48 protein-coding genes, 2 pseudogenes and 1 riboswitch (1 of these 51 cut by a window edge) are annotated in these 57,671 nt (G+C 42.7%); of the genes and pseudogenes, 44 read left to right on the top strand and 6 right to left on the bottom strand.

Translation table 11 applies throughout. The features are described from left to right. The 8 genes from AS888_RS03455 to AS888_RS03420 all read left to right on the top strand — a co-directional run. A protein-coding gene (locus AS888_RS03455; protein ID WP_260320100.1) for an ABC transporter permease crosses the window boundary here: on the top strand, positions 1 to 694 show its 3' portion. It extends 308 nt beyond the left edge of the window; the window shows 694 of its 1,002 coding nt (coding positions 309-1,002); the start codon falls outside the window, past its left edge; the stop codon is at positions 692 to 694. Then, on the top strand, positions 694 to 1,746 hold the full coding sequence (yjfF, locus tag AS888_RS03450; RefSeq protein WP_081092287.1) for a galactofuranose ABC transporter, permease protein YjfF: 1,053 nt from the start codon (positions 694 to 696) through the stop codon (positions 1,744 to 1,746). Before AS888_RS03455 ends, yjfF begins: the two co-directional genes overlap by 1 nt. Positions 1,747 to 2,145: 399 nt before the next feature. Continuing rightward, positions 2,146 to 5,523 carry a beta-xylosidase family glycoside hydrolase gene (locus AS888_RS03445; protein ID WP_061140795.1) on the top strand — a complete coding sequence of 1,126 codons (3,378 nt, stop codon included), beginning with the start codon at positions 2,146 to 2,148 and terminating at the stop codon, positions 5,521 to 5,523. A gap of 495 nt (positions 5,524 to 6,018) precedes the next feature. Beyond that, on the top strand, positions 6,019 to 6,615 hold the full coding sequence (locus AS888_RS03440) for a TlpA family protein disulfide reductase (RefSeq protein ID WP_061140794.1): 597 nt from the start codon (positions 6,019 to 6,021) through the stop codon (positions 6,613 to 6,615). 124 nt (positions 6,616 to 6,739) lie between these two features. Continuing rightward, positions 6,740 to 10,243: a 3-keto-alpha-glucoside-1,2-lyase-like domain-containing protein gene (locus AS888_RS03435; RefSeq protein ID WP_185113017.1), complete on the top strand. Its 3,504-nt coding sequence runs from the start codon at positions 6,740 to 6,742 to the stop codon at positions 10,241 to 10,243. A gap of 191 nt (positions 10,244 to 10,434) precedes the next feature. After that, positions 10,435 to 10,513: riboswitch (ZMP/ZTP riboswitch) on the top strand. Between the two features lie 147 nt (positions 10,514 to 10,660). Beyond that, on the top strand, positions 10,661 to 11,860 hold the full coding sequence (locus AS888_RS03430; protein ID WP_061140792.1) for a phosphoglycerate dehydrogenase: 1,200 nt from the start codon (positions 10,661 to 10,663) through the stop codon (positions 11,858 to 11,860). Between the two features lie 370 nt (positions 11,861 to 12,230). Beyond that, the gene (locus AS888_RS03425; protein WP_061140791.1) at positions 12,231 to 13,292 is read left to right on the top strand and encodes a M4 family metallopeptidase; all 1,062 of its coding nucleotides are present in this window, start codon (positions 12,231 to 12,233) and stop codon (positions 13,290 to 13,292) included. A 33-nt stretch (positions 13,293 to 13,325) separates the two neighbouring features. Beyond that, entirely contained in the window at positions 13,326 to 13,646 is a 321-nt protein-coding gene (locus tag AS888_RS03420) for a protealysin inhibitor emfourin (RefSeq protein ID WP_061140790.1), read from the top strand. Positions 13,647 to 13,699: 53 nt separating this feature from the next. Here AS888_RS03420 and AS888_RS03415 read toward each other — a convergent pair whose 3' ends face one another. Beyond that, positions 13,700 to 14,230: a YjgB family protein gene (locus tag AS888_RS03415; RefSeq protein ID WP_260320117.1), complete on the bottom strand. Its 531-nt coding sequence runs from the start codon at positions 14,228 to 14,230 to the stop codon at positions 13,700 to 13,702. 525 nt (positions 14,231 to 14,755) lie between these two features. Between AS888_RS03415 and AS888_RS03405 the strand changes: the two genes are divergently transcribed. The 3 genes from AS888_RS03405 (at position 14,756) to AS888_RS03395 (ending at position 17,582) form a co-directional block, all read left to right on the top strand. Continuing rightward, complete coding sequence (locus AS888_RS03405) at positions 14,756 to 15,856, top strand: DNA sulfur modification protein DndB (RefSeq protein WP_061140787.1); 1,101 nt, start codon at positions 14,756 to 14,758, stop codon at positions 15,854 to 15,856. Beyond that, complete coding sequence (locus AS888_RS03400; RefSeq protein ID WP_061140786.1) at positions 15,843 to 16,874, top strand: DNA sulfur modification protein DndB; 1,032 nt, start codon at positions 15,843 to 15,845, stop codon at positions 16,872 to 16,874. Before AS888_RS03405 ends, AS888_RS03400 begins: the two co-directional genes overlap by 14 nt. Before the next feature lie 174 nt (positions 16,875 to 17,048). After that, positions 17,049 to 17,582 carry a competence protein ComK gene (locus tag AS888_RS03395; RefSeq protein WP_221408557.1) on the top strand — a complete coding sequence of 178 codons (534 nt, stop codon included), beginning with the start codon at positions 17,049 to 17,051 and terminating at the stop codon, positions 17,580 to 17,582. Between the two features lie 51 nt (positions 17,583 to 17,633). Here the strand turns inward: AS888_RS03395 and AS888_RS03390 are convergent, their stop codons facing one another. Next, positions 17,634 to 18,530, bottom strand: coding sequence for a LysR family transcriptional regulator (locus tag AS888_RS03390; RefSeq protein WP_061140784.1), 897 nt, complete (start codon positions 18,528 to 18,530; stop codon positions 17,634 to 17,636). Positions 18,531 to 18,855: 325 nt separating this feature from the next. Between AS888_RS03390 and AS888_RS03385 the strand changes: the two genes are divergently transcribed. The 8 genes from AS888_RS03385 to AS888_RS03350 all read left to right on the top strand — a co-directional run bounded on the left by AS888_RS03385 (position 18,856) and on the right by AS888_RS03350 (position 29,623). Then, positions 18,856 to 20,169, top strand: a complete 1,314-nt coding sequence (locus AS888_RS03385; RefSeq protein ID WP_061140783.1) for a GntP family permease — start codon at positions 18,856 to 18,858, stop codon at positions 20,167 to 20,169. A 36-nt stretch (positions 20,170 to 20,205) separates the two neighbouring features. After that, complete coding sequence (locus AS888_RS03380; protein ID WP_061140782.1) at positions 20,206 to 20,637, top strand: lipocalin-like domain-containing protein; 432 nt, start codon at positions 20,206 to 20,208, stop codon at positions 20,635 to 20,637. A 37-nt stretch (positions 20,638 to 20,674) separates the two neighbouring features. Then, positions 20,675 to 21,430, top strand: a complete 756-nt coding sequence (locus tag AS888_RS03375; RefSeq protein WP_185113016.1) for a 3-hydroxybutyrate dehydrogenase — start codon at positions 20,675 to 20,677, stop codon at positions 21,428 to 21,430. A 269-nt stretch (positions 21,431 to 21,699) separates the two neighbouring features. Continuing rightward, positions 21,700 to 21,969 (top strand): excalibur calcium-binding domain-containing protein, encoded by a 270-nt coding sequence (locus AS888_RS03370; protein WP_061140780.1) that lies wholly within the window; start codon positions 21,700 to 21,702, stop codon positions 21,967 to 21,969. Between the two features lie 195 nt (positions 21,970 to 22,164). Beyond that, positions 22,165 to 23,142, top strand: a complete 978-nt coding sequence (locus AS888_RS03365) for a 2-hydroxyacid dehydrogenase (protein WP_061141045.1) — start codon at positions 22,165 to 22,167, stop codon at positions 23,140 to 23,142. Between the two features lie 408 nt (positions 23,143 to 23,550). Further along, positions 23,551 to 25,890 carry an RNA polymerase recycling motor HelD gene (helD, locus tag AS888_RS03360; RefSeq protein WP_061140779.1) on the top strand — a complete coding sequence of 780 codons (2,340 nt, stop codon included), beginning with the start codon at positions 23,551 to 23,553 and terminating at the stop codon, positions 25,888 to 25,890. A 180-nt stretch (positions 25,891 to 26,070) separates the two neighbouring features. Further along, on the top strand, positions 26,071 to 26,202 hold the full coding sequence (gene sspL / locus AS888_RS03355) for a small, acid-soluble spore protein L (protein ID WP_061140778.1): 132 nt from the start codon (positions 26,071 to 26,073) through the stop codon (positions 26,200 to 26,202). Positions 26,203 to 26,452: 250 nt separating this feature from the next. Then, positions 26,453 to 29,623: an ATP-binding cassette domain-containing protein gene (locus tag AS888_RS03350; protein WP_061140777.1), complete on the top strand. Its 3,171-nt coding sequence runs from the start codon at positions 26,453 to 26,455 to the stop codon at positions 29,621 to 29,623. A gap of 70 nt (positions 29,624 to 29,693) precedes the next feature. Here AS888_RS03350 and AS888_RS03345 read toward each other — a convergent pair whose 3' ends face one another. Then, positions 29,694 to 30,962: an ATP-binding protein gene (locus tag AS888_RS03345; RefSeq protein ID WP_061140776.1), complete on the bottom strand. Its 1,269-nt coding sequence runs from the start codon at positions 30,960 to 30,962 to the stop codon at positions 29,694 to 29,696. A 346-nt stretch (positions 30,963 to 31,308) separates the two neighbouring features. After that, positions 31,309 to 32,103 carry a DeoR/GlpR family DNA-binding transcription regulator gene (locus tag AS888_RS03340; protein ID WP_061140775.1) on the bottom strand — a complete coding sequence of 265 codons (795 nt, stop codon included), beginning with the start codon at positions 32,101 to 32,103 and terminating at the stop codon, positions 31,309 to 31,311. A 369-nt stretch (positions 32,104 to 32,472) separates the two neighbouring features. Here AS888_RS03340 and AS888_RS03335 point away from each other — a divergent pair, with 369 nt between their 5' ends. The 11 genes and pseudogenes from AS888_RS03335 to AS888_RS03295 all read left to right on the top strand — a co-directional run bounded on the left by AS888_RS03335 (position 32,473) and on the right by AS888_RS03295 (position 41,931). Continuing rightward, positions 32,473 to 33,597: an MDR/zinc-dependent alcohol dehydrogenase-like family protein gene (locus tag AS888_RS03335; protein WP_061140774.1), complete on the top strand. Its 1,125-nt coding sequence runs from the start codon at positions 32,473 to 32,475 to the stop codon at positions 33,595 to 33,597. A gap of 82 nt (positions 33,598 to 33,679) precedes the next feature. After that, the gene (locus AS888_RS03330; RefSeq protein WP_061140773.1) at positions 33,680 to 34,951 is read left to right on the top strand and encodes an MFS transporter; all 1,272 of its coding nucleotides are present in this window, start codon (positions 33,680 to 33,682) and stop codon (positions 34,949 to 34,951) included. Next, on the top strand, positions 34,948 to 35,085 hold the full coding sequence (locus tag AS888_RS26285; RefSeq protein ID WP_155645364.1) for a hypothetical protein: 138 nt from the start codon (positions 34,948 to 34,950) through the stop codon (positions 35,083 to 35,085). Before AS888_RS03330 ends, AS888_RS26285 begins: the two co-directional genes overlap by 4 nt. A 14-nt stretch (positions 35,086 to 35,099) precedes the next feature. Next, positions 35,100 to 35,582 (top strand): ribose 5-phosphate isomerase B, encoded by a 483-nt coding sequence (rpiB, locus tag AS888_RS03325; protein WP_061141044.1) that lies wholly within the window; start codon positions 35,100 to 35,102, stop codon positions 35,580 to 35,582. Next, positions 35,566 to 36,570, top strand: a complete 1,005-nt coding sequence (locus tag AS888_RS03320; protein WP_061140772.1) for a dihydroxyacetone kinase subunit DhaK — start codon at positions 35,566 to 35,568, stop codon at positions 36,568 to 36,570. Before rpiB ends, AS888_RS03320 begins: the two co-directional genes overlap by 17 nt. A 13-nt stretch (positions 36,571 to 36,583) precedes the next feature. Then, on the top strand, positions 36,584 to 37,234 hold the full coding sequence (gene dhaL, locus AS888_RS03315) for a dihydroxyacetone kinase subunit DhaL (protein WP_061140771.1): 651 nt from the start codon (positions 36,584 to 36,586) through the stop codon (positions 37,232 to 37,234). Positions 37,235 to 37,386: 152 nt separating this feature from the next. Continuing rightward, entirely contained in the window at positions 37,387 to 38,352 is a 966-nt protein-coding gene (glpX, locus tag AS888_RS03310) for a class II fructose-bisphosphatase (RefSeq protein ID WP_185113030.1), read from the top strand. A gap of 129 nt (positions 38,353 to 38,481) precedes the next feature. Then, positions 38,482 to 38,610: pseudogene (locus AS888_RS27100) on the top strand (transketolase-like TK C-terminal-containing protein); the annotation flags it as partial. A 124-nt stretch (positions 38,611 to 38,734) separates the two neighbouring features. Continuing rightward, positions 38,735 to 39,193 carry an SRPBCC family protein gene (locus AS888_RS03305; RefSeq protein WP_061140770.1) on the top strand — a complete coding sequence of 153 codons (459 nt, stop codon included), beginning with the start codon at positions 38,735 to 38,737 and terminating at the stop codon, positions 39,191 to 39,193. A gap of 597 nt (positions 39,194 to 39,790) precedes the next feature. Then, a complete protein-coding gene (hemA, locus tag AS888_RS03300; protein WP_061140769.1) occupies positions 39,791 to 41,023 on the top strand; it encodes a 5-aminolevulinate synthase in 1,233 nt (410 codons plus the stop codon). Further along, positions 41,020 to 41,931, top strand: a complete 912-nt coding sequence (locus AS888_RS03295; protein WP_061140768.1) for a DMT family transporter — start codon at positions 41,020 to 41,022, stop codon at positions 41,929 to 41,931. Before hemA ends, AS888_RS03295 begins: the two co-directional genes overlap by 4 nt. A gap of 201 nt (positions 41,932 to 42,132) precedes the next feature. Here the strand turns inward: AS888_RS03295 and AS888_RS03290 are convergent, their stop codons facing one another. Next, positions 42,133 to 42,954, bottom strand: coding sequence for an alpha/beta hydrolase (locus AS888_RS03290; RefSeq protein WP_221408556.1), 822 nt, complete (start codon positions 42,952 to 42,954; stop codon positions 42,133 to 42,135). 299 nt (positions 42,955 to 43,253) lie between these two features. On the opposite strand from AS888_RS03290, the gene AS888_RS03285 reads away from it, so the two are divergent. From AS888_RS03285 to AS888_RS03245, 9 genes are all read left to right on the top strand, one after another. After that, positions 43,254 to 44,003, top strand: coding sequence for a methionine ABC transporter ATP-binding protein (locus tag AS888_RS03285; protein WP_061140766.1), 750 nt, complete (start codon positions 43,254 to 43,256; stop codon positions 44,001 to 44,003). After that, on the top strand, positions 43,996 to 44,658 hold the full coding sequence (locus AS888_RS03280; protein ID WP_061140765.1) for a methionine ABC transporter permease: 663 nt from the start codon (positions 43,996 to 43,998) through the stop codon (positions 44,656 to 44,658). Before AS888_RS03285 ends, AS888_RS03280 begins: the two co-directional genes overlap by 8 nt. An 18-nt stretch (positions 44,659 to 44,676) precedes the next feature. Further along, entirely contained in the window at positions 44,677 to 45,504 is an 828-nt protein-coding gene (locus AS888_RS03275; protein WP_061140764.1) for a MetQ/NlpA family ABC transporter substrate-binding protein, read from the top strand. Between the two features lie 197 nt (positions 45,505 to 45,701). Continuing rightward, entirely contained in the window at positions 45,702 to 46,769 is a 1,068-nt protein-coding gene (locus AS888_RS03270; protein WP_061140763.1) for a FecCD family ABC transporter permease, read from the top strand. Positions 46,770 to 46,772: 3 nt separating this feature from the next. After that, positions 46,773 to 47,534, top strand: coding sequence for an ABC transporter ATP-binding protein (locus tag AS888_RS03265; protein ID WP_061140762.1), 762 nt, complete (start codon positions 46,773 to 46,775; stop codon positions 47,532 to 47,534). A gap of 16 nt (positions 47,535 to 47,550) precedes the next feature. Continuing rightward, positions 47,551 to 48,573 carry an ABC transporter substrate-binding protein gene (locus AS888_RS03260; protein ID WP_061140761.1) on the top strand — a complete coding sequence of 341 codons (1,023 nt, stop codon included), beginning with the start codon at positions 47,551 to 47,553 and terminating at the stop codon, positions 48,571 to 48,573. A 127-nt stretch (positions 48,574 to 48,700) separates the two neighbouring features. Beyond that, positions 48,701 to 50,419, top strand: coding sequence for an ABC transporter ATP-binding protein (locus AS888_RS03255; protein WP_061140760.1), 1,719 nt, complete (start codon positions 48,701 to 48,703; stop codon positions 50,417 to 50,419). 37 nt (positions 50,420 to 50,456) lie between these two features. Beyond that, positions 50,457 to 50,714: a hypothetical protein gene (locus tag AS888_RS03250; protein WP_061140759.1), complete on the top strand. Its 258-nt coding sequence runs from the start codon at positions 50,457 to 50,459 to the stop codon at positions 50,712 to 50,714. A gap of 277 nt (positions 50,715 to 50,991) precedes the next feature. After that, positions 50,992 to 51,318 carry a hypothetical protein gene (locus AS888_RS03245; RefSeq protein WP_061140758.1) on the top strand — a complete coding sequence of 109 codons (327 nt, stop codon included), beginning with the start codon at positions 50,992 to 50,994 and terminating at the stop codon, positions 51,316 to 51,318. 89 nt (positions 51,319 to 51,407) lie between these two features. On the opposite strand, the gene AS888_RS03240 is transcribed toward AS888_RS03245, so the two are convergent. Beyond that, positions 51,408 to 52,601, bottom strand: coding sequence for an MFS transporter (locus tag AS888_RS03240; RefSeq protein ID WP_061140757.1), 1,194 nt, complete (start codon positions 52,599 to 52,601; stop codon positions 51,408 to 51,410). 322 nt (positions 52,602 to 52,923) lie between these two features. Between AS888_RS03240 and AS888_RS03235 the strand changes: the two genes are divergently transcribed. From AS888_RS03235 to AS888_RS26280, 5 genes and pseudogenes are all read left to right on the top strand, one after another. Continuing rightward, positions 52,924 to 54,792, top strand: coding sequence for a T7SS effector LXG polymorphic toxin (locus tag AS888_RS03235; RefSeq protein ID WP_061140756.1), 1,869 nt, complete (start codon positions 52,924 to 52,926; stop codon positions 54,790 to 54,792). A gap of 22 nt (positions 54,793 to 54,814) precedes the next feature. Continuing rightward, positions 54,815 to 55,324: an ankyrin repeat domain-containing protein gene (locus tag AS888_RS03230; RefSeq protein ID WP_061140755.1), complete on the top strand. Its 510-nt coding sequence runs from the start codon at positions 54,815 to 54,817 to the stop codon at positions 55,322 to 55,324. Positions 55,325 to 55,549: 225 nt separating this feature from the next. Then, positions 55,550 to 55,978: an SMI1/KNR4 family protein gene (locus AS888_RS03225; RefSeq protein ID WP_061141042.1), complete on the top strand. Its 429-nt coding sequence runs from the start codon at positions 55,550 to 55,552 to the stop codon at positions 55,976 to 55,978. 271 nt (positions 55,979 to 56,249) lie between these two features. Further along, positions 56,250 to 56,354, top strand: a pseudogene (locus tag AS888_RS26655) (MetQ/NlpA family ABC transporter substrate-binding protein); the annotation flags it as partial. 294 nt (positions 56,355 to 56,648) lie between these two features. Next, the coding region (locus AS888_RS26280) for a T7SS effector LXG polymorphic toxin (RefSeq protein ID WP_260320098.1) at positions 56,649 to 57,671 on the top strand (1,023 nt) is incomplete at its 3' end.

Raw genomic sequence — 57,671 nt, 5'->3', positions numbered from 1 at the left:
TGCAGCCGTCGGCGTCGGGATCGTATGCGGCATGTGGAACGGCGTCCTTGTTTCCATATTTGAGATACAGCCGATGGTCGCCACGCTCATACTTCTGACGGTTGGCAGGGGAATCGCCCAATTGATAACGGGTGGACAGATTTTAACGATCGATGATGAAATTTACAAATATATCGGCTCTGGATTCTTTATGGGGCTGCCATTTTCGATATTCATCGGCGGTGCCATTTTACTGATCATGTTCTATATGAAGAAAAGAACGGCGATGGGTTTATTCCTAGAATCGATCGGCAATAACATCACGGCAAGTAAATTCGCTGGAATTCAACCAAGGAAAATCATTTTTCTCGTCTATACCATTAGCGGAGTGTGTGCAGCGATCGCTGGAATCATTGTCAGTGCAAATGTAAGCAGCGCTGATGCTAATAACGCAGGATTATGGATGGAGCTCGATGCCATCTTGGCCGTAGTGATCGGCGGTACCTCGATGCGCGGGGGTAGATATTTCCTTGGCGGAACGGTGGTGGGCGCTTTATTCATTCAAACACTTTCGACAACGATCTATTCGGTCGGGATAAATCCCCAAATCGTGATGGTCGTCAAAGCCTTTGTGGTGATCATGGTATGTCTAGTTCAGTCAGAGCAATTCAGAAGCATATTTTTGCAGTTTAATAAAAAGAAGGTGTCCGTCTAATGAAGCATGTGAAGTTCGGAATTAAAGAGAATCATATATTCATAATGGCGACAATGGCATTGATCGTCTTGTTATACGGATATGGCTCGATTGCCTTTGCGGGGTTTTTTAGTACACAGGTATTTCTGAATCTATTTATTGATAATGCATACTTAATCATTGTAGCTACCGGTTTGGCCTTCGTCATCATTACTGGCGGGATCGACCTATCCGTCGGGGCCTTGGTTGCCTTCATCAGCATGGTTTCTGCCTCGTTGCTGGAAGCAGGCGTCAATGGGTATCTGGTGATGGCCCTTTCGTTACTGATTGGAATCGCCTTCGGTGCCTTCCAAGGCTATTTCATTTATCGCTTCGATCTCCATCCCTGGATCGTCACACTAGCGGGGATGTTCCTGGCAAGAGGTGCAAGCTTCCTCATCAGCACGGATAGCATCGTCATCACCAATGATACGTACAGTGCCATTTCGCAAGCGAAGGTCTATTTGATCGGCGATCATTACATTTCAATAGGGGCGGTCGTTGCCATCATGGTTGTGGCTTTTGCGGTTTATATCGCCAAATGGACGAGGTTTGGCCGCAATGTATATGCCATTGGCGGCAATGTCAAATCAGCTGCGTTAATGGGCTTGCCTGTTAAACGAACCACTATCCTGGTCTATGTTTTTTCAGGGTTTTGCTCGGCTTTGGGCGGCGTGGTATTTACCTTATATATGTTATCGGGATATGGTCTCCATTTATTGGGGATGGAAATGGATGCGATTGCAGCCTGTGTCATTGGCGGAATCCTGTTAACCGGGGGGTTTGGCTATTTAATTGGTCCGACACTGGGTGTAATGAGCATGGGGATCATTCAGACGATCATTATGTTTCAAGGTACACTCAGCTCGTGGTGGACAAAAATTGCAGTCGGGTTTTTACTGTTTATATTCATTCTCCTCCAACGGCTCATCGTCATGAAAAGAAGGAAAAGGAAAGTCATTCGTCTCAAGAAAGTACCTAGCCATGTAAAAGTCCAGTCTCCATCACAGTCAGTTTCAAGTGAATACAAGTAGGTGTGCGAATCAGCATCGTTCAGGAAGTCCCAATGCTCTATCATTGGGGCTTCTTTGCATGTCTTTCCAATCGATAGAAATGGCCCGCCTTCGCTGGGTTATTAATCGATGCTGCCAATGGACCTAGCACATGTCATCCACATTGGTGACACCGACCTATCTGTTGGAAAGCGATATGGGACCCCCGATGTGTTCAGGCGGATGGGGAAAAACAATTATCTGAAAAGTGTAAAATGTAACTGCTTTTTACAAATAATTTTTCTTGAAGGCTTGGTAAAGTAGTAAGGGAAAGGAGTAGATATCGATGCATTAGTTGAGTGGTGTTTCGGATTATGATTTTGGAAGCGGTAACATAATGTTTGGGCAATGAACGTACTTAGGGGAGGGAATCATTTCATTATGAAGAAGACATGGATGGGTTGTTTATTCGTTAGTTCTATCGTGATCGGCGGCCTTAGTGGGTCACCTGCTTCAGCAGCCGGGGATGCTGCTGATGGGAACCACGGGCTGAAAGGGGAGTATTATACTTCAACCAAAGCCGGAGTATTCGATTTCAACCGATTGAAAACGACAATAATGGATTACAATATCGACTTCTCGGACCTTAATCCAGCACTACAGCAATTCACGGGGCAAAGTGATGCCGCAGCCGTGAGATGGACTGGGAAAATGATCCCTGAGCATTCGGAGGACTACACGTTTTATATGAAAGGCGACAACGGGTTCAGATTATGGATCGACGGGAAACTCGCCATCGATTTTTGGGAAGATAAATGGGACATTGAACAAAAAAGCAAGGAGATTGCGTTGGAAGCAGGCAAGGAATACGACATAAAAGTTGAATATTTCGAACATGAGGGCGGAGCGAATTTAAAACTATTATGGTCGAGCGACAGTGTGGCAAAACAGATCATTCCTAGCAGTGCCTTTTATTTGCCTGAAGACTATGAAATGGACGGGACGGTTCAATCTGCACAAGTCCTTGAAGATGGCAAACAAGTGGAGCTGACATTTGCAAGCCCATTAGATAAATTGCCTCGAAATCTTAAAGATCATGTCGCTGTCAAATTGAACGGAAGAGATTGGGAAGTTGAGGATGTCGCTTTTAAACAGAATAGCAAGTCTACTGTCGTCATTCACACTAAACAGCCCATTTACGAACGGACAGGCAATCAAGTCCTGATCACGTATGATGGAAAAGGTGCCTTGCGCTCGGATGGGAAGAATGTTCCAACCTTTTTGAACAGGGTGGAAAATCATTCACAATTCAACATTGAAACGAAATGGGCAGATAAGGTCAATAAGGAGAACGTGCTGCCAGAATATCCAAGACCTCAATTGGCCAGGCAAGATTGGATGAATTTGAACGGCGAATGGGAATTCCAAGGTGCCTCTGATGGAGATTCGCTGCCGACAGGGAAAAAATTAAAAGAGAAAATCCTCGTGCCTTTTCCAGTCGAATCAGCTTTATCCGATATCGAGAGAATGGAAGAACATATGTGGTATAAACGTGATTTCACCTTACCGGATAAATGGAAGGGCGATCATATTAAATTGAATTTCGGAGCAGTCGATTGGAAATCCACCTTATATGTGAATGGGGAAAAGGTAGGGACCCATACAGGCGGGTATGATGCTTTCAGCTATGATATTACAAAGTATTTGGTGAAGGGAAAAAATGAACTGATCCTGGAAGTGCATGATCCAACTGGCGGCGGACAGGCGAGAGGTAAACAAACTCGTGTGCCAGAGGGGATTTGGTATACACCAGCATCAGGTATTTGGCAAACGGTATGGATCGAGCCCGTACCAAAGGCTAATATAGCTTCGTTGAAAACGACACCTGATATAGATTCCGAGCAACTGAAATTAAAAGTAAACGCAGACGGTGTGAAAAACGAAACCGTGGAGGCCATCGTCTATAAAAAAGGCAAAAAAGTGAGCACAATAACGGGCAAGGTAGGCAAGGATATTGCCGTGCCTGTTCCCAATGCACGCCTATGGACAACAAAGGATCCGTTTTTATATGACTTGGAAGTGCGCTTAAAAAAGAATGGCAAAACAGTTGATACGGTAAAAAGTTATTTCGGGATGCGGGAAATTACCATTGGCAAGGTAGATGGTAAGCTGCGTCCGTTAATCAATGGGGAATTCATATTCCAGATGGGGCCATTGGATCAAGGATATTGGCCAGATGGAAACTATACAGCCCCAACAGATGAGGCATTGAAATTCGACATTCAAAAGACAAAGGACCTTGGCTTCAATATGATCCGAAAACACATTAAAGTGGAGCCAGCCCGCTGGTATTACTGGGCAGACAAAATGGGCATGATCGTTTGGCAGGATATGCCGAGTCTAGAAGGCTCATCAGCTGGAGGCAGGGCTACTGCAGATGAAAGGAAGCAATATGAAAAAGAATTCAAGGAAATGGTCCAAGAGAAGTACAACCATCCTTCCATTGTGCAATGGACCGTCTTCAACGAAGGTTGGGGACAATATGACACGGTGCGTTTAACGAATTGGGTAAAAGGGCTTGATCCTACTCGTGTCGTAACCAATGCAAGCGGCTGGACCGATTATCCTGTCGGGGATGTCATCGATTGGCACACCTATCCGAACCCAAGGTCACCGAATGTCGAGGAAGATAGAATTGCGGTCATTGGTGAGTATGGCGGTTTAGGATTGGATGCACCAGGCCATGAATGGGGTACGAGTGGCTGGAGCTATGCGAAGCAATCCAATAAGGAAGAAATTACGGATACGTACATCGAGTATATCGAATCATTAAAAGGATATATTCATGGCAACGGGTTAAGCGGGGCCGTTTATACGCAAACAACGGATGTTGAAGGTGAGCTTAACGGGTTGCTCACATATGACCGAAAAGTGACGAAAATGGATGCAAAAAGAGTGGCTGCGGCAAATCAGTCGCTAATAAAATCCGCTTCACCAAAATACGTATTAAAGGAAGAAATAGATAAAACGAAAGCGGTATTGAAGAGCGCAAAAATGGGCAGCACGCCTGGAACCTATCCGAATACGGCAATCTTTTTCCTGAAGAAATCGATAAAAAATGCCGAGGCGGTCTATGACAATAAAAAATCTACATCTGAGGAATTCTTTAAGGCGGCAGATCAGTTGAAAAAGGATATCCAAAGCTTTAAGTACGAGGTGAACTCTCCGATTGCCAAAAAAGCGAAAGTGGACCAATTTGATGGTCAAGTGCTGGATAAAAAGTGGTCGGTGTTCAACGAAAGCCTGCCTAATTGGAGCTTGAAGGAAAACCCAAGTCACCTAACGATCACTGCCCAAGCTGGTGATTCATTTCAGGAAGGCAATACACTTAGTAACCTCTTCCTGCAGAAGGCTCCAGCAGGAGACTTTGAGATAACGACGAAAGTTCATGCAGCAAACAGGAATAACCATGAACAAGCAGGTCTTTATGTGTGGCAGGATCAGGATAATTACGTGAGGCTTGGTCATGTCTGGGATAATGGATTGAAACTGGAAACGGCAAAAGAAGAAGCGATGAAATACAGCAAAGCCCAAAACCCGGCATCACACCCTGGTGATGATACATTATTCCTGAAGATTAAAAGAGTTGGCGATGTCTACTCCACCTATTATTGGGTGAATGGGAAATGGGAGAAAGCGGCAGATCCGATTACTGCCAAGCTGAAGAATGTGAAAATCGGCATCTATGCAGCAAGTCCTGTCAGCGGGAAAAATGTGAAGGCGAATTTTGATTACTTCACTGTTCAGGATATTCAATAAGAGTTAGATAGACACCCCATGTGAAACCGCATGGGGTTGAAGTAAATTAGTCAGCATTTCGAATCACTGGTGAAGGGAGACTCTTCAGAAACCTGGCAAGGTACATGTGTTAGGAAGGAAATGTACCAGTGCAGAACAAGACCGAGATGCGAGGAAAAGCAGTAAACCAGGCAAAATAAGAGCTTCATAGCGAACCCTTTTCGTAAACAACTAGATCATCCGTAAAGGTGGAAGAAGTTGAGTGCAAGCCTCGTTCATTCTATTAGATAGGAAATGTCGAACCTTCGCACCCCTTACCGAACAAGTAGTAGCTGCTGAAAGGGATAGTCACGTCAAGCGTTCCTCCTCTTTCGTTTACACAGCCAAACATGGGCTTTTTTTATGCGGAAAATCATAAAAATTCTATGTTTATTGTAAATACTTACAGAAGGTAACCAATTATGATGGATGTAAATGATTGCACTGCCATTATTAGCGGGCGAAGGAAGGTTTTTTATGAAGAAAAACGTATGGCTATATATTGCTCTCTTACTCGTTGCATGCTTTGCCGGCTTCCAGGCTGTAAATAATTTGACAGCCACCAAGGCCGAGGTAGGCGAGTCTCAAGGTCTAGATGCCAAGGGCTTGGAAAAAATCGTGGATCGGGCCAATTCCGGACAAAAAAGAAAATCAACAAATGTCAAAGCACCCTCATTTACACTGAAAGCATGGGATGGCTCCGAGTATGTGTCAATCGGAGGAAAAGGAAAAAAACCGGTCGTCTTGAATTTTTGGGCGAGCTGGTGTGATGCCTGCTCGGTCGAAGCTGTGGAGCTTAAGAAGCTTCACGAGCAGTATAAGGACCAGATCGATTTCTATGGAATTAATGTGACAACGGAGGATCAGCCCGAAAATATTAAAGCTTTCGTTACGGAAAAAGAACTGAAATACCCTATTTTGCTAGATGAGCATAAACACGCGGCCGATCTTTACGAGCTGCATTCGCTCCCCACCATGTTCTTGATTGATAAAGACGGTTATGTTGTTGATACCTTCCACCTTGTCGATCAGCTTGAGCTGGCAGAGAAGATCGAACGTCTTGCAGGGAAGTGAATGGCCTAATTCTAACAAAGGAGGTGAGCGATATGAGGAAAATCTACATAAGCGGAGGGGGCTAAGCTATGCCGATAAAAGTGAAAGAGTTGAATATTATTACATTCATAGTGAGGTGGATTCGTTGAAAGGAAAATTAACGATCGTTCAGCTTCTGATTCTGACTTTATTCATATCGTGTGCGTTCCCCTTTTCGACGCAAGCGGCCATACCGAAAAAACATGAAATACCCGATTATTTCGCGGATCATTTCGATAAAACGATCATTAATGATAAATGGAATGTAATCGAGGGTCCATGGTTTATCGATTCAGGCAAGCTGACTGTCAGTAAGGGTGCGGGATATAAGGCCATCGCCAATCAGACATCCGTTCAAGATGTTACGGTTGAGACCGATATCAGCCTCGCGGATCACAATGGAGATGCCGGGGTATTATTCCGGGTTAACGGTGCCGTGCCCGGCGTTGATCATGTCAAGGGCTACTATGCGGGCGTATCGGCAAACGGATCCGGTTCCGTGTTTCTCGGTCGTATGGACAATAATTTTACCGAATTGAAACGGACGGCGGTTACAATTGAACCAAAAACCTCCTATCAGGTAAAAGTGATAGCCGTTGGCAGCAAAATCCAAGTCTACTTGAATGGTGACCTGGTGCTTGAACAAACCGACAGCACATACAAAGATGGCCGTATCGGCATTAGGAGTTACAACTCCGAGCCTTTCTTCGATAACGTCAAGGCAAGTGTCCCGGACGGCAGCAGCCTATTCCAGGATCAGTTCGACAATGCTCCCAATCAGGCCATCCATTCTTGGAATATCGTGAATGGAAGCTGGCAGCTATCCTCAGGATCCTTAAGGGTAAATAAGGATGAAAACAATAAGATCGTCGCTAAGGATAAGGTGTTCGATGATATGACTTTGGAGGTTAACCTGAAAATACCTGATGATAAAGAAAAGGGAGATGCCGGTCTGTTATTCGGGTTGAAGAAAGTGTACCCTGGAGATGCCAAAGCAAACGGCTTTTATGCAGCAATTGGAGAGGATGGCAACGTTACGCTTAATGAATGGAAACATAACAAGCGATTGGTACTGCAGTCAACGAAGGTGTTTGATCGCATCGAAGCGAATAAGCCTTATCATCTGAAAGTTGTAACAAGCAAAAATACGATTAAGGTTTACGTGAACGATACAGTCACTCCGGTGATCGAATATAGCGATAAAGGCAGGGCGCTTAACGTTAAAGGCGGAGTCGGATTGCAAGCTGACCAAGCCGAAGTGTCTTTTGATAACTTCATTGCCAGCGCATATGTCGTACAGGAAAGAACCTACAAACAACCGGTCTCCAACAAAAAACCGCTCATTGAGACGCCATTTACCCCGCTGCCCCTAGGTTCGGTGCAGGCCAAAGGCTGGCTGCTCGAGCAGCTTGAGCTTCAGCGTGACGGAGCTACGGGCCATGCAGAGGATTTTTACGGTGAATTGGGAACGAATGCAGCCTGGCTTGGCGGCAGTGCCCCGGAATCCGATTGGGAGCGGCCTGTTTATTATTTGAAAGGCTTGGTTCCACTTGCTTATACCTTGAATGACAAGGAACTGATTGCCACCTCCCAAAAATGGATCAACGCCATTTTAGCGAGTCAGCGGAAGGACGGATCGTTCGGTCCGGAATCCAATGATGATTGGTGGCCGCGCATGGTAGCTCTATATGCGATGAAGGATTATTACGAAGCGTCAGGAGATAAGCGCGTCCTTCCATTCATGACGAACTACTTCAAGTATCAAGCCGCCAATTTGCCGGCACAGCCCCTAAAGGATTGGGGCAAAATCCGGGTTGGAGATAATATCGATACCGTCCTTTGGCTTTATAATCGAACGAATGAGGCATTCCTGCTGAAGCTGACGGATACGCTTGCAGGGCAGGCCTACCCGATTGCAGACATATTCAGCAAAAATGAATTTCAAGACTTTGGCAGCGACTTTCAACCGATCCATTCGGTCAATGTGAATGAAGCCATTAAAATGCCTTCCATTTACTATCAACGATCACATTCCAAAAGCGATCGGAAGGCTTTCAATGCCGGAGTCAAAAATTTAGATAATCATAATCAGATTACCGGCATGACCTCAGGTACGGAAATGCTAGCTGGAACTTCTTCCACGCAGGGAGTGGAGCTTTGTGCAATTACAGAGCGGATGCAAAGTAACGAGGAAGCGGCGATGATCCTTGGCGATCCGCAAATTGGTGATGACCTGGAAAAAATAACGTTCAATTCCCTTCCAGGCGCGATGGATAAGGAAATCAAGAACCATCAATATTATTCACTGCCCAATCAAGTGGAGAGCAACCATGCAGATCATGGATTTAAGCAAAACTATTCCAATGGCATGATGCCTTCGCCGACTTCGGGTTATCCTTGCTGCCGCTTCAATATGCACATGGGATGGCCATACTTCGTGAAGAATATGTGGGCAGCATCTGCAGATGGGGGCATTGGAGTCATTGCGTATGGACCGAGCCAGGTATCTGTAAAACTGAAAAAAGCGGACATTACCATCAAGGAGAGTACCAATTATCCTTTTGAAGATAAAATCAAATTTAACATCAACACCTCAAGAACGGTGAAGTTCCCGCTCAAGCTGCGCATTCCCGCGTGGTCGGTGCAGCCTAGCATAACGGTGAACGGAGAGCCTGTTAAAGGTATAAAAGCGGGTGAGTATGTAAGTATCGATAGAAAGTGGCAGAGTGGTGATAAAGTGGTTCTGCAAGTACCGATGAAATTAAAAACAACAACATGGATCAATAATTCGATCGGAATTGAACGCGGTCCGCTCGTGTATTCCCTGAAAATGAAGGAAAATTGGCAGGTTAAAGACAAGCCGATTGCCCCAGTGCCAGGTTTCGATGCATCTGCTTTAGGCTTTAATGAGTATACGGTGAAAGCTGATAACTCATGGAATTACGGCTTGCTCATTGATCGCGAGGATCCGGAGAAATCCATTGATGTGGTTACAGGGCCGATGCCAAAGAATCCATTCAAACAAGCGACGACCCCGGTTAAGTTGGTGGCGAAAGGGAAAAAAATTCCGACATGGGGCAAATCCCCCAATAATGTGGAAGCCGCAGAGCCGCCTGTAGGACCGATTTTCTCTAAGGAACCGACTGAAAACATTACGCTTGTGCCTTATGGAGCACAGAACCTGCGCATCACCTATTTCCCTGAAGTGACCGAGAAATTGACGGATACGGGTGCAGCAAAATATGAAGCGGAGAAAGCCGAACTTTCTCATGCATCGGTAAGGACGAACGAACCCAATGCCTCGGACGGGAGCTATGTAGGGGGGATGGATTTTGCCGACAGCCAGGTGAACTTCAATTCTGTCAATGTTCCTAAAACAGGTAAATATAACGTCGATATTTGGTTTGCCAATGGACTTGATCCCTCCACGGGAAAAATCATCGTCAACGGTGAAACACACGTATTGAAATACCAAAATACACGTAATTGGGGACGCTTCATGGCAACCAAATTGGAAGTGCCATTGAAAAAAGGCACAAACACGATCACATTCATGAAGGATGAAGGGTTTTATGAATTGGATTATATCGTGGTTAGGCCGCAGCAATGAAGTGGTCGTTCATTCCAACAGTGCACACCAATTAAATCGATTAATGAAAGGACCCAGTGATTCCAACACTGGGTCCTTTGCATAAGCGCCGCCCTTCTTGGCATGTTTTACAAAACTCAAATGAATGAATGAAAAAAAATAAATTTTAAATTGAAGATTGCTGAATAATTTGATAAAATAAAATAAATGAAAAGACTATGTGCAACTGGCGAAACGCGGATAACCGTGAGGGAACACATAGTGTCGTAGCCGTTCGCCTGGGCAGAGGTAAGGGATTATATCCCTTGCCTCTTTCTGTTTATTATCAGACAATAGTGAAGTCTAAAGGAATACAGATTTTCATGAACTTGGATAGCAGTTAGGCTTGAAATCTTGTTATCATCAAAACTATCATAATTGAAAAGAGGAGCAAACGACATGAGTACAATCACTTTAGAAAAAGCGAAAACGATCAAAACGTTAAATAATATTGCACAAAGCGGGTTAAATGTATTCAATAAAGATGGCTTTACGATTGATAATGACAGTGAAAACCCTGATGCCATCGTTGTTCGCAGCTTTAATATGCATGCAATGGAATTGGGTGCCGATTTGAAAGCAATCGCAAGGGCAGGGGCGGGAGTCAATAATATTCCGGTCGACAAATGCACGGACCAAGGGATTGTTGTTTTCAATACTCCTGGTGCGAATGCCAACGCAGTAAAAGAAATGGTATTGACTTCATTGATGGCCTCATCTCGTAATCTCTTTGCCGGTGTTGCCTGGACAAAGACGCTGGATGGTGAAGGAGAACAAATTCCAAAGCTTGTAGAAGCAGGAAAGAAGCAATTTGTCGGTAAAGAAATCAAAGGTAAGACGCTAGGTGTCATCGGCTTAGGAGCGATCGGTGCACTTGTAGCGAATGATGCACTTGATTTGGACATGGATGTCATCGGGTTTGACCCGTTCATATCTGTCGATACAGCCTGGAATCTATCCCGCAATGTACAGCGTGCGATGACGCTTGAACAGTTGTATGCTGAATCGGATTACATAACTGTACACGTTCCATTGACTGATGATACTAGAGGAATGTTCAACCAAGATACATTTAGCATCATGAAGCCGGGCGTTCATATTTTGAACTTCTCACGCGGTGAGCTTGTGAATGAAACCGATATGCAAGCGGCTCTTGAAGGAGGACAAGTCGGTCAGTTCATTACAGACTTCCCGAATGAAAATGTGCTGAACATGAAAAATGTCGTGCCGATCCCCCACCTTGGCGCTTCTACGCAAGAATCGGAGGAAAACTGTGCCATTATGGCCGCTCGTCAGGTGAAGAGCTTTTTAGAAACAGGGAACATTAAAAACTCCGTGAATTTTCCTAATACATCCCTTCCTTATACAGGTAAGCGACGTGTGGCCGTATTCCACGAGAATGTTCCTAATATGGTCGGGCAAATCACACTGGCTGTTTCAAGCTTGCATTTGAATATAGCTGATATGGTTAACAGAAGCCGAGGAGGCTATGCGTATACGATGATTGACCTTGACGGTGAAGTGAGTGGCGACCTCATTCCTGGTTTGGAGGAAAAAATCAAGCAAATCACGGGTATCGTTACGACTCGCATCCTTTAAACATACTTGAATGGCAGGAAGAGCTGATTGAAGTCTCCCTGCTTAGGTGAAAAAAGTCAGTGAGGGTCTCAATTCCTTTTTTAGGAGTTGAGGCTTTTTTATATGTCGCTAAGGGTGGTGCCGCAGGAAAGAATAATAGGAGACTCATATTTTACCTGGAATTGCCGTGTTGGAAAGGATGGAAAGGGAGGGATATGACATAAGCGTGGCGAAAGTATTCTATAGACATGTGCTGCACAAGAAGCGAGCACCCGGACAATAAGGCTTAACCTTAAGGGAATGATGTTGAAGGCTGGGCGCGTTAAGAAAAGCTGCACTCTTCAAAAAGAAACGGATATCGTTTTAAAAAAATCATGAAGGGGTGTCAAGTATGCACAAAAAAGGTTGTTCAAAATCGGTGTGCCAGTGTTTCATAGTACCTAACTATATTTTAGAGAATATGGCCCTGAATGATGTGGAAGCGGCACGGGTCAGTTTAGCGAAAAGCCGGCAAATGCGCAGGCGCAGAATCTTTAAGGAATATGATATCAAAGGTGTCACCGCTTTAACCGATGCTGGTTCGGGCAGGCATGGTGAGTCGGCACGGCATGTATATGATTGCAAGGGCGGAACGAAGCTGAGGGTGAATGAGGCAAGGAAAGAAGGGGACCGGTCAAGCGGTGACCATGTGGTTAACCAAGCATACGATTATAGTGGAGTCGTCCGTGATTATTTCAAGGAGGTCCTGCACCGCAATTCCATGGATAACGAGGGCCTTGATCTCATTCTGAACGTTCATTATGGGAATAAATTCACGAATGCCTACTGGGATGGCGATGAAATGGTATTTGGTGATGGCGATGGAATCATCTTTAGCAATTTTGCCGATTCACTCGATGTCATTGGTCACGAGCTTACACATGGAGTAACGCAGTTCACGAGCGGATTGGAGTATGAAGGTCAGTCAGGGGCCTTGAATGAACATCTTTCAGATGTGTTCGGTGTTACCATAAAGCAATATCATTTGAAGCAAACGGCGGCAGATGCCGATTGGCTGATTGGTGCCGATATAATGGGACCCACACTGAAGGGACAGGCGCTCCGTTCGATGAAAGCACCAGGTACGGCATTCGATAATAAGTTGATGGGGAAGGATTTGCAGCCGGATCATATGAGGAACTTTTATAAAGGCGAGCGCGATAATCATGGTGTCCACATCAACAGCGGGATTCCAAACAAGGCCTTCTATCTTGTCTCGATGGAGATTGGAACGGACAAAGCAGCCTTGATCTGGTTCGATGCGATGCAGAATTTATTTGCGACAGCGAATTTCAATCAATTCGTCCAAGTTGTCATCAAGGCTGCCCAAAAGCTTGCTGATGGCGGAACAGTGCCTCATACAGCGATAAAAACGATTGAAGACGCGTTTAAAGCTGTTGGGCTGCCTGAGTAGGTAAATAGAAACGAACGGGAGGCAAAAACGGACATGCTCATCCAATTTAGCTGTGGCGGGGGAATGGCCAACCTCGATTTGAATGTGGTAATAGATACAGAAGAATTACCGCAGGGGAAACATGAGGAATTGCAGCATTTAATGGAAAAGGCCGATCTTTCCAACCTATCCTTAAGTAAAATCGCTGGGGCAAAAGCTCAAGGAGCGGATGCGTTTTCATACAAGCTGGATATCGCGGGGGAAACGAAGAAACAATCCTTCTCCTTTACAGATGTGACAGCTCCAGAGAAGGTACGGCCATTATTGGATTATTTACGTAATCTGGCGATTGAAGTGAAGCTAGCGGAAGAATAACGAAAGGCTGCCGGGATTCCACGGCAGCCTTCTTCTTCTATTTTACTGGCTCCTTATTTACTAGATTCATCCGCCGGTTCAACTGTATACATATTCAATATAGGGTTAGGGTTATTCCAGGCACTTTCAAACACGAAAATGATCTTATAATTCTCGTTATCCGTATAAGTGACATAGTACATCCCCTCTTGCTCCTTTGCACGATCAGGCTCTCCAAGCAAATTCTTTACCTCCACTAAATGAATCGTTTGCAGCTGCGGACTAAAATCATCAATGGCCGTGATCGTTTTTCTGCTGGTTGACCCGTCATAGAGGAAACGAACATGATGGCTCCAATAATTGGCTGCAACTGTACTTAGATCTTCCGGTTTGCCCCATGATTTTTCCGCTTTTTTCAACGAATCACCAACAGAAAAAGGTCTGCTGTTAATTGACTGCTGAGATTCAGAGGCTACCCTCATGATTTTGCCAATCAAACGATCAGGCGCGGACCTCGCCATTTCTGAAGCTGCATGGACACTTCCACCGCTAAACATGACAGCCATAAGGATTAACATGGTGATGCAACGGACATAACCACTCATGTGTTTCAAGCTTGAACACCCTTTCTGCAATTGAAATTGACGAATTACTTAAATAGCATACGCCATTTTCCTGAAAAAAGAACACTCGGACAGCACCTGCACATGTTGCTGGCATGATGGGATGGAAATCCTTCAGGAAACAGCATGTACAAGCTGAAATGATTCCTTTTATGAAAGGAAGGATGATTACAAAGGCACAGTCCGACTCAAATTCCATTACAGATCAAACTTTATTTTTTGGTGTGGTGATTTCTTTACAAAATTGTCATCTTTTTTTACTTTTTGGCATGGTATTCGCGATTAATTCACAAAATGGACACAAACTATCCACTAAATTAAGGCGGGAATGATTTAGTTAGAAAAAGAAATGAAAAATTATATCTTTTAAGTGAAAATTTGTAAAGAGTAAACCAGTCCAATAGATAATTGAGTTACAAAAAGGAATGAATTTTAGAAGTGCAAAAATGAGAGCAGTTTTACAAAAAATGCTTAAAATAGGATAATGGTCGCAGAGAGGTGATAATCATGACATATCAGGAAATGAAAGTGTCGATTTCAGGAAACAGTTTTACCCAATTCGGGAAAAGAATATTAATCTCACAAATTCAATTCTCGACATTGGAGGCCATTTTCGAGGTCGATGAGTCGGTTCAAAGGAAGCTCGATCATAAACGAAGGGCGGAAATCAGGGAGTTCATCATAGAATCCGTTTCAGAAGGGGATTTCTACTTTTCGCCGTTCATCTTCTCGAGCAGGGGAGCGATCAAAGAAGTGCCCGAGGGCGGGGAACTGCCGCCAGGAAGTAAAATCTATATACTGGATGGCCAGCACAGAACGTATGCCCTCATTTCGGCCATCAGTCATTTAAGGGCACGCAAGGAAACGGAGGAAGAAATCGGTCACTTCTCCGAGGCCAAAAAGCTTCAAAGCCAAATTGATAAGCTAAAGACCTACCCCGTCACGATTCAAATTTATTTAAACCTCGAAACGAAAGAAGAAAGACAGCTATTCAATGATATCAATACAAAGCGAAAAGAGCCGCATGTCGGATTGGTGATGAAATATGACCAGCGCGATGAATATGCTGAACTGACAAGAATCATCGCCGGAAAATTGGAAAGCAAGATGGAGATAGAGACCACGCTGTCCAGAATAACAGTGAGCAGTTCCGCCTTGACCTCGCTGACGATCATGAGGCGCTGTCTCATCGCTTTATTCGAAGGGAAGATGACCGTCAACACCAGTAAAGCCAAGCTTGAAGAGCTCTCAAAGGATGAAATCCTTACGGTTGCCCATGCATTTTTCGAAGCATGGCTGGAAATCTTTCCGAAGAAGATGACAGACCGGAAGACATTCACTTCAGGCTATTCCGGCATTCAGATAGCCCTTGCCCAAACAACCCAGCAGCTCCACAAACATCATGAAATCCCCTATGAAGAAGCAATCGATCACCTGCTGCGGCTGAAGACGTCCTGCACTTGGAAGCATGGTGACGAGCTGTTTTCACACATCTACGACCCCGTAAAAAAAAGAGTCAAAAACCATTCCACCACGAATGCCATCCAGAAAACGGCTCTCCAGTTCAAACGGAAAATCGAAGGAGGATGGATCCATGATACTAAGTGAATTGGACCGGAAGCGAAGGACGATTGTCTCCTATTCTGTCATGGAACTGGTCGACATGTATCGTAATGGTCAAATTGCCACAAGGGAAACGAACCAGCCGCGCATCCGATCGATCAAGAATTATCTTTTGGAAAATGCATTAACGAAACAAATCTACCTGCCTCCGCTCGTTGCCAATTGCAGGGAAGGAACCCTCGCCATAAAAGAAGCCAATCAGCTCTCGATCATCGATGGAACTCAACGAATAGCGGCCTTCGCCCAATTGGAGGACAGTATCCTTAAAGCATTAAAGAAGGATGAAGAGAAAGTTAAACAAGCATACAAACTCGATTCAATCTTGAAGGACACCTCAATGGCCGTCCAGGTATTCGAAGGGCTTACAGAGGCGGAGGAATCACAGTTATATTTGGATCTTAATCTAAAAGGCAAGAAAGTGGCCCTATCGAAACGAATTTCATTCGACTCGCGAAACAACCTCAATGTCATCACCAATCAGGTGCTTCATACCCACCAAGCATTAAAAACAGCCGGTGTCGAATTCGAAAAACGTTCCATCAACCGTCCGGCAAACAAGAACCTGCTTTCCCTATCGCAGCTAAGGCAGGTCATCGGCATCTTCATGACAGGCAGGGTATACGTAAACATTGAAGAGAAGGTATCTTCCTGCCCGCTTGCAAACAGCGAATACATTACCCTCGTTCATCTATATTTTAATGAACTATTCGAATTGTTCCCGCCTGAACGAATGGGGGATCACGCGCAATGCATGCTCGCCAGCTATCCGCTTTTCGTTGCGGTTACCTTATATGCGAATGATAAGATGGAAAACCAGACTATCGAACAAAGAAAACGGTTGATTTCCACAAGGATGTCAAAACTGAAAGCGGTGGACTGGAGACCGGCGAATCCGATTTGGATGGAATTTAGCGGAACATATAAAGGCAGACCGTCCGTATTTCAGCTAAGCAACGATAAACACAATATCAGAGCGATGGTCCGTTGGCTGTATACCCTTTAAGGGAGGTGAGGAAAATGTGAAGGAGCCAAAAAACCCCTAGGTGAGAAAGTCATGGGAGACAGTCACCTAAGGGCATCGAGCAGGCGTATACCTGACTCTATGTCTTAGTATACTCCTAAAAAATCATTATGGAAATGGGGAGTGAACGGAATGATGATACGAAAAAAATATGTAATGAATAAGGATACGGTAGCGATGATGGAGCACTATGATTCGAATGGTGCGGAGCAGGCGATGGTGGTGGAAGGGGAAAACACGTTCCTTGTTGCACAGCCGCGCCTTGACATCCTCAATCATACGCTCAATCACTTTGGACTGGATCTTGATGGCGGCCTTGCAGGAGCCAAATCGGTGCTGGGCGGAAAGTACAGATTGCCAGTCTGCATCAACGCCCAGCTTGGCATGGTCTGGTTTTCCTCCCGTTCATTCCGATTAGGCGGGGGCGTCTGGTTTTCCTACATTCACGTCCATGACCTCGAGGAAATGAACGAAAAAGAAACCCTGGTCCATACAGACTATGGACATTGCCTTCCTGTATCCTTAAGCAAAAATCAACTCACCTTCAAAAGGGACCAAGCATCCTATCTGCATACCACCTTCCACGAACGCTCTTTAGGCAAAAAAACCTTTTATTACGAGCCTGGAAGCGGAGTCACCTTTTGCAAGGAACCTGGGGAGCTGCATTACAGGGTGAAGCGGAAGGAATAATGAAATCCGAGACGAAGACCGCCGAATCGGCGGTCTTTTGCTTGCAATAATTCATTGGTCTTCCCTGTCTGCCAGTTTCGTTTTAATGAACTCAATCCACGTTCGGGTAGCGAAGGAGATGTAGTTGCTCTTTTTCCAGGCAATTCCCACTTGCCAGTTTATAGCGGGGGTTAGGGGAATCGTAATCATCTCCTTATTACTAATATCCATCTCTTCCAAGTCACCTTTGGGGAGGACCGTTATGCCTTGATTGAAGGAAACCATTTCCATGATGAACTTCCACTGCGAGGTTTCACAAATGATATTCGGTTCAAAGCCATTCAGACTGCAAGCCTGCATGATCAACTCATGAACCTGGTAGCCTTCGCGAAAGATGATGAAGCTTTCATCCTTTAAATTTTCCCAGGAGACCGTTTCTTCTTTCGCAAGCCGATGGCTTTGATGAACAACAAGGCGTAAATCGCCTTTCATGAACGGAATGCTCTCAAAATCATCCTCGATGGGCAAAGGCATCACCACTAAATCAAGTTCACCTTGAAGTAAGGTATCCTTTAGATAAAGGGCGCCATCCTCGACGAAACGGACCGTGATGAAGGGGTATTCTTTGTGGAATTGGGCCATCAGTTCAGAGAAAATCTCCGTGCCGAGTGTTGAAAAAATGCCCATTTTTATATTTCCCTTTTTACTATTCTTGATATCATCCAATTCATCATAGAAATGCTCGATGGATTGGGAAATGCGTTGGCCATATTGATAAAGTAATTTTCCTGTATCGGTCAGTTCGATTTTTCTGGTGGTTCGGGTTAATAGCTTAGCATCCAATTCCTTTTCTAAATCCTTGATGGATTTACTAATATTTGGCTGCGATAAAAATAAATGTTCAGCCGCTTTGGAAAAGCTGCCACGATTCACGACTTCGGTAAAATACTGTATTTGTTTGAAATCCATCTAAACACGCCCTTATTTATTACTAATACTTATATAACATATCATTATTATATATTTCACTTATATGTATGGAAATATTATATTTGAATAGTAGTGAGCTTAAACGATTTTGAATCCAGTGGTTCGGGATTGGAAACAGTAAATTGATCATGTCTAAGGGGATATGAAAGGGTATGATTTTGAGCTGAACGCACCTACCATGAGGAAATGAACTCTTGGGCTATACTATCACTGGCAACCGAATGAACAGGTTCATTGGTGTTTTTTTCATGAATGTTCTGTTGTGGCTTGCTGCTATTTCTTACAAAAAAGGGGAAAACAAAGTATGGGTACAATCGGTATTTTAATTGCGATTGCTTTAATCGTCCTTATGGCAATGAAGGGCTTTAGCATCGTTTTTATTGCCCCGCTTGCCTCCATTATCGTCATCGTGACGAATGGCATGAATTTCTTTCCTTCTCTAATCGGAACTGAAACGTCATTCATGACAGGGCTGACAGGGTTTTTAATCAATTATTTTGGCGTATTTTTATTAGGTGCGATTTTAGCGCAATATATAGAGAAAAGCGGTGCGGCACAAGCAATCGCACAAAAGGTTTTATCCATCACTGGTACGGAAAAGCCCTTTTCCGTTTTAATTGCGATTTATGCGATCAGTGCGATTTTAACCTTTGGCGGCATCAGTTTATTTGTCGTCTTATTCGTGGTCATCCCTTTGGCGAAGCCATTATTCAAGCAACTGAATATCGGCTGGAATTTAGTCGTGATTCCCGTATTTCTGGGGATTGGAACATTCACGATGACGATGCTTCCCGGGACACCCTCGATTCAAAACGTCGTCCCAACGACATACCTCGGCACGACTTTAACAGCAGCGCCGTTAATGGGAATCGTTGCAACCTTGATTTCCATTGTCATCGGGGTCATTTATTTGAGGTATACATTGAAAAAAAGCTTGGCAAACGGTGAAACCTTTGAACCCAATGCAGAAAAGGATGAAGAAAAGATTATCTTAAAAGAAAAGATACCTTCTTTCATCATTAGTATTTTACCCATACTGGTACTGATCATCATCATCTTTACAGGCAGTGCCTTGAAGGTTGCCAATATCGTATTGATTGGCTTGGCGGCAGCGATAGTAGTAGCCGCTGCATTATTCCATAAATACATTCCCTCACACAAAACGGCACTTAGCTTAGGTGCGAATGGCTCGATCACGCCGATTTTCTTTACGGCCGCGGCCGTTGCCTTTGGTGTCGTGATCACCATGGCACCAGGCTTCAAGGTGATTTCCGATTTCATATTAGGGATTCCGGGGAACCCATTGATTAGCTTATCGGTCGCCTCAGCGGCACTCGGCGCGATAACAGGCTCTTCATCAGGCGGCTTGGGGATTGCGATGGAAGCATTTGCGCAGTCCTATCTGGCGCTGGGAGTGAATGCGGAAGCGATGCATCGCATTTCGGCGATTGCCTCATCCGTATTTACAGCCCTCCCGCATGCAGGAGCTATCCTATCGATGTTCGCATTAACAGGCCTGAATCATAAAAACGCTTATAAATACTCATTCTATAGCACTACATTACCAAACTTCTTTGCGCTGATTGCCGCATTGATACTTGGGATCATTTTTTATTAAGGCAAAAGGATATTTCATTGAAGGAGGTGATGAAGGATGGAGAAATCAATGCGTGAACAAGTGATCGGTACATGGGCATTGGTATCATACGAAACGCAAGATGCAGCTGGAAACACGATTTATCCTTTGGGTAAGGATGCTAAAGGATTCATTATGTATAACCCAGATGGATATATGTCTGCGCAACTGATGGCATCTGGTCGCCCTGCTTACAAATCAGGGGATCTGCACACAGGGACACCGGAAGAAATGGCAGAAGCAGCACATGGGTACCTGGCTTATTCAGGTCCGTTTGAAGTGGATGAAGAAAAACAGGAGTTAACACATCATATGGATGTCAGCATGAATCCAACCTGGCTCGATCAAGCGCAGCCGCGGCTGGCGAAGATTGAAGGTGATCATGTGGTCATTTACAATGCTCTTCACCCAGAAGATAAGCTTATATGGAAAAAAGTGGCGAAACACTGAGGATTAAACGAATATACGACAAAGGGAGATCGAAATCATGACTAACGAACGCACAGTAATCGTAACAGGGGCAGCACAAGGGATTGGGTACGCTATTGCAGAATCATTCATTAATAATGGCGATTTTGTAGCTATTTTCGATTTAAACGAAGCAGCAGCGATCAGTGCAGCTGAAAAACTAGGCAATGCAAAGGGCTATAAAGTAAACGTGGCTGACGAACCAAACGTTCAAGCGGCTGTTCAACAAGTCATCGCTGAACGCGGCACAGTAGATGTACTAGTCAATAATGCGGGACTTCAATTCATTTCTCCAGTGGAGGACTTCCCTGTTGAAAAATGGGATCTTGTAAATGATGTCATTCTAAAAGGAACGTTCTTATTGACCAAGCATGCGCTCCCAGCCATGCAAAAACAGAAAAAAGGACGCATCATCAATATCTCCTCAGCTCACGGCAGAATTCCTGATGCATACAAATCCGCTTATTGCGCCGCCAAGTTCGGCCAAGTTGGTTTTACGAAAGTAACGGCACTGGAAAATGCTTTGAAAGGCATCACCTGCAACACGATCATGCCTGGTCCCGTGCGCACGGAGCTAATTGAAAAACAACTGCCAATACTTGCAGAACAAGATGGAACGACCGTAGAAGAAGCACTGAACCATCATATCCTAGGCAAACAATGGATCAAACGCTTACTCGAACCATCTGAAATCGGCGCAACAGCCGTATTCCTAGCCTCAGATGGCGCTGCTGCCATCACAGGTGAAGAAATCGGTGTTGCAGGCGGAATTTAATGATCGATAAAAAAGGGGATGATTTCATTTGAAATCATCCCCTTTTGTTATACCTGCATCGTCACCACTGAGTGCCGCTTATCGTTTCGTTTGTGACAACATCCCACGTTTGTATAAATCTAAATGATCCCGCCTTCATGGCTAATCGGCCGCTGTCTATTGAATGTAATTTCAAAACTTCATTAATTTGGGAATATAGTTGTTGTAAAAAAGGATATGATCCATTATGATTAGTAAAAAGTTAATTTTTAGGAAGGGGATTACATATTTTGAAGCGTTCAATTACTATTTTACTATCTTTAGGCCTGGTTTTGGGGGTGTCTTTTGGAGCTCATGATGTTGCCGGTGCCAAAACAAAGGTGAAGACCTACAAAAACTGTACGGAATTGAATAAGGACTACAAAGGAGGAGTAGCTCGTACATCTTCCGTTAAAAATAAAGGTGGAAAAACGAAATATAAGCCCCATGTTTCAAAGGAGCTATACGATGCCAATAAAAAAAGTGATCGTGATAAAGACTGGATCGCTTGCGAAAAATAAGAATCAGTTAGCGGAGACCTTTTAAAAGAAAGGTCTCTTTTTATGTTGCTTGTAATAAAAACGTCTGCATATAGCAATAAGTTTAAAGCATGTAATGGTCTGATTTCATTCAAATTACTCTTATTCTTTATTGGAAAAATGGTAGATTATAGGGAGGGGGATTTTGCCTACTTTATTGGAAGCGAGGGATCGAAGATGAAGCCGAGAGTAATCATTTACAAGAAGGTGGATCAACAAGTGTTGGATTATATCCAAAATACATGTGAAGTCGTATATTTCGAGAATCTTGATTCGCAAAATTATCCTGAATTTCTGCAAGAGTTGAAGAAAGCACAAGGGATATTAGGGTCTGGATTAAAAGTGGATAAGCATTTACTGGACCAATCACCGGAATTGAAAATTGTCTGTAATTCGTCGGTCGGCTACGACAATCTTGATGTAACGGAGCTGTCTAAACGTGGAATTATGGCGACGAACACGCCTGAGGTCTTAAATGAAACCGTCGCCGATACGATTATCGGCTTGATGTTATCTGCAGCGAGAAGAATGCCGGAGCTCGATCTATTGGTTAAGTCAGGGCAATGGACATCCTCAATGGGCGAAACATGGTTTGGAGTGGATGTGCACCATAAGGTATTAGGCATAATCGGTATGGGCGGAATAGGATCTGCCGTTACAAAAAGGGCTCGTTTTGGCTTCGATATGGATATCTTATACCACAACAGATCTAGAAATGAGGAAGCGGAGCAAAAGTTTGGGGCTACATACTGTACGATGGAAGAATTGTTAAGGGAGTCTGACTTTGTATGCTTGATGACACCACTTACTCCCCAAACCGAAAAATTGATGGGTGAACAAGAATTCAAGCTGATGAAAAAGAGCGCCATTTTCATCAATTGCTCAAGAGGGAAAACGGTCGATGAGGATGCCTTGGTCACTGCGCTCAAAACAGGTGTAATTCGCGCGGCAGGACTGGATGTTTTTGTACAGGAGCCTGTCCAGGAAGACAATCCGTTGCTGTCGATGAAGAATGTCGTTACCTTGCCGCATATCGGTTCCGCAACATCCGAAACCCGATTGAAAATGGCGATGCTGGCCGCAACCAATCTTGTATCTGGGGTAAGTGGGAAAATTCCTCCTTCCTTGATCAAAACGGGTGTACAGGTAAAGTGAGTTGTTAGCTGGCGTTTATGAATGAAGCTGGATAGCCTTTTTTAGGGCTATCCATTTTTAGTCCGCGGATGTTTGCTTCGGCATGTTCCGAAGCAAATCGTGATGCGGTGTCGCAGCAACCATGAAAGTAGCGGGAAGCGAAACGGCGAGGTTTCCAAAGCTCAGCAGACATAAAAATAACCAGTCAAGCGAGGCTCAACTGGTTACTGACTTTAGATTTGAATGTAAAAGATGATTAATTTAGGCAACTGATCGGAAATATACATTGATATAAATGTTCGATTATGATAAGTTAGTATAGAAACACATTTATGATAAATATATAAACAGTTTACCCCTTAATTTAAGTATAAGGTAAAGCTCACCTCTAGTCAACCCCTATTTTTATTTTTCGAAGGAGTGTCTGATATGAACAATGAAATTCGGCAGGAGCAGGAGCGTTTGGATGAGGTGCTCGAAACAATTAATCAACAAATCGGCAAAATAGAAGGAGAGACCTCACAACGCAAAAAAGAAGTTGTGAATATCCGTAAACACTTTTGGGATGATCTCAAGGTGAATGTGGATACATTCGATGACTACCTCGAGACCATCATCGGCTTAAGGCAACAGGCTCAAGCCTTGTCAGTAAGCGAAGGTGAACATAGATATACCTCAAAGAGACTATCGACATTGCGCCGCATGAAGGAAGCTCCCTATTTCGGACGGATAGATGTCACGGAAGAGGGGTCTTCGCTTACGGAGCATATTTATATAGGGACCTCGACCCTTACAGATCCATCAGGAGAAAACTTCATCATTTACGACTGGAGAGCCCCGATTTCGAGTGTTTATTATGACTATCCTCCCGGTCCGATGGAATACTCTACTCCCGGAGGCGTGATTAAGGGGATGCTGGAGAAAAAGTGGCAATATATCATCAAGGGTGGCGTTGTCGAATCCATGTTCGATACGAGTCTCACCATTGGAGATGAGATCCTGCAGCAGGTGCTGGGCAAGGGAAGGGATAAGCATATGCACAGTATCGTCTCCACCATTCAACGGGAGCAAAATAAAATCATCCGGAACGATCGCGGACGCCTGCTCATTGTTCAAGGGGCCGCTGGGAGCGGTAAGACATCGGCTGCCCTCCAAAGGATCGCTTACTTGCTTTATAAGAATCGAGATAAATTAAAGGCCGATCAAATCATTCTATTCTCTCCTAACTCCATGTTTAATAACTACGTATCCAATGTGTTACCGGAACTTGGCGAAGAAAATATGCAGCAAGTAACATTCCAGGAATACTTGGACCATCGTCTGGCCGACTCGTTTCAAGTTGAAGATCCTTATGAGCAATTGGAGTTTTTATTGACGGAAGCGGATGCTCCTTCCTATAGTACCAGGACAGCGAGTATTCAATTCAAGGCATCACTTCGTTTCTTTGAGATCATCAAAACATACAGACAATCACTGGAACGATCTGGAATGATCTTTAGAGGTGTAAAGTTCCGCGGGAAAACGCTTGTCTCCGCCAAACAAATCACAGAAAGATTTTATAACACAGACACCACACTAAGTTTTCATAATAAGATCGATAAGCTGAAAGAGTGGTTAGGCGAGCTGCTTGATGAAACGGAAAAGCTTGAGCTGAAAAAACCCTGGGTTGAAGAGGAAATCGAGTATCTTAGCAAAGAAGACTATCAAAAGGTATACAGCCAAATACAAAAAAAACGCGGCGATACTGAGGATTCCTTTGATGATTATGAGCAAGAGAATGAATTGCTCGCGCGGATGATCGTCCGCAAGAAATTGAAGAAGTTGCGCAAACGGATAAAAGCTCTTCAATTCATCAATATTAAAGCAATATACAAGCAACTTTTTGACGAACAAATAAGGAACGAACAATGGAAGGGCGGTAACACACCTGCCGAAAGGGAAATATGCTTATCCACGCAAAAAATGCTCGACGAAGGGAAGCTTTATTACGAAGACGCGACTCCTTTTTTGCTGTTGAAGGAGCTCATTCAAGGATTTCAGACGAATACGTCGATAAAATATCTGCTTGTAGACGAAGCACAAGATTATTCCCCCTTTCAATTCGAGTTTTTGAAAAGGTTGTTTCCTTCTGCAAGGATGACCGTGCTCGGTGACTTTAATCAGGCGATATTCGCTCATGCCAGTGAAAGGGTGAATTTCGAGACGCTTACAAGTTTATATGGAATGGATAAAACAGAAAGTATCACCTTGGAACAAAGCTACAGATCGACAAAGCAGATCATCGAATTTACACGGGAACTAATTCCTGAAGGCCATCTCATTAAGGCAATTGACCGTGAAGGAGAAAAACCTCTGCTGACCCAAGTGTCCAGCCGGGAGGAATTGCACGACAATATTGTATCAAAGGTCAAAGACTGGCAAAGTCGTAGGTACAATACGATCGCGATCATATGCAAATCTGCTGCGGAAAGTGCCGCTGCATTCAAAGCGCTAAGTCTCATCAAAGATATGAAACTCGTCCAGAGAGGGACAAATGAATATGAACAGGGCGTTGTCGTTATCCCTGCTTATTTGGCCAAGGGCATCGAATTTGATGCTGTCATCATTTATGATGCATCTGCGCAAACATACGGTGATGAAAGCCTGCGTAGATTGTTCTACACCGCATGTACGAGGGCCATGCATAACTTACAGGTATATTCGGTTGGCGAGCCTAGTCCTTTGTTGCTTAACGCTAGCGCGGACAGCTTACTTGCGACAACCAATTAACGAAGAAGCTGATTGATTTTAGGGATGTTTGACGCCTGTATAGACTTAGTTCTATGCAGGTTTTTTAAGGGTTCATTTTAAGCTCCTCCTATCATGGGGGAACGTATTAACATACAGAAAGGGGGGATCTCATTTTTAATTTATAACGGTTCGGACATAATAATCGTGGAGGTGAAGGAAATGAGCAAAAAGTCAGGAAGAGGCCGAATCGCACCAAGTGTTAACCCACAGGGACATGGAAAAGATGTCGAATTCTCCACAGAGCCCAAAAGCGAGCTTGAAAATAAGGCAAAAAAGTCCAATACAAAATAATCGTATTTAGTAAAGCAAGCCCTTCTCTTTAATCGAGAGGGGCTTTTGAAGGAGAAATGCGAGACAAAAGCTGTAGCTAGGCCCACTCACAAAACGGAATGAAACCAATTTTATTCCATATTCATACGTTTTCAAGGCTGGGAAATGTGAAAGAATATAAGGATAGGGTTACCGTTTAAAAAAATACCAAATACAGATAGCGCTGTGCTACATTAAAGATTGGATAAATATAAATGGAGAGGATCCACAGATGAAAATAAACCAATTAATAGCGAACAATATTAACGAACTGGATGCAGTATTGCCAGGCGATCAATCCTTGGGGATTGCCGGGTTATCTGGTTCAGGGAAAACGACCTTTTGTCAGGCCATAGGGGAAGAATCGAAGAAGCGTCTCGTTTCCTTATTGCCGAAGTCTGAATATCAATATTTATTTTCTGATATTATGGAAACCAATTTCAGCGCCATCAAGATGGAGGAAATGCCGCTGGTCCTTTTTCTTGGAAAATCGTCCATCTCATCCAATCCCCGTTCGACCATTGGCACCCATACTGGTGTGTTTAAAGAGATTCGTGTTTGTCTTGCTGAAAAATTCAATCTTTCTCCAGAAGTTTTTTCCTTTAATAATGCTTTAGGCTGGTGCACCGCTTGTAAAGGACGCGGCACGACGAAGAACGTCGAATGTCCGAAGTGTGAGGGAAAGCGTTACAATCCAGAAGTCGAGCAATATACGATTGAATTATTCGATCGCCCGCATACTATTTCCGATATCAACGAGTTAAGCATCGAATCGATCCTTTCACTTTCAGAGATCTTACATATTAGTGAAGCCAAACAGCAAATTCTCCAAAATATAATCAATATGAATATTGGTTATTTAAGCATGAACCGGATCATGGGGACCGTGTCAGGCGGAGAATTAACCCGGCTTTACTTGGCTGAATTCATGGCAACAAGCGAAAATACCGTGATCATCATTGATGAAATCTCCGTAGGGCTGGATCATCAGACCCTTTTGAAAATATTGGAACAGATTAAGTCATTAGGTGATAAGAATCAAATATGGCTCATTGATCATTCAGACACGGTGTTGGATAGCACGGACAAGCAATTGTTCTTTGGACCCGGCAGCGGGAAATATGGCGGCAAAATTGTGGAGGAATCACCCCGCCCCAAGCCGATCAGCTGGGAACGAAATGAGGCAACGCCAAATGAATTCTACCAATTTCATGATCTTTTTTGCCGAAATATACAAATGGAAGAAATCCACCTTCCTAAGAATAGACTCGTTACCTTTACGGGTGAGTCGGGCTGCGGGAAATCCACACTTGTCAATGAATGTATCGCCAAAGATTTTCAGGTGCGCTATCCAAAGGATAAACTCGTCATGGTCGGGCAGGACCGAAATAAATCGATTACCAGTCGCTCAACTGTTGCGACGTTTCTTGATATCAAGAAGAAGCTCACCAAATACAGGGATGAAATTGATGATATCTTTCAGCGTTCGATCGAGGATATCATCGAAGAACTGCCAAATGAGGACATCGCCCATAAGCGCTTGAGCCTATTAATCAAGCTTGGGCTTGGGTATTTGACGTTAGAGCGAAAAACCCAATCGCTATCGACTGGCGAATTTCAATGTGTTCACTTAGTTTCGGAGCTGTTCGCGAAAACGAGGAACCCGCATACGCTATTCATTTTTGATGAGCCTTCAAAAGGGTTATCGCAAAACATTTTAAATCAATTCATCGATAGCATCAGGGTCATCCTCGAGGATGAATCGGTCTCGATCATCATGATTGAACATAATCGGTATATGCTGGAAGGCTCGGATTATATCGTGGATTTCGGAAAAAGACAGCTTGAGCCAGTCCGGCATCTTGATGTTGTCAGCCATGATGAATACTATCGCCATAACAATATCGAAGATCGAGAGGAGCCCCTGCATATCTCCTCTGCACTCCGGTCAAAAAGCGGCATCCATTATTTGCAGGAAAACCAATTGGACCATTTCAAAAGGGCAGAGAACATCTATAAGGGCGGCATCCTAAAAAGCTTGTCGTCGATGGCCCGTTTAATTTATGGGGAATACGAATCTGACACGATCGCACCCGTGATCGCGATCGATCTTGAACGGCACTTGTACAGCCAATATACGTTTCTATTTGAATTGGGCGGCATGATCAATCATCTGGTCGCGTCACACCCGACCAATAAAGATACAAGAAGCTTCGATTTTTATTCTAAAGAGAATCATTGTCCAAGCTGTTCGGGCCGCCGTGTCATTGAAAAATTTGATATCGATGTTGTCATTCAAGATAAAAACGTACCTTTCTGGGATGGCTTATTACATCCAGACGTGATGGAAGTACTGAAATATTATCAATATCCAAAGCTGCAATTTTTGTTTGATGAAATCAAGAATGAGCTCGGTCACGACATGAGTAAAAGCTATAATGATATGACGGATGCAGAGAAGCAGACGTTCTTATATGGATATTGGGAAAAGTCCTTTTATGATAAAGCAGGCAAGGCCTCTCGTACTTGGGAAGGCTTCAATCTCATCATCGGACGTTATATGTTCATCTCGAAATCGATCATTAAAGAGCAGATGAAAGCATCTAAAGAGAATATCACCTGCCCGATCTGCCTTGGAACGATCTTGAACCATCATAAAAAGCTGAAATTTGCCGACATGGACATTCGTGAAATCATCCAACAACCAATGGATGAAGTCATCAAAATAGCAGGGAAGCTGCCAGAGCTGGAAAAACTAAAAGCGATTGTAGGCGGCGATATCGCATGGACGGAGGATGTTTCATTCCTTTCCCGTGAAACACAAGCCGCATTGAAAATGCTTGAGCTGGAACTGGCAAGCTTCCAAGGCTATGAAGTGGTCCTGCAAAATGCGCTGCCATTCTGGGCCGGCATCACAGGCAGCATCGAAGCCATCAGCACCAAAAACCAGATCACCATCTGTGATTTTGCCAATATTAACGAAACAAGAGAAACGATCATTGATAAATATTTCACCAATGGCAAATATAAAAAACTAACCTATGTTTATGAGGCGTTTGGCTACAAGAAAATCGTGACGCAAATCAATAAAATCAAAGCAAGTCATAAATGCCCGTTTTGTAATGGGAAGAAAGTCATTTCCGAGGATGGCCTCCATGACGGCGTCCATAAATTAACGATACCTTGTGTGAGCTGTCATGCCAGTGGCATCGATGATGAAGGACGTAAAGCGATCGTGGAAGATATCGATGTGGAAACCTGGCTGACAGGGAAGGTAAGCGATGTCGTGGCTGAAGGTGAACGTACCGAAGCCGTTGCCGATATTCCGATTTTCAACCGGATTCGTGAATTGAACAAACGTGACATGATGGCGGTTCATGCATGCCTTGAACGGAAAGCATAAATAAGACGGCAATCCAATGAAAAAAAGTCCGCCATGAACGGCGGACTTTTTATATGAAAAGATTGTTTACTTATTTTGCAGAAGTATCTTCATCATAAACAGGAAGTCCTACAGTGATCGTTGTTCCTTTATTCGAAGCGCTATTAATATGAAGCGTGCCATTCATCGTTTGGATCGTTTTGACAGCCACCATCGAACCTAGCCCTGTCCCTTTCTCTTTGGAACTGTAATAGGGCTCGCCAAAACGATGTATTTGTTCTTTGTTCATGCCAATTCCAACGTCCTTTATTTCGATAATGATGTCGTTATCATTTACATAGGAAACGATACGCAGTTCCCCGCCGCTCGGCATGGCCTCTATCCCATTCTTGATTAAGTTGAGGAAGCATTGCTTGAAATGCTGAGTATTGCCACGAGTGACACCTGGGGCCAGCTGTTCGGATATCGTAACTAAATTCATGTTTGCTAATGGTTTGATCATTTCAATGACATAGCCTATTTCACGGTCGATGGAAATGGAATCGACCTTTTCAATGGCAGGTTTGGCGAATGCCAAGTATTCACTAATGATGGATTCCGCACTATTAAGCTCCCGAACAACATGCTGGATATATTGCTCTTTTTCATCTTGGGTCAGATCGGGTGCTTTTAGCAGCTGAACGAATCCCTTCACAACCGTTAAAGGGTTTCTGACTTCATGAGAAATGCTGGCCGCAAGCTGACTGACGACCTCCATCTTTTCAAGCCGCACCATTTGTGTTCGGATTAAAATCGCATCCTTTAAAATTTCCATGATATACACAGCTAAACCGATGATGAAAGGAGGAAGAATGATGAAGTAAAAGATATACGCCTCCGTTATTCGAAAAGAAACAGACATAGCGAGTGCAAGCAAGCTTGTTAGGATGCCTAGGAATACAATCAATAAGATCGAGCTATTTAGCTTACTTTTTCTGTTATACGCATTGAATTTAGAAGAAAATAGAGCAGTAATGACGAATATAACGATATAAACCATTAAAGTAAGGAGATTGAACCCATTCATAACAAACCTGCCAGTCAAGAGAATGACCAATAGAACAGCCCCGACAGGCCAACCGCCATACAGTGTCCCGATTATAAAAGGGATTTGCCTGAAGTCATGAACACAATATTCATCGATATAAATAGGGAACTTCATACATAATAGGATCGGAATGCTCATGCATGTAGTGATGAGGACCTTGCCATACTGACATAACCTTTTGCCGTGATCTAATAAAGTGGAATAAATTAAAATGCTTACCAGGATATAAAAGAGATTATCTAGAATGTGTTGATTAATATAAGTGAAATTCATCGGATTCTCCTGAAAAATTACAATTTGGTCTACCTACAAGAATAACACTAAAAAGGAGGATTTGAATAAAGTAATTTATTGTAAGAAAGATATTTTGAAAAAGAAAGATTCCTTTGCAATGTAAGTCAACGATCGTAAATCAATCGAAAAAGGCTTTGGAATCCACCATTCCAAAGCCTTTACTTTTGTTTTACGTATTGAACCATCCATCATGACACCGATATTACTCACTTTCAGCCTTATAGCTAATCAGTTCGAGTTTCGGGCTGCTTTAGTATGTTGGTAAAACGGTATATTCACTTCCTGCGGTTAAACTGTATGGTTAAAATTACCGTGGAGGAAGGGATTAATTAACGTGTTCGTCTGTTGATATCATTATGATCTTAACATTTTGTTCTTCGAGTTTCTTTGTGTAACTTCCTGTCATATCAAAATCAGTGATTATCGTATCTATTTGATTGATTGAAGCGAATGAGGCAATCGAATTTTTATTGATCTTAGTATGATCAAGCAAGGCAACCACCTTGTTGGAGGCGCTGACCATGGCTTTTTTCAGTTCTACCTCATATACACTGAAATCCGTTAATCCTGATTCGAAAGTAAATCCATTAGCGGACGTAAACATCAGATCAATATTAATTTGGTTAAGAATATTTATTCCTAAACTGCCTTCTAAGGAAAAGGAACCTTTTTTTATAATACCTCCCAATAATATCACGGTGATATTGGGATTTTCATTTAACTCTAATGCAGTATTGATGCCACTTGTAACAACGGTCAGTCTAATTGGCATTTCTTTTATCGTGCGTGCAAGTTCAAGAGTGGTTGAGCTTGAATCGAGCATAATGCATTGCCCGTTTGAGAGAAGCTCAGCAGCTTTCTTTGAAATGGCAGCCTTTTCATAGCGATTCTTTAATTCTCGTGTAGTAAAGCTTGTATCGCTATCTTGTTTTTCGGATAGTATGGCTCCTCCATGTGTTCTTTTTAGAAGGCCTTCTTCCTCCATTTTGGATAAATCCGTACGTAATGTCGCTTCAGATACTTTAATTTCTTCTGAAAGCTCTTTTATGGTTACCCGATGCTGATCTGTTAGTTTTCCGAGTATGATTTTCCTTCGTTCTGACGCAAACATTTTTTTCATGTTATCACCTATATACCTAAGTTATTTTATCCAGTTTAGCTGCAAAAGCGGATTACTAGTCAAGTTATATATATAAGAAGCATTTATGATTCAAAAGAGGCTGAATGGAATCGACTAATTGAATTTTCTTTCAATATTATCATACATCATTTTTGTATATTTATCTAAAGTAATTGAAAATCGAAATAAAACGAAAAATAAAATGAAAATAAACGATAATAAATATTGACCATTCAATAATAAATGTAATATACTGAAAATAGAAAACAGAGAAAAACTGTAAATATTAAGAGGCTTGACTGAAAATTTTCATTTTACATCGATTATGTAAGCGTTATCCAGGAAAAAATATTCGAGGAGAGATGTTGAATGGTCCAAAGTCATGAAACAGCGGTACAAGAAAATAAAAATAATCAATCAACCCCAGCAACAATGAAAGCGGTTGTGGCTTATTCCCCAGGTGATTATCGCCTTGAAGAAGTCCCTGTTCCGCAAATCGGAGATGGTGAAATTTTAGTCAAAGTTGAGGCATGCGGTATTTGTGCCGGAGACTTGAAGGCGTTTGACGGGGCGCCAAGCTTTTGGGGAGACGATCAGCAGCCGGCATACATTAAAGCGCCAATGATTCCGGGTCATGAATTCATCGGTCATGTTGTCTCACTTGGTGAGGGAGTCAAAGGAGACTTTAAAATTGGTGACCGTATTATATCCGAACAGATCGTTCCTTGCTGGGACTGTCGCTTCTGTAACCGAGGCCAATACTGGATGTGTGAAAAACATGACTTGTATGGTTTCCAGAACAATGTAAATGGCGGTATGGCCGAATATATGAAATTCACAAAAGAAGCGATTAATTATAAGGTGCCGGAAAATCTTCCAATTGAAAAAGCAATTCTGATTGAACCTTATGCGTGTTCCTATCATGCCGTTGAGCGGGCACAAATTCAATTGGGAGATGTGGTTGTACTGGCAGGGGCTGGAACACTCGGACTGGGGATGATAGGTGCAATCAAAAAATCAGGACCTGGCAAATTAATTGTCCTTGACCTGTTTGAAGAGCGTTTAGAAATGGCGAAACAATTCGGTGCGGATATGGTATTGAACCCAGCAAAAGATGATGTAAACGCGATTGTAAAACAGTTGACGGACGGTTATGGCTGCGACATCTACATTGAAGCGACTGGAGCCCAAAAATCCGTTGAACAAGGGTTGAACATGATTCGTAAACTGGGGCGTTTCGTTGAATTCAGCGTATTTAAAGAACCGGTAACAGTGGATTGGAGCATTATCAGTGACCGGAAAGAACTTGATGTACTGGGTTCTCACCTTGGTCCATACTGCTATGAGCCCGTTATTAAAGGCATTGCTAACGGTGATCTTCCTACAGAAGGCGTTGTCACACATGAACTTTCACTTGAAGAATTTGAAAAAGGATTTCAACTGGTGAAAAGCGGAAAAGAGTCATTAAAGGTCATCTTAAACCCAAATCTATAAAACTATCATAGTCGAATAGGTTCCTTCTTCGTTTCGGAACCTGTTTTTTGGAAATGAAAAGAGATGAAGAGGAGGAAAAACGATGAATCAGGGACTATTAGGGAAGCTGGGGATGGATTCCAAAATGGCAATGGGGTATCTTGGTGTACTGCTGTTTATGATGGGTGACGGTTTGGAATTGGGATGGCTATCTTCCTATCTAATCGATAATGGATTAAGTGTTCAGCAATCTGCCCTTCTGTTTAGTGTATATGGTTTCGCTGTTGCCATTGCTGCCTGGCTTTCCGGCGTCCTAGCTGAAGTATTGGGTCCTCGCAAAGCCATGTCCTTCGGGGTGGCTCTATTCATAGCGGGAACTCTGGTTTTTTTAACGTTCGGTCTCCCTACAATGAATCTGGCAATCATGCTTCCTACCTATTCACTTCGGGGACTTGGTTACCCTTTGTTTGCCTACTCTTTCCTCGTTTGGCTGACCTATTACGCGCCGGCAGAAAGACTAGGAACGGCTGTCGGCTGGTTCTGGGTCTCGTTTGCCGGAGGATTGAATGTTCTTGGAGCTTATTACTCCAGCTTTGCCCTTTCTTATCTAGGAGAATTGAAAACGCTTTGGAGTGCCCTTGTATTTGTGACACTTGGAGCCATTATTGCCATTTCCTTAAACAAAGATAAGGAAAGTAATAGAAGGAAATTCAATTCTAAAGCGGAAGCACTTAAATATATTTCCAAGGGAATCACCATAGCATTCGAGCGTCCGAAAGTCGGGCTTGGAGGCATCGTTCGTACGATCAACACGGCAGGCGCATACGGATTTGTTGTGTTTCTTCCAGCTTATATGATGGAAATTGGATTTACCCGAACTGAATGGTTACAGATTTATGGTGCATTATGGTCCAGTAATGTGATTTTTAACCTGATATGGGGTATTATCGGCGATAAATTCGGTTGGCGCAACACAGTTATGTGGTTTGGCGGTGTAGGATGTGCTGTATTCACAGCGGCACTCTATTATACTCCTTTTTTTCTTGGAGCGAATTACATGGCGGCAACACTTGTTGCCATTTGTTTCGGTGCTTGTCTTGCTGCATACGTGCCCCTTTCCGCATTGATCCCATCACTAGCCCCGGAAAACCGCGGAGCTGCAATGTCCATTCTGAACCTGGGTGCTGGTCTGAGTACATTCGTTGGTCCGGCTCTTGTCGGTCTTTTCATTGGAAGTGTCGGAACTGTAGGCATCATTTGGATCTATACAGGATTGTATTTGATCAGTGCGTTCATGATGAAATTTGTTACATTACCTAAAAAAATAGAAACAGAAACAGTGGATACGTCTTCTAACATGCCAGTAGTGCAATGATTGAACGATCATCATCATTTTCTATCGAATTCACCCGTGAACAAAGATATATGCAAACGAATGATAATATTTATCGATTCAATAATGAAAAAAATGAAGTGGAGAATGATGATAATAAAGCGGAAATAACATGAAAGGGCGTTGTATAATGAAAATTGGGTTAGGTTCTGATCATAATGCTTTTAATATGAAAGATAGTTTGAAAGATTATATTCAAGAATTGGGACACGAAGTTGTGGATTACGGTTCTGAAGATTCATGTACCGAGATTGATTATCCAGGAGTAGCTTTTCAGGTAGCTAATGACATTAATGAGCAAAAATTGGATCGTGCCATTTTAGTTTGTGGTACAGGTATCGGAATGGCGATTGCGGCAGGAAAAGTCCCAGGTATTCGTGCAGCTCTTTGCCATGACACATATTCAGCGGAACGTTCGCAAAAAAGTAACGATGCACAAGTGTTAACAATGGGTGCAAAGGTGATTGGAATCGAACCAGCTAAAAATATAGTGAAGGTGTATTTAGAGTCTGAATTTCCGGGTGGTAACTCAGCAAGAAAAGTTCAGCAAATAATGGATAAAGAGCAGGATTTTTTGAAAGGAGCTGCAGCAAAACATGAAAAAGCTCATTAATGATCCAATGAGAGTTGTGGAAGAAATGATTGAAGGATATGCAAAAGCTTATCCGAAACATGTAAGGCAATTAGCTGAAAACGACCGTGCACTTATTACGGCGAAGGAAACAAGAGACGGAAAAGTAGGCGTTCTCATCGGCGGTGGATCGGGCCACGAACCAGCATTTATTGGGTATGTGGGTGATGGCATGGCTGATGGTGTTGCCGTAGGGAATATTTTTTCTTCTCCTCCTCCGGATCCCATTTTGGAAGCGACGAAAGCCATTGATAAAGGAAAAGGCGTTATTTATATATATGGCAACTATGCAGGGGACGTAATGAACTTCGGCATGGCGGCAGAACTGGCTGATCTTGAAAGCGATATCCGTGTTGGTTCCGTGCTTGTAACGGATGATGTAGCTTCCGCGCCAAAAGAAGAAAAACAAAAACGCAGAGGGATCGCAGGGGAATTTTTCGTCACGAAGGCAGCGGGGGCTGCAGCTGATAAAGGATATAACTTGGCTGATGTTGTACGAGTGGCTCAAAAAGCAAACGATTACACACGGACAATGGGCGTCGGTTTAACACCGTGTTCACTACCACAAACAGGAAAGCCGAGCTTTGAACTTGCTGATAACGAAATGGAAATCGGTCTTGGTCACCACGGTGAACCTGGACTCGAAAAAGGTGACTTGCTGCCGGCTGATCAGGTGGTCGAACGCCTTATGCATGACATTTTGATAGACATGCCAGTTGTATCAGGAGAAAAAGTAGCTGTTCTTGTAAACGGATTAGGCTCCACTACAAACATGGAACTATATATAATGTTCAGACGTGTAGAACAAATTTTAAGTGACAAAGGCATTATAATACACCGTTCCTATGTAGGAAGCTACAGCACATCTCTTGAAATGGGCGGTGCGTCTGTTACCATTACAAAATTAGATGAAGAATTGGCAGAATTTATAGACCACCCTGCAGACTGTCCAATGTATGTCCAAATATAAGGAGGAGCTAGCGATGAAGATAACAGCTGCAGAATTCAAGGCCTTTTTGAAAAACGTTGTAACGATGATTGAAGAACAAAAAGATTACTTGTGTGAATTAGACCGGAAGCTGGGTGACGGCGATCATGGAGTCACGATGTCCATTGGCTGGCAGGCGGTTAACGAAAAACTGGATGGCGAACTGAAAGACGAGCAGGACTGCTCAAGAATTAGCATTTTAGCAGGCCGTACGTTTTTAAGTGCTGTCGGTTCATCTGTTGGTCCTCTATATGCAACTGGTTTTATGAGGGGTGCGAAAGCATTTCAAGGAAAGTTGGAACTTGGAGATCAAGAATTAAAGGATTTCTGGGTGGCTTTTGTGGATGGAATCAAGGAACGGGGCAAAGCGGAAGTTGGCGATAAAACGATGATAGATACACTGCATCCAGCAGCTGAAAGCTTGCAATCGAATTTTGCACATACGAATGACTTCGTTGCCTCTTTTACGGAAGCGGTGAAAGCGGCAGAGCTAGGAATGGAGTCAACAAAAGGATTGCTTTCTAAGCGCGGGCGTTCAAGCCGTCTTGGTGAACGCTCACTTGGGACGAAGGATCCTGGTGCCGCTTCTTCTTACATGATTCTTAACACTTTTTTAACAACCATTAAATCGGCTCAAACAGTATAATTCAACACATCCAATAAAAAAAATTCACCGCATATCGAAAATATTTTGATTGTTTCGACTTATGGAAATGCCAAAATATGCGGGTGAATCTCGCTTATAAATGAATAAAAATACACAATTATGAATAACGAAGGGGCTGATTCGTGTTGTCTATTGTGAACGTTAAGCAAAAAGAAGATGTTCAATCACTAGCCGGTGACTTTTTGGCCGTCGCTCAAAAAGCGGCAATTGCGGCCTATCCTTGGATTGGAAAAGGCAATAAAATCGGTACGGACCAAGCTGGAACGACAGCAATGCGCGATGAGATGAACCGCATAAATATGAATGCATCAATTGTCATTGGCGAAGGTGAAATGGATGAAGCACCGATGCTGTACATCGGTGAGAATCTTGGTGCCGGCACTGAACCTCAAGTGGATATTGCCGTTGACCCAATAGAAGGGACGACCCTCGTTTCAAAAGGGCAAGATAATTCGCTAGCAGTTATTGCTGTAGCTAAACGTGGTACCCTCTTGCATGCACCGGATATGTATATGGAAAAAATGGCAGTCGGCCCGGAGGCGAAGGGCTGTATCAATATCGAAGCGTCCCTTACAGAAAACATGAAGTCCGTCGCAAAGGTACTTGGCAAGGATGTAAGTGAACTGACAGTCATGATGCAGGAACGTACGCGTCACAATCATTTAATGAAACAAGTATTTAATCTCGGAGCAAAAGTTCGATTATTTTCAGATGTGGATATTACAGGAGCAATAGCTACAGCGGTTGACGAATTGGATGTCGATATCCTTGTCGGAACAGGCGGTGCCCCTGAGGGTGTGATTGCTGCAGTTGCATTGAAATGTCTTGGCGGTGATTTCCAAGGTCGACTTGTTCCCAAATCTGAAAAGGAACTTGTACGATGTAAGAAGATGGGGATTGCCAACCCTCATGCTCTGTTGACGATGGATGACATCGTGAAATCCCATGATTGTTTCTTTGTCGCAACAGGGATTACAGACGGACCTTTATTAAAAGGTGTCCGCAAAAGGAACCATAAGCTGATAACACACTCTTTCGTTGCGACAGCGGAGCAGTCGCAGTTTATCGAAGCGCGCCACAAAGTTCCATTCATTTGAAATTGGAGGAACCGACAAGACTACTGCACTAACACGTCAAGAGTTACCGACGCTTGTAAGAGCAGGCATATGAAAGTGTGAAGTGCGGAGTTTATGTTTTAGCTGATCAAAAGAAACGGCGTTAGCTAGCTACTTGCCTCCAATTCTGAAGTGGCTCTTGCTGTTGCAGCTCAACATACACTAGGAAAAGAAGGTTTTGAAGTTACTGTTGTCAGTATGCCAAGCTGGGATCGGTTTGAACAACATTCCAATGAGTATAATACCTTATGTCAAATCGTAAAAGGACACTTTTACGATTTTTTTGATTTTACCTTCTTCTTTAAATTAAACTGTTTGGATTTTCCTGAAAAAGTAAATATAATCGAGATAGAGGTGATGTTCAGTGAAATCGTGGAAAAAAGAGATCGAAATAAACGCTCCGATCGAACATGTATGGAGGTATCTTGACGGTTCTGTAGAAAATATGCAAAAAATCATGCCCCAAGTGATTGAACAAAAGCCCATCAAAATAACGGAGGAAGTGGTCGGGAGCATATATCGCCAAAAATATAGAGAAGGCAAACGAACAGAAGAATATGATATCGAAACACTCGCCTATACCAATGAAGCGGATGAGAAAAAGCTAAAAGTAGGCTTCATCCTTGCCAAAATGTTTGAAATTACAGCTTTATACGAAATGAATAAAATCAATGACAGCAGAACTTCCTTTACATACACAGTCAGCAGCCGCCCGTTAAAATGGTACCTGAAATGGTTATTACTATTCGCCACCGATAAAGTGGTCGTTGAATTTTTGGACCGTGTCAAGAATGTAGCTGAAGCGGAGTCCAGTGGAGGATGAATAAGGTTACTTAAGATGCAATCAATTAATATTCATTCATTCATTCATACTCTATCAAACCCTTGGCACTTCTAGTGTCAGGGGCTTTTTATTTGTGGGGGAAGGTAGAGCAGGATAAACCATATAAAGAAGTTGAAGAATAGCCTATTTAATTTTATTTGAAATTTGCTGGGGGGAAGAATCCAACTTGAAAGACATGGTCCGAGTTGGATTCTTTTTGTTGTAAATAGTTCTGGATGGAGGTCGCTTTTATACTTTCCTAGTGGCCACTTCAAATTCAAGGGACAAATTGGTCTCCATTTGCTAGCGGGACAGATTAGAAGAAAAAGGTTCAAGGTACTTGGGTAAATAGAACGTATTTTTATAATATTTTATTGCTGAATAGCATTTGTAATAGGGGAGATAGGAGTATATGATTAAATATCAGAATATTATGTATGTTAAAATAATAATTTCAATTGACATTTTTCTTTTATTTGGTAATATTTCTTTATTATTCCATTTAAATTATTCATATCATCACTGATAAATTGCCAATTTGTCATTCTATTAATAATTTAAGTGGGTAAAAAATAAAATGACTTAGGTGGTTAAATCATGTATGAGAAAATCATTAACGGTGAGCTAAATAAACTAAAAGAAAGCGGGCAATATCGCAGTTTTGTCACGTTGAATCGTATAAATGGTCAATATCCCTTAGCCAAGTTGAATGGTGACGAAAATGGTAAACCGGTAGTGGTATGGTGCAGCAATGATTATTTAGGGATGTCCCAGCACTCACTAGTAACGGATGCCATGCACGATGCAATTAAAATGTATGGGGCTGGCTCTGGTGGATCTCGTAATATAGGAGGGACACATTATCAATATGCGGAGCTGGAAAAAACGCTTGCAGAATGGCATGGGAAAGAATCGGCTCTTGTTTTCCCTACGGGTTATGGGTCAAATGATGCCACACTGCAATGTCTATTAAAGCTATTCTCAAATTGTATCGTGTTTTCGGATGAACGTAATCATGCGTCCATTATTAATGGTATTGGCAGTGCTAAAGTTGAAAAATCGATATTTAAGCATAATGATGTAGCTCACTTAGAAGGATTATTGGAAGGACAACCCCTTGATAGACCAAAGATCATTGTTTTTGAATCGGTTTACTCAATGGATGGGGATATTTCGCCGATCGAAGAGATTGTAGCCCTTGCTGAAAAGTATAACGCGATTACTTTCCTCGATGAAGTTCATGCCATTGGAATGTATGGACCCAGAGGTGCAGGGATTGCTGCAGAACTTGGCATTGCCCATAAAGTGGATATCATTCAAGGCACTATGGCCAAGGCCATTGGCGTAATAGGAGGGTATATTACTGCTTCTGTTTCAATAATCGATGCGGTTCGTTCGTTTGCATCAGGCTTCATATTCACCACGTCCCTGCCACCCGCAGTCATAGCGGCTTGTCACGCGAGTATTCAACATCTGCTATCATCGGATAAAGAGCGGATCGTACTGCAAGAGAAGACAAACACTTTAAGAGAGTATCTAACGAAGGCAGGCATTCCGATAATGGCAGCAAGCGAGACTCATATTCTTCCGGTTTTAATCGGAGATGCGAAGAAATGTAAGGAAGCAGCCAAGAGACTGCTTGAAAACCATCAGATATACTTACAACCTATCAATTCACCTACAGTAGCTGTCGGTACAGAACGCTTTAGGGTGAATGTCACACCCAATCACACTGAAGAACAGATAGCCCATTTAACCATTGCTTTAACGGAGGTTTTCACTTATTTTGATATTCCTTTCTCCAAAAGATTGGATTCAGTAAACATATGACCAACTTTATGTACATATTTTGTTTAGTAGTATGGGGGCTTAATTTTATTGCAGTAAAGATACAAGGTACACCCGTTAGTTTAGAATTATCTTTAACCTATCGTTTAAGTTTGACGGCAGTCTTATTCTTGATTCTGTTGTGCATTCTTAAACCTGCAGGTAAACCAAAGAAAAAGGATATTCCATATATTATCGTATTTGGAATATGTAATTTTGCCTTGAGCTATTTATGTCTTTATTACGCGACTATCTTAAGTTCAGCAGCCATGGTTACATTGATATTTTCATTGAAGGTTATTTTAACACCCATTGCTCTTCGGATTTTTTTGAAAGAGCCTTTGCATTTCCGTATCTTGATTGGCGGAATAATCGGTGTGCTGGCTGTGTGCATCGTTATTTACCCAAGCTTACATGACATTCATGGTTTTCAGGATATAAAAGGTATCATGATTGCCGTTCTTGGGACCATCCTGACGGCATTGGGCGATGCGAGCTCAGCTCGAAATGCCAAGAAGCAGGTGAACCCAATCTATGCTAATGTACTTGGGTTTGCAGCGGGGGGCATTCTTTTATGGGCAATCGTGTTCATTAAAGGGCAAGCTGTTAGTCTGCCGACATCCCTTTCATATTTATCTGCTTTGTTTTATTTAACGATATTCGCCTCCTTTGGGGCCTGGCTGTTCTACCTAAAGCTTGTAGATAAAATAGGTGGAGCGAAAAGCGGGTACATGGTCGCTCTTTTCCCAGCAATAGGAGGTTTGGCTTCAGTAATGATTGGTGATTCGGATCCCTCCATTTTCTTGGCTGCTGGCTGCCTTTTCAGTTGCATAGGGGCTGCGATTGCATTGGGAGTGGGCACGCGCAAGGGGAAGGTAAAGCTGAAAGAAGAAAATTCGATTCACCAATAAGGGTTTTGCTGTACCTATGCTGATGGCAATCACTTTATCGATGAAAGGCTGTTGAACAGTCTCAAAATCATGCTTATGTCGTGCCGACCATCATGAGCGGGGACTTTCGATTCGCCAATGGCTGAAGACCGTTGTAAAAAAGAAACCGCCAAGGCTTGGTGAACATCACCAATCTTGGCGGTTTTTGTGATAGGTAACGATTCAACCGTTTATGCCAAATAACCGGCGAAGTGCCTCAATGAAGTAGTTGGAGAAGAATAGGTCATCATGAGTTCCTTCTGGATTCAACTCAAATAATAGATTGGACTCCAAATAGCCTTCCTTGATGAATTCAAGGTGGGCCTTCTTCGTATAGTCGACCATATGCTTTTGTGCGGTTTCTTTATAAATGCCCTCCAATTCGCCAACATATAAATAGAGCTGATGATTCTGACGATTCACAGTTGGTTTGCTATAGCTTTTTCCTTGTCGTGCAATCTTTTCCCCCTGAAGATAGCGAAGAACATCCTCGTACCAAAAGGAAGGAGATAAGGAAATATACTGATGGAATACCTCAGGATGATAGTAGGAGGCGAAAATCGAAACGAGTCCTCCCAAGGAGCAGCCGGAAATGGCTGTATGTGAAGGCTCGGGATTCGTTGCATAATGGGCATCTATATAAGGCTTTATTTCGGTTACAACGGTATGTAAATAAGCGTGCGCCTGACCTCCAAAGTCAGTGCCTTGCGGGGCAAGCGAGGGGGCCGCCCATGGCGTATAGTCATCGTTGCGATGGATCGGGGCAATCCCGATGACGATCAGTGGTTCAATTTGACCGGAAAGAATCAAATGATCGATATAGTTTACAGCTTGCATGGCCGTTTTTCCCCCGTCATGCATATAAATCGTACGGTATTTCTTGGTTTGATCGTAACCAGAGGGCAGAATGACACATACCTCATGGTCGGCCACTTTTTTATTAAGGTATCGAATCATGCATGTGCCTCCATATTCTTCAGGTAAATAGTTGATAATGATAACCATTATCAACTATGATTATAATACACTCGCCATCATTTTGAAAGGCATTATTCAAATCATGGAGTGAAAACTTGTATCTGGTAAGCTTGATGATAATCATTCTTATCTAATTCGGTTATGAGAAAAGCCAGGAATTTGTTCTTTATGGCTTTTTTAAAATGGAAAGAGGGAGCTGAAAGGGATTGGGAGTCTTTAACTGTTAATTTGTGTCTTTGCAATTGGTCCTCATTAATTGATAAAATAATGTGTCTTGATGAAAAGATGATGAGGAGCGATATACTTACAATGGAAAGTGGGATTTTATGATCAACCTGCATCAAGTGAGTAAGAAGTTTTCACAGTTTCAGGCCATTAAGTCTGTCACTTTGACCATACCAAGAGGGGAAATTCATGGCATAATCGGGGCAAGCGGAGCAGGGAAATCAACGCTGCTGCGACTGATGAATTTGCTGGAGACCCCAGATGCGGGCGAGGTGGAGATAAACGGCCAAAGCTTGACAATATTGAACAATAAAGGACTTCGAGAGGCAAGGAAGTCGATCGGGATGATCTTTCAGCATTTTAATCTTGTCGCAAATAAAACGGTTTATGACAATGTGGCAGCTTCTTTGGAGCTGGCAAGTTATCCAAAGAAGGAACGTCGGGGCCGTGTGGCAGAGTGCCTTCGATTCGTCGGATTGGAGGGTGAGATGGAGAAATACCCTGCACAATTAAGCGGGGGGCAAAAGCAGCGGGTTGCCATTGCACGGGCATTGGCAAATAACCCGCAAGTGCTGTTATGTGATGAACCGACCTCGTCCCTTGATCCAAATACAACGGCTGAAATATTAGAGGTACTGGCGAATATAAACGAACGCTTCGGTGTGACGATTGTGATTGTCAGTCATGAACTGGATGTCATCAAAAGTATATGCAATCGTGTAACGGTCATGGCAGCTGGTGAGATACATGACACTGTCATGATCGAACCGACGGGGATTGAAAAAAGCGATAATCGTCCAGAGTACTTCATCGAACAATTAGCTGAGAAAGGCGGGATCGGCCATGCCTGAGATTTTAGTGCAATATGAGGCAGAAATCTGGCAGTCGATTGCCGCAACGATTACGATGGTTGGTGTGTCCATCTTAGCTGCAATCGTGATTGGATTGCCGGTCGGGACCTTGCTGCTTCTTTGCCGGAAGGGCCAGCTACTTGATAATCCGTGGGCTTTTTCGATTTTGAATTTATTGGTCAATATCATTCGTTCTTTTCCTTTTTTATTATTGGTCGTTTTTTTGATCCCGTTTACAAGACTCTTGATCGGCACAGCCATTGGTACGGCAGCGGCTTGCGTTCCATTGGCGATCATTGCGATTGCCCATTATTCGCGTTTGGTCGAGCAATCTTTATTGGATGTGCCGAAGGGTGTGGTCGAGGCAGCCATTTCCATGGGGGCTTCCGTGAAGGATGTCATCTTTAAATTTTTATACGTGGAGGCACGCTCAGGGCTGGTCCTTGGACTGACGACATCGATTATCAGCTTCATTTCCTATTCTACGATCATGGGAGTGGTCGGAGGCGGCGGTATCGGCGATTTCGCCATCAGGTACGGCTATCAGCAGTTTCAAACAGAGCTGATGATTTATATGATTATCATTATGATCATTCTCGTACAGCTGATCCAATTCATTGGCACAGCTGCAGCCAGAATGATCGACAAAAGATAAATAATGGAGGAAACCATCATGAAAAAAATACTCTTTCTCATGGCAGCAATGATGCTGCTTTTAGCAGGGTGCGGCAAGGCGAATGAAGAAAAAGAGAAAGAAACTGCGAAAAAAGAGGAGAAGGAAGAGGTAACATTGAAAGTGGCCTCACTCATCCCGCCGATGACGGAAATACTAGAGCTTGTTAAACCAAAACTGGCAGAGGAAGGCATTAACCTCGATATAGTCGTATTGAGTGATAATGTCCAGCCGAATACCGCACTCGCGGCAAAAGAAGTCGATGTGAACTTCTTCCAGCACGTTCCGTATATGGAGGAATTCAATCGAAACAAAAATGCCGAGCTTGTTCCAGTGAAACCGATTTACTTCGCCAATTATGGTGTATATTCCAAGAAATACGACTCCATGGATAAAATGCCGGAGGGTGCCGTCATTGCGATCGCAAATGACGTATCGAACATCGATCGGTCATTATCATTGCTGGCACAGCATAAAGTGATCACGTTGAAGGAAAAAAAGGGCCCATACTATACGATATCTGATATTACGGAAAACCCTAAAAATTATAAGTTTAAAGAAGTGGATTTATTGATGCTGGCAAGAACGTATGATGAAGCTGATGCGATCGTGATCACACCCGCTTACGCTGCACCGCTTGGTTTGACGCCAAAAAATGACGCTCTTCTCACGGAGGGTGTTGAAAATGACTTTGCAATTACCTTGGTGGCACGCAAGGATAATGTCGACTCCGAACCGGTCCAAAAGCTGGCAAAGGCGATGACAAGCCCGGAGGTACGCAAATTCTTAGAAGAAAAGTATAGCGAAACGGCCATACCGGCCTTTTGAATGTTAGGCAACGAAAGGGCCATTCCACTGGGAATGGCCCTTTTTTCTTGTTCTATCAAAGAAAATAATCGACTATAAAAAAAATTTATGTTGTATTATTTCAAGTTACATATTATGATGATTTTCGAGAATGATAATCATTATCAAATATATTTAGTCAAATTTATTCATCATACAGGAGGTGAATGTAGTAAGAAATGGCTACAAACGGAGCAAGTAAAAGTAATTACTATTATTTTGTTATTTTATTTTTAATAGGTTTGATTATGGTATCCGCCGTCTACTCGGTTTCGATAGGGCAGGTGCATATCCCTTTCAAGCAATCGATGGAGATCATGCTTCATACATTGACGAATGGCAGATGGGGTTCACTGAATGTCGAAAATGAATCCTATTTAAATATTATTTTACAAGTTCGAATGCCGCGCGTTATTTTTGCCCTGCTGATTGGTATGGGACTATCGTTGTGCGGAGCTGTGATGCAGGCCGTCGTGCAAAATCCGCTGGCTGATCCCTATATCCTGGGCATTTCATCAGGAGCTTCCCTGGGGGCAACCTTTGCCATCCTTGTCGGACTTGGAAGCGGTGCGATCCTATCGCAATTCGGAGTGGCATTCGGAGCATTTACAGGGGCCATGCTGACATCGATAGCGGTACTGGTTTTATCGAGTATCGGCGGTAAAGCAACATCAGTCAAGCTCGTCCTTTCAGGTGTTGTCATTGGTGCATTATGCAGTTCCTTCTCAAGCCTGATCATCTACTTCGCCAACAATGCGGAAGGCATTAAAACCGTCACCTTTTGGTCGATGGGAAGCCTGGCATCATCAAGCTGGGGAAAAACACCGATCCTGGCAATCATCGTATTGCTTGGTTGCGCGTTGTTCCTCTTCCAGCATCGAGTGCTGAATACGATGCTGCTAGGCGATGAATCCGCGATCACGCTAGGGATTAACTTAAGCGCCTATCGTAAATTTTACATGATCGTTACAGCCCTTATCACGGGAACGATGGTGGCATACGCAGGAATGATTGGTTTTGTAGGGTTGATCATCCCTCATATAACTCGGGGGATATTTGGTGCAGACCATAAACGATTAACGTTAGGAACCATTTTGTTGGGCGGACTGTTTTTAATTTGGGCGGACATCTTGTCAAGAACGTTGATCACCAATGTTGAACTGCCCATTGGAATCATTACATCTGTTATTGGTTCGCCATTATTCATCTACATGATTGTGAAAAAAGGCTACAATTTCGGAGGGTGAAACATGCAATTAATCGCGAAAGATATGGGAATAAAAATTGGCAAGAAGGAAATTGTGAAGGACATATCAATTCTAGTAAAGAAACAACAATTTGTTGGCTTGATCGGTCCGAACGGCTGTGGCAAATCAACTCTATTAAAAAGTATTTATAAAAGCCTATCCCCTCATAAAGGTACGGTTCTATTAGACGATATGGATGTTTTGAAAACCTCTGAAAAGAAGGTTTCACAGCAACTGGGTGTCGTGGGCCAATTCAATGAAGTGAATTTCGATCTGACGGTGCACCAAATGGTCATGCTGGGCAGAACGCCGCATAAGAAAATGCTGGAGTCCGATAAACAAGAAGATTTCATGATCGTGGAAGAATCGCTGGCACGAACCAATCTGCTTGATTACAAGGACCGCAGTTTCCTATCACTTTCCGGCGGTGAGAAGCAAAGGGTCATACTAGCAAGGACGATTGCCCAGCAGCCGAAATTCATGATATTGGATGAACCGACGAATCACTTGGATATTCGCTATCAGATCGAAATTTTATCATGTGTAAGGAATTTACAAATCGGAGTGCTTGCAGCCCTACATGACCTGGAAATGGCTGCCCATTATTGCGACTACCTTTATGCCATAAAAGATGGAGAAGTCTACGCACAGGGTACGCCTGAAGAGGTCCTGACACCTGACACAGTCGAAGCATTGTATAAAATCAAGTGCCAAACGTATATCAATCCAGTTACGAATGGATTAGGTTTTGCGTATGGCGTATAAAATAGGAGGAAGACAATTGAAAAAGAGATTATTACTAGGAGTCGGGTTGGCGGCGATGTTAACGCTGACAGCCTGCGGAACATCAACCAAGACTAGCTCTGAAGATAAACAGGAACCAAAAAGCCAATACCCATTAACCATTGAAAACTTCACTAAAGCTGAAGGCGGGACAACGTGGGAGAAAAAGGATCAAGTCTTCGATAAAGCACCTGAACGAGTCATGGCTAATACAAGACCGGCAGCAGAACTGTTATTGCATCTAGGATTAGGTGACAAAATTGTCGGTGTCGGCGCAAACTTCGGAGCGCCCGATAAAGCAGTCGAAAAAGAATACGATAAACTAAAAATGCTGAGTGACGAGTATGTAGGGAAAGAAGTTACATTAGGAACGGATCCAGATCTAGTCTACGGTCGCGGCGGTTTATTCGATAACGCTGATTGGGGAGTGGGAACAGTCGATTCACTTAATGAAATGGGCGTTAAAACGTACGTACTGAATTCATCCGTCACGGGAGGAACGTATAATTCCATCTATAAAGATATTGAAAACCTCGGTAATCTGTTTAATGTACAAGACAAGGCAGATGTTTTCATTAAAGAACTAAAGGCTAAACAAGATTCGATCACTTCCAAATTATCAAGTATTAAAGAAGAAGAAACGTTCGCTTATTTACATATGAGTGATCCGAAAGAAGTGTATGTATACGCAGCTCATGACGAAACCTTCTTTAATGACTCATTTTCAATGGTTAAGCTAAATAATATTTTCAAAGATGAAAAGGGAGAGGTTAGTGTAGAAAGGCTGATTGAAGCTGATCCGGATGTATTGATCATTCCTGATTGGAGCACCGCTGATGGAGTAAGTGCAGATAAGATTAAAGCAGCACTATATGCAAATGAAAAGCTATCCAGCATGAAAGCAATCAAAAACAAACAAATTTATGCCGTGGATTACAACTATATGTTCAGCTATAGCTACAGTACGATAGAAGGAATGGAAATGTTAGCGAAGGAAATGCATCCAGATTTGTTTAAATGATCGTTACGGATCATATCATGTTAGATTAAGATTTTAATAGGAAGTGAATGAGGGAGATTTTCGTTGAAAATAGGTTACTTTCACGGAAATCTTCTTTCTTACTTTAAAGGAGGAAATCCTGGTTGTTATGTTAAAAGACTTTTTTGCTTACTATAAGCCGTATAAATGGTTATTCATCATTGATTTTTCTTGTGCGATTTTGGCCGCCTTACTGGAGCTCGCCTTTCCCTTGGCCTTCAATAAGGTGATCGATGATTTATTGCCTACAGGTAACTGGACCTTTATCATCTGGGCGTGCATTGGTTTATTGGGCATTTATGTAGTGACGGCCTTCCTGCATTATGTCGTTACATACTGGGGGCATATGCTCGGAATCAATATCGAGACGGATATGCGCAGAAAGCTATTCAACCATGTTCAGAAATTGTCCAATCGCTTTTTTGATAATACGAAGACAGGCCACCTCGTTTCACGGATGACCAATGATTTAATGGACATAGGGGAAATTGCCCATCATGGACCTGAGGACTTGTTCATTGCCGTGATGACACTGTTTGGCGCCTTTGGTTTAATGCTCTCCATCAATTGGAAACTCGCTTTATTAACATTCATCATCATTCCATTCTTAATTAGCCTATCCATTTACTTTAGTAAAAAAATGTCACATGCCTTCAATCAAATGTTTGCGGATATTGCAGATTTCAATGCAAGAGTCGAAAACAATGTTAGCGGCATTCGTGTCGTCAAGGCATTTACGAATGAAACACACGAAATGGAAAAATTCGCAGTGAACAATGGCCGTTTTCGTAAAACAAAGCTTGTTGCCTATAAGGTCATGGCCTGGAATTTCTCTATTAGTCATATGCTGATGAAGATCATTTCATTGTTTGTCCTAGGGTGCGGAACTTGGTTCGTCATTTATGGACAAATGACGTTTGGTGAATTCATCGCATTCGTGCTGCTTTCCAATGTATTCCTGACACCGATTAACCAAATCAACTCCGTGATCGAAACCTATCCAAAGGGAATCGCAGGCTTCCGCCGTTATTTGGAATTGCTGAACACGGCACCAGATGAGCTCGATGCACCGGATGCCATCGATGTGAAGCATGTAAAAGGAGACATCACATACAAAAATGTCACATTCGGTTACGAGGGAAAAGGAAACGTCCTCAGCCATATCACTTTCAGCGTAAACAACGGCGAAACCATCGCCCTTGTCGGCCCGTCCGGAGCTGGAAAAACGACGATTTGCAGCTTGCTTCCGCGATTTTATGATATAGATTCAGGCGAGATCGAAATCGATGGCATCAACATCAAAAGCATGACTATGGAATCCCTGCGTCATCATATCGGAATCGTCCAACAAGATGTCTTTCTATTTGATGGAACGATCAGGGACAACCTTACCTATGGAAAACTGGATGCAACCGACGAGGAAATCTGGGATACAGTAAGACGCGCCCAGCTAGAAGAGATCATTCACAATATGCCTGATGGCTTGGACACATTGATCGGGGAACGCGGCGTCAAACTATCAGGAGGTCAAAAACAAAGGGTCTCCATCGCCCGCATGTTCTTGAAAAACCCGCCGATCCTCATCCTTGATGAAGCCACATCAGCCTTGGATTCCGAAACGGAAGCAGCGATCCAAAAAGCCTTGAACGAACTATCCAAAGGGAGAACCACACTCGTGATTGCCCATCGACTGGCGACGATCAAAAATGCCGATCGAATCCTCGTCATCACCGAAGAGGGAATAACCGAACAAGGAACTCATCATGAGCTGATTGAAGTCGGCGGAAAGTACAGCAAGCTTCATCAAGCACAGTTTCAATGGGTGTAATCAATCAAACCTCTGACTTTTGTCAGGGGTTTTTCATTTGTGGGGTTATCGCAGAAAACAAGCTGGAGGTTCCAAAAATGAAATTCTCTATTTCATTTTTGGAACTGACCGGTCATATGATTTTGTTATCATTATGCCAGTAAAGGAGGCGGTCGGAATATCGATCCTAACGTATCTTCTTGTTAACTTGTATATGACCGGGAAAGGCTATTATTTAGACGGACACGCTCCAGATATATTGGTTTTTGGAAGTATGGGTATTTTAGGGCTTACTGTATTAATTCAGGCGGTTTGAATGCTAGCTTTACTAGGCGAATTGTCGAGTAAGCACCTAAGATCGGCGGAAAGTACAGCAAACTTCATCAAGCACAGTTTTAATGGGTGTAATATATCAAATCTCTGACTTTTGCCAGGGGTTTTTCATTTATGGGGATCCAAGTATCGCAGAAGCAAGCTGAAAATTCCAAATGTGAAATCCCTTATTTCATTTTTGGAACTGACTGGTCATGTTATTTTGTTATCATTATGCCATTACAAATCAGTAATCGAGGGGTTGGGGGAGGCTTAAGAAGATGCTAACGGAAAGTATGAGTGTCTATTTATATGAGCCGTTTTACATATCGATTTTATTGCTGCTGCTTGGAATCGTATATATAGGTATTTTAGTATATAGTTTTACAAAAGTTACATTTACTATCCTAGGCTATGGTTTAATCGGAATATCCATATTAACGTATCTTCTTATTGGCCTGTATATGACCGGAAAAGAATATTATTTAGATAAGGATGCTCCAGACATATTGATTTTTGGAAGTTTCGATTTTTTAGAGCTTACTTTATTAACCTATCCTTATATATTTCTTACCTTGGCGGCGGTTCTCGGTAAAAAAGGCGAGTAATTAAATCTTAGCAAATTAAAAGAAGTATCAAAGAACTCCATGTTCTTGATACTTCTTTTTTCTTATTCATGGCGTTCGTAAGCTTTCTCCTACGCTGCCTTCTTTTGTTGTTTTTGGTCCAAGCGATAACTTAGGAACGTTAGCAGACTTGCACAAATGGCAACGAGCCCACCGACCCATGTCACATTCAGTAAACTTCCCTGATGATATACGACTCCGCCGAGTGCGGAACCAAAGGCGATACCGACATTGCTTGCGACTGGCATCAGGGAAGCGGCCAGCCCCGTAGCTTTTGGCTGATAAATGCCGGCAAGGTCTATCAAATAAAGCTGGGTGGAGGTTGTTAAAAGGATGGCCATCAATGACATCAACCCAATATTAATCAACCCAATGATCAAACTATTTGTGGTCCAATATAAACCGATCAGAACGACTGCCTGCACGAGGAACACGAACCGGAGGCGTCCGATTGCATTGTGGCTGGCAATTTTCCCTGCGATTATGTTGCTGAAAATGGAAATGAATCCGTAGCCGAACAGTATCAAACTGATTGAACTGCTTGGTGCTTCCATTCCTTTCAGGATCGGAACAAGATACGTATAAACGGCATACGTCGCGCCAAAACCAAGAGATGGAATGAAAAAAGCCATCAAGATTCGCGGATGTGTCAGCAAAGCAAATTGCTCACGCATTGAACTGCGAACGGTACTGTGCATAACAGGCAATACGAAGAAAGCTGCCAAAAACGCAATAGCTCCGAGAAAAGTCGTTAACAGGAAGGAGGCATTCCAATTGTACCAATCAGCAATGACCGTGCCTATCGGTACCCCAATCACGTTTGCGAGCGTAAAACCGCCAAAAACGAATGATATCGCCAGTCCGCGTTTAGCAATCGGCATGGTTTCACTGGCAACAGTCATCGCAAGCGAAATCAACACGCCTGTTACGATCGCCGTCAGCATCCGAAGGGCAAGGAGCATGGTGTAGCTCGACGAAAACACGCACAAAGCATTCAGGACGATGAACGAACCGATCAGAAACAACATCCATTTACGCTTTGGAAAATGACTTGTTGCCGACATCACGAGTGGTGTAGCAATGGCAAACGTAAGCGCAAACGCAGAAACGAGTGTACCTGCTTTGGCATTGGTGATATGGAGACTCGAGGAAATATCGGTCAAGATCCCGACGATGACAAATTCGCTTGTCCCGAGAACGAAGGTTAATAAAGTAAGTGTTAAGATGAGCAACCAATGTCGCTTCGTTAATTCTGTGGTGTGCATAAAAACCTCTTTTCTTAGCTGAATGTAAATGTGTGTCACAGAGCAGATAAACAATTTACCTATCATACCACAAAACATTTTTACGTGGAAAACCCTCGCTTAGTTAGCTTGGGTTATTTCTTGGTAAAAATTCATTATTTTACTGTAACTTGTGAGGATTAAAAGGGAGAATCCCGTGATTATTCAAGAAATCCCCTTCATTTCTTGAATAAATGAAGAAACTCTTCTAAACTATATTTAATCCACAATTTAACAGTAGATATAATCCATACATACGAACGAAATCCAGTTAGTAGAAAAGCAGTTGAAAGGACTTTCCACTATGTCGCTGATTTACGAATCTCAAACACTTGTATCTGCCATGCAAACGCGTGTCGGACAATATAAGGACCTGAAAGAACAGCTTACGGAATTGAAAAAAGGATTTCAAAGCATCGTCCATTTGGATAATGAGCTGCAAGGGCAAGGCGCGGAGGCCATCAAAGGGTTTTACCAAGCGCAGATCGATGTCGCCGATGCCTGGTTGCGCCTGATCGAGCGGCAAATTGCCTTCTTTAGTGGCATTCAAGGCGATGCAATCGAAGCGAACTTGAACGAAACCGTGGTCACGGTCCCTTTTTTAGAAGGAGAACTGGAAAACGCCAATCGCCATGCCAAGGAAATGGTCACGGCCCAGAAAAATGACCTAAAAAAAATATTCGCCGAAATTGATGATATCATTCAGCTGCAGCCCTTTTCCGATGACCCGTTCTTTGACAACATCGAAAAAGCCGAAACGAAACGGAACGAAACGATCCACAAAGTAAACGAAATCGATCATAAATGGACCTCTGAATATGCCAAATCCGAAGCGGACCAAGCAGCATTAACGGCACTCATGGAGCAACTGGAAGCATCCAGCACAAGGGGAGGACAAGTATCACCGCTCTATTTTAATGCTGCAGCCTACAAAAATAGCGAAGCCTATAAAAACCTGGACGTAAGGAAAAAAGAAACCGCACAATATCTCCAGGTGAAGCAAGCGGAAGCGGAGAATCGCCGAATCAAAGACCTGAAGGCCCAGCTCGATCGTGTCACAGATCCAGACGAGTACCTCAAAATCGCCAAGCAAATCGGCTACGAAAACCTAGCACCCACCCAGCAGCAGCTGGTCATGCAGCTAGAAAACGCCAAACAAACCGCAGACATCGCCAAAGGAATCGGCGTTGGCCTGTTTGACGTCGGAAAAGACTTCGTCACAGGCATTTATGACCTCGTCACAGACCCAGGGCAAGCCGTCGAAGGCGTAGCAAACTCGATCCTGCACCCGATTCAAACCTATACATATATCTCCAAAGCCATCTCGGATTCATACGAACGAGACATGGTAAACGGCGACGCCTACTCCCGCTCCCACTGGGTCACCTACGCCCTCGGAACCGTCGTCACGACAGTGGTCGGAACAAAAGGAGCGGGTGCTGTAGCAAAAACAGGTGTAGCCACAACAAAAGCCGCTGCAGTAAAAGGCGCAACGAAGGCAAAAGAACTCGCCACCATCCCTAACCTATTGCCATACAACCCAAAAAACCAACTGTCGATGGCAGGTGGGGTGCCTTATAATGTGGTTGATGGGGTTGGGTTGAAGGATCAGTTAATTTCTATGGCGAGAGTGGAGTCGGAGGTTGGTGGTAGGGGTAAATCAGTAAGTGATTATCTTGATGATATAGGCGAAGCGGGTAACATCAATGCCATTAAGATGAATAAGCTTAAAAATGCTATTCAAAATAACACTTTTAGTGTAGATGAACTCTCTGAGATTAATAAAAAGATGTCTGATTTAGGAATTACCAAAGAATATAATGAGGCATTAATTAAAATTGATTTTGGTAAGTATCTGAGAGGATTAATTGGTGCCCCACCTGATGCTATGGTAAATCCACATGCACATCATATATTATTTAAAAAAGGTCTAGGCCAGAAGCAGCAAGAAATGGTTCTAGAAGGTCAGGAAATATTAAGAAGTTATGGTGTGGATCCAATAATTGGGAAAGAAAACCTTGTTTGGGCACCAAATGCCGTAATAGGACAACATAGTCTTGATGCTTTAGAGGAAGTAGTGAATCGGTTAAGAGCTGTTGAAGCAATGGACGGTGACTTTGATGATATTGTTGAAGCTCTTGAAGATCTAGGAGACATAGCTAGTACAAGATAGTAGAAATACAGGAGGTAATGTTATGGATGTAAAAAGTTTAAATAAAACAATAAGAAATGCTATTAAGCTTGGTGATATTAATGAAGTAAAGTGTTTAATAGGCGATAATCCAGAATCTCTACATACAATGACGCCATTTGGTACGTGGTTACATGTTGCAGCAAAAAAAGGACATTTAGGAATAGTAGAGTATTTAATCCATAAAGGAATCGATGTTAATACAAAAGGTGATATATTTGATGCTTCTCCTTTAAGAGTGGCTGCAGGTGCGGGGCATTTGGAGATAGTAAAGTATTTAATAGAAGCAAGCGCAGAATTAGATGTAAGCTTAGCAAAAAGAAACCCATTATTTGGAGCAATTTATGGTGGGCATAAAGAAGTTGTGGAGTTTCTAGTTGAAAATGGAATAGATATTTCAATTAGATATACGGGAGAGAGTATTAAGAATATGGATGCATATGAATATGCTAGAGAATTTGGGCAAACAGAAATTGCTGATTATTTAAAGCAGAGGATGGATGAAAAAGAATAAAAGGGTCATACTGTTACTATGAAACTTACAAATTTTAATACTACCTAAAAACGGGTGAATTTAGAGTATATTAGAATTGTAGAGACAACAACAGGATTAAAAATTCATAAAGTGCAAATGGAACAATTAATATACGCACTGCTAAAAATTCCCTAATGAACATCAGACAGGCATTCATTGTAAAGGATCTCCATCAAATAAATGTTTCCAAGGAGGTAATTGATGGTGGCTAAATTTGTTTATATTAAAAATAGTAATCATAAGTTTTTTCCATTAAAAGAAAAAGACCTTATAAAAGCAGAGGAAAGAATCGGATTTAAATTTCCCCCTGAACTAAGGGAGTTTTACCTAGAAGTTGGTTATGGTTTTTTAAAAGGCAATAATGAGAATTCAATAAGTAGATTAATGAATCCTGTTACTATTGCAGATATTACACTAAGGGAAGGTATCTATGAGTATGACCCTGACTTAGAGTGGATATATGAAGAAGCAGACAAACTTGTTTTTTATGAAGTAAACGAGGGTGTATATTTAACACTTGATTTAAATGATACTCAAAGGTCCTCTGTACACTTCTTTGACAATAAAATAGCTGATTCATTAGAGAGTTTTATAAAAAAAGTTGATGAAGACAATGAATATTTTTTGATATGATGGAGAAAAAAATTATCCTTGATTGGCAAATTGCCTTTCAAGGTTCCCTTTTTTGTAGTGCTTCCCAGTGAACCGTTTATTATTTTAACTCTACTACTGAGTATCAATTTCTAACACTGTCATCCGGTTCTTGATAGAATAACTTATAAAGTCATTGTAAGCATTAAACCCGCAAGTGTTTGCCTGTCGGGACCTTGCTACTTCTTTCTAGGAAGGGTCATTTGCTTGAAAATTCGTTGGCTTTCTTGATTTTAAATTCACTTGTGAATATTTGGATTCCGAGCCAGTCCAAAAGTTGGCCAAGGCCATGACAAGCCCGGAGGTAAGCAAATTTTCAGAAGAGAAATATAGTGAAACGGCCATACCGGCCTTTTAAATTTGATACAAAGAAAGGGTTATTCCTTCAACAGGAATAGCCCTTTTTTCGTGTTTTTAACTTTGCCAATTTTGTGGCTCCTGGACAGCATATCTTTGTTCGATATTACAAAGCTTAAGGAAATACTCTATTATCCTACCTTCTTTATATTAATAAATCCGTTTAGTAAAAAGTACCCTCAATTCTTGAATAAATGAAGAAACTCTTCTAAAATATATTTAGTCCATAATTTTACAGTGAATAAAAATATTATATAGAAATGAATAAGAAAAGAAGTTGAAAGGACTTTCCATTATGTCGCTGATTTATGAATCTCAAACACTTGTATCTGCCATGCAAAAGCGTGCAGGACAATATAAGGACATGAAAGTACAGCTTACGGAATTGAAAAAAGGATTTCAAAGTATCGTCAATTTGGATAATGAGCTGCAGGGGGAGGGCGCGGATGCCATCAAAGGGTTTTACCAAGCGCAGATCGATGTCGCCGATGCCTGGCTGCGCCTGATCGAGCGGCAAATTGCCTTCTTTAGTGGCATTCAAGGCGATGCAATCGAAGCGAACCTGAACGAAACCGTGGTCACGGTTCCTTTTTTAGAAGGAGAACTGGAAAACGCCAATCGCAATGCCAAGGAAATGGTCACAGCCCAAAAAAATGACCTAAAAAAAATCTTTTCAGAAATTGATGACATCATTCAATTACAGCCCTTTTCCGATGATGCGTTCTTTGAAAATATCGAGAAAGCTGAAACAAAACGGACCCAAACGATAGACAAAGTAAACGAAATCGATCATAAATGGACGACTGAATATGCCAAATCCGAACAAGAACAAGCATCATTAACGGCACTCATGGAACAACTGGAAGCATCCAGCACAAGGGGAGGAGTAGTATCCCCGCTCTATTTTAATGCGATAGCTTATAAAAATAGCGAAGCCTATAAAAACCTGGAAGTAAGGAAGAAAGAAACCGCGGAATACCTAAATGTTAAGAAAGAGGAAGCGGAGTATCGCCGAATCAAAGACTTGAAGGCCCAGCTCGATCATGTAACAGATCCAGATGAGTTTCTCAAAATCGCCAAGCAGATCGGGTATGAAAACTTAGAGCCCACCCAGCAACAGCTGGTCATGCAGCTAGAAAATGCCAAACAAACCGCAGACTTTGCAAAAGGAATCGGCGTAGGCCTGTATGATGTAGGAAAAGACTTCGTCACAGGAATTTGGGACCTCGTCACAGACCCAGGGCAAGCCGTCGAAGGCGTAGCAAACTCGATCCTGCACCCGATTCAAACCTATACATATATCTCCAAAGCCATATCA

It is taken from the genome of Peribacillus simplex, assembly GCF_001542915.1.
In the GTDB taxonomy this organism is placed as follows: Bacteria; Bacillota; Bacilli; order Bacillales; family DSM-1321; genus Peribacillus; species Peribacillus simplex_B.
Note: the sequence above shows the minus strand (reverse complement) of the source record. Positions and strands in the feature narration are given on the sequence as shown.

Excerpts from the sequence above, each read along its gene's own strand:
- AS888_RS03270 (WP_061140763.1), top strand. The coding sequence starts at position 45,702 with ATGGCTACAAACGGAGCAAGTAAAAGTAATTACTATTATTTTGTTATT.
- AS888_RS03395 (WP_221408557.1), top strand. The coding sequence starts at position 17,049 with ATGAATAAGGATACGGTAGCGATGATGGAGCACTATGATTCGAATGGT.
- AS888_RS03330 (WP_061140773.1), top strand. The coding sequence starts at position 33,680 with ATGAATCAGGGACTATTAGGGAAGCTGGGGATGGATTCCAAAATGGCA.
- AS888_RS03320 (WP_061140772.1), top strand. The coding sequence starts at position 35,566 with ATGAAAAAGCTCATTAATGATCCAATGAGAGTTGTGGAAGAAATGATT.
- AS888_RS03245 (WP_061140758.1), top strand. The coding sequence starts at position 50,992 with ATGCTAACGGAAAGTATGAGTGTCTATTTATATGAGCCGTTTTACATA.
- dhaL (WP_061140771.1), top strand. The coding sequence starts at position 36,584 with ATGAAGATAACAGCTGCAGAATTCAAGGCCTTTTTGAAAAACGTTGTA.
- AS888_RS03365 (WP_061141045.1), top strand. The coding sequence starts at position 22,165 with ATGAAGCCGAGAGTAATCATTTACAAGAAGGTGGATCAACAAGTGTTG.
- AS888_RS03265 (WP_061140762.1), top strand. The coding sequence starts at position 46,773 with ATGCAATTAATCGCGAAAGATATGGGAATAAAAATTGGCAAGAAGGAA.
- rpiB (WP_061141044.1), top strand. The coding sequence starts at position 35,100 with ATGAAAATTGGGTTAGGTTCTGATCATAATGCTTTTAATATGAAAGAT.
- AS888_RS03350 (WP_061140777.1), top strand. The coding sequence starts at position 26,453 with ATGAAAATAAACCAATTAATAGCGAACAATATTAACGAACTGGATGCA.
- sspL (WP_061140778.1), top strand. The coding sequence starts at position 26,071 with ATGAGCAAAAAGTCAGGAAGAGGCCGAATCGCACCAAGTGTTAACCCA.
- AS888_RS03390 (WP_061140784.1), bottom strand. The coding sequence starts at position 18,530 with ATGGATTTCAAACAAATACAGTATTTTACCGAAGTCGTGAATCGTGGC.
- AS888_RS03235 (WP_061140756.1), top strand. The coding sequence starts at position 52,924 with ATGTCGCTGATTTACGAATCTCAAACACTTGTATCTGCCATGCAAACG.
- AS888_RS03335 (WP_061140774.1), top strand. The coding sequence starts at position 32,473 with ATGGTCCAAAGTCATGAAACAGCGGTACAAGAAAATAAAAATAATCAA.
- AS888_RS26285 (WP_155645364.1), top strand. The coding sequence starts at position 34,948 with ATGATTGAACGATCATCATCATTTTCTATCGAATTCACCCGTGAACAA.
- AS888_RS03275 (WP_061140764.1), top strand. The coding sequence starts at position 44,677 with ATGAAAAAAATACTCTTTCTCATGGCAGCAATGATGCTGCTTTTAGCA.
- AS888_RS03420 (WP_061140790.1), top strand. The coding sequence starts at position 13,326 with ATGCTCATCCAATTTAGCTGTGGCGGGGGAATGGCCAACCTCGATTTG.
- AS888_RS03230 (WP_061140755.1), top strand. The coding sequence starts at position 54,815 with ATGGATGTAAAAAGTTTAAATAAAACAATAAGAAATGCTATTAAGCTT.
- AS888_RS03255 (WP_061140760.1), top strand. The coding sequence starts at position 48,701 with ATGTTAAAAGACTTTTTTGCTTACTATAAGCCGTATAAATGGTTATTC.
- AS888_RS03380 (WP_061140782.1), top strand. The coding sequence starts at position 20,206 with ATGGAGAAATCAATGCGTGAACAAGTGATCGGTACATGGGCATTGGTA.
- AS888_RS03295 (WP_061140768.1), top strand. The coding sequence starts at position 41,020 with ATGACCAACTTTATGTACATATTTTGTTTAGTAGTATGGGGGCTTAAT.
- yjfF (WP_081092287.1), top strand. The coding sequence starts at position 694 with ATGAAGCATGTGAAGTTCGGAATTAAAGAGAATCATATATTCATAATG.
- AS888_RS03280 (WP_061140765.1), top strand. The coding sequence starts at position 43,996 with ATGCCTGAGATTTTAGTGCAATATGAGGCAGAAATCTGGCAGTCGATT.
- AS888_RS03385 (WP_061140783.1), top strand. The coding sequence starts at position 18,856 with ATGGGTACAATCGGTATTTTAATTGCGATTGCTTTAATCGTCCTTATG.
- AS888_RS03445 (WP_061140795.1), top strand. The coding sequence starts at position 2,146 with ATGAAGAAGACATGGATGGGTTGTTTATTCGTTAGTTCTATCGTGATC.
- AS888_RS03345 (WP_061140776.1), bottom strand. The coding sequence starts at position 30,962 with ATGAATTTCACTTATATTAATCAACACATTCTAGATAATCTCTTTTAT.
- AS888_RS03405 (WP_061140787.1), top strand. The coding sequence starts at position 14,756 with ATGACATATCAGGAAATGAAAGTGTCGATTTCAGGAAACAGTTTTACC.
- AS888_RS03415 (WP_260320117.1), bottom strand. The coding sequence starts at position 14,230 with ATGAGTGGTTATGTCCGTTGCATCACCATGTTAATCCTTATGGCTGTC.
- AS888_RS03290 (WP_221408556.1), bottom strand. The coding sequence starts at position 42,954 with ATGGTTATCATTATCAACTATTTACCTGAAGAATATGGAGGCACATGC.
- AS888_RS03340 (WP_061140775.1), bottom strand. The coding sequence starts at position 32,103 with ATGAAAAAAATGTTTGCGTCAGAACGAAGGAAAATCATACTCGGAAAA.
- AS888_RS03430 (WP_061140792.1), top strand. The coding sequence starts at position 10,661 with ATGAGTACAATCACTTTAGAAAAAGCGAAAACGATCAAAACGTTAAAT.
- AS888_RS03425 (WP_061140791.1), top strand. The coding sequence starts at position 12,231 with ATGCACAAAAAAGGTTGTTCAAAATCGGTGTGCCAGTGTTTCATAGTA.
- AS888_RS03400 (WP_061140786.1), top strand. The coding sequence starts at position 15,843 with ATGATACTAAGTGAATTGGACCGGAAGCGAAGGACGATTGTCTCCTAT.
- AS888_RS03240 (WP_061140757.1), bottom strand. The coding sequence starts at position 52,601 with ATGCACACCACAGAATTAACGAAGCGACATTGGTTGCTCATCTTAACA.
- AS888_RS03375 (WP_185113016.1), top strand. The coding sequence starts at position 20,675 with ATGACTAACGAACGCACAGTAATCGTAACAGGGGCAGCACAAGGGATT.
- AS888_RS03285 (WP_061140766.1), top strand. The coding sequence starts at position 43,254 with ATGATCAACCTGCATCAAGTGAGTAAGAAGTTTTCACAGTTTCAGGCC.
- helD (WP_061140779.1), top strand. The coding sequence starts at position 23,551 with ATGAACAATGAAATTCGGCAGGAGCAGGAGCGTTTGGATGAGGTGCTC.
- AS888_RS03440 (WP_061140794.1), top strand. The coding sequence starts at position 6,019 with ATGAAGAAAAACGTATGGCTATATATTGCTCTCTTACTCGTTGCATGC.
- hemA (WP_061140769.1), top strand. The coding sequence starts at position 39,791 with ATGTATGAGAAAATCATTAACGGTGAGCTAAATAAACTAAAAGAAAGC.